The following is a 54080-nucleotide window of genomic DNA, read 5'->3' on the forward strand; positions in this document are numbered from 1 at the left end:
TGTCGCGCATCAGCCCGATGCCGAGCGGGATCGCGCCCATCGCGAAGCCCTGGAGCGTACGGCCGACGATCATCGGGAGCAGGGTGCTGCTGAGCGCGCTGAGCAGCGCGCCGAATACCATCACGGTGAGGCTCAGCACGAGCAGGCGCCGCTTGCCGTACAGGTCGCCGAGGCGGCCCATGATCGGGGTGGCCACGGCGCCCGAGAGGAGAGTCGACGTCAGGACCCAGGTGGCGTTGCTGGGCGAGGTGTCCAGCAGTTGCGGCAGGTCCTTGATGACCGGGACGAGCAGGGTCTGCATCACCGCGACCACGATGCCCGCGAAGGCGAGCACGGGGACGACGGCTCCGCCCGCTCCGGCGGTGGGCCGGCCGGTCGTCGTGAGCGTCATGGGGTGGGGCCTCCGGCCGGAAGAAGATCGTCGGTACGTTCATGGTGAACCCCGTGCCCTCGGGCAACTATTCCGGTGCTTCGGGACACTAACGAATCCTTGACCGACTCATGGGGAACTGATCTTTCGTCAGTCCGCCCGGAGGCCGTCACGTCACGCGAAGGGCCCGTCCGCGCCGAAGGCGAACGCGGCGAAACGCTCGCCGATACGGCGGTGGGTGGCGGCGTCGGGGTGCAGGTCGTCCGGGAGGGGGAGCTCGGCGTGGTCGGCCTCGCCGTAGAGCTCACGACCGTCGAGGTGGTGGAGGTGGGGGTCGTCGGCCGCGCGCTGCTGGACGATTCGTGACAGTTCGGTACGGATGACGTTCAGGGTGAGCTTGCCGGCAGCTGTCTCCGACGGGTCGCCCGCCGCCCGGAACCGGAGCCGGCCCGCGCCCAGCTCGCTGAAGTCGAAGAGGCAGGGGCCGGGGGTGTCCTCGTGCATGGGGCACAGGAGGGGGGAGACGACGAGGAGCGGCGTGGTGGGGTGCCCCTCGCGGATCGTGTCCAGGAAGCCGTGCACGGCGGGCGTGAAGGCGCGCAGCCGCATCACGTCGAGGTTGACCAGATTGATCCCGATCTTGACGCTGATCAGGTCTGCGGGGGTGTCCCGCAGGGCGCGCGCGGTGAACGGGTCCAGCACGGCGTTGCCGCTCAGGCCGAGGTTGATCAGCTCTGCACCGCCGAGGGAGGCGGCGAGCGCGGGCCAGGTGGTGGTGGGGCTCGCGGCGTCGGAGCCGTGGCTGATCGAGCTGCCGTGGTGCAGCCAGACCGGGCGGCCGGGGTCGGGGGCGGGCTCGACGGGGGCGTCGGTGCGCAGGGCGACGAGTTCGGTGATCTCGTTGTGCGGCAGCCAGATCTCGACGGTCTTGTCGTGGCCGGGCAGACCGCTGAAGCGGACGGTGCCGGGCTCCCCGGAGCGCGGTGCGGTGGCGCCCGTCGTCATGTCCGTCGTGACGATGTTGCCGCCGGGCGCGGTGGCCTGGCCGGTCAGCCGGCCGTCGACCAGGAGGTCGTACACGCCGTCCGGGCGCGGTGGGGTGCCGGTGTAGGCCCGCTTGGTGGGGAGCGTGTCCAGTTCGATCGCGGTGGCGCGGGTGCGCAGGGCCAGGCGTACGCCGGAGGGCTGGGACTCGGCCATCTCCAGCTGTGCGTCGGTGTTCTGGGCGCGGGCGGCGGCGGGCAGCCGGTGCGGGAGCAGGCCGTTCGGGGTGTGCTCGACGTCGAGGGCGCCGCGGAGGTGGGCGGGGGTGAGGGGAGTCGTGATCCAGGAGTGCATGGCCTCTGCCTGTGTCGTCTCTCGGGGCTTGCGGGGGGTCGCGGTCGCGGGGTCAGGTCGCCGGCCAGTCGCGCAGCAGGGTGTCCAGGGCGTCGAGGATGCGGTTCCAGGACTCCTCGGAGTCGGGGGCGCTGTGGCTGAAGCCGCCCGCCAGCTCCAGGCTGACGTAACCGTGGAAGACGCTGCCGAGCAGGCGGACCGCGTGGGTCTGGTCGGGTTCCGTGAGGTCGTAGCCGCGCAGGATGGCGCGCGTCATGGTGGCGTGCCGGACGCCCGCGCTCGCGGCTGCCGTCTCGGGGTCGAGCCTGAGCTGGGCGGCGGCGTAGCGGCCGGGATGCTCACGGGCGTAGTCGCGGTAGACGCCCGCGAAGGCGGTGAGGGCGTCCTTGCCGGCCCGCCCGGCCAGGGCGTCGGCGGCGCGGTCGGCCATCTCCTCCAGTGCGAGCAGGGCGATCCTGGTCCTGAGGTCCTCGGAGTTGCGCACATGCGAGTACAGGCTCGCGACCTTGACGTCGAAGCGGCGGGCGAGCGCGGACACGGTCACCTCGTCGAAGCCGACCTCGTCGGCCAGCTCGGCGCCGGCCTGCGTGAGGCGTGCGGTGGTCAGTCCCGCGCGTGCCATGGGCTTCCTCCCTGTTTACCGAAAGCTATTCTGCACGAGCCTAAACACTTTAGGCAAACACGGATGGCGCGTAGGTCATGAGGCCGATGCCGGAGGGTCGGGTGCCCTACGCCGCAGGGCGGAGAAACCGTGGGCCGAATTTCCGATGCGTCGCCGGTGCGACGGTTGAGAGCATGGCACCCATGCTCCGAGCCGCAGCGGACCCCCGCATATCCCGTCCCACCGGCGTCCCAGCCTGGCTGGTGGTCGCGCTCGCCTGTTCCGGGCAGTTCCTCGTCGTCCTCGATGTGTCCGTCGTGAACGTGGCGCTGCCCTCGATGCGCGCCGATCTGGGGCTGAGCGGCTCCGGGCTCCAGTGGGTGGTGAACGCGTACGCGATCGCCTTCGCCGGGTTCATGCTGCTCGGTGGGCGGGCCGGGGACCTGTACGGGCGCAAGCGGATGTTCCTCGTCGGGCTCGCGCTGTTCACCCTGGCCTCGCTGGGCGGCGGGCTGGCCCGGGAAGGGTGGGAGCTGCTGGCCGCGCGGGCGGTGCAGGGGCTGGGCGCGGCCGTGCTGGCGCCCTCGACGCTGACCATCCTCACGTCCGCCGTGCCGGAGGGCGCGGCCCGGGCACGGGCGATCGCGACCTGGACGGCGGTCGGCGCGGGCGGTGGCGCCGCGGGCGGGCTGGTCGGCGGGCTGCTGGTCGACGGGCTGTCGTGGCGGTGGGTGCTGCTGATCAACGTGCCGGTCGGGGTGGTCGTCCTGCTCGGCGCGCTCTGGGGGCTGCCGGAGAGCCGGGCCGGTCAGCGGCGGCGGCTGGACCTGCCGGGCGCGGTACTGGTGACCGCGGGGCTGGGGACGCTGGCGTTCGGGATCTCGCAGACCGAGGCCGAGGGGTGGACGGCGGCGGCGACGCTGGTGCCGCTGGTCGCCGGGCTGGCGCTGATCGGGCTGTTCCTGCTCGTCGAGGCGCGTACGGCGGCTCCGCTGATGCCGCTGCGCCTGTTCCGGCTGCGGTCCGTGGCGTCGGCGAACGTGGCGATGCTGCTGAGCGGCTCGGCGATGTTCTGCATGTGGTTCTTCATGACGCTGTACGCGCAGAACGTGCTCGGCTACACGCCGCTGGAGGCCGGACTCGCCCTGGTGCCCAGCTCGCTGGCCGTGGTGGTCGGCTCCAAGCTCGCGCCCCGGCTGATGCGGGGCGCGGGGGCGCGGAACGTGGCCGTGCTCGGGTCCGTGGTGGCCGCGGTGGGCTTCGGCTGGCAGTCGACGATCACCGCGGAGGGCGGGTATCTGACGGCGATCATGTTCCCGGGAATCCTGATGATGCTGGGCGCCGGACTGGCGGCGACACCGCTGGCCGCACTGGCCACGTCGGGGGCGGACCCGGGGGAGGCGGGAGTGGTCTCCGGCCTGGTCAACACCTCCCGCACGATGGGCGGTTCGCTGGGACTGGCAGTGATGTCGACGCTGGCGGCGGCCCGCACCGAGGGCAGCTCGCCCCTGGGGCCGGACACCGCGGGACCCGCGGCACTGGTGGAGGGCTACGCGCTGGCCTTCCGGGCGAGCGCGGGGGTGCTGGTGGTGGGGGCGGCGCTGATGGCGGTCTGGCTGCCGCGGAAGGTGGGGGTGCGGTGAGGGCGTGCGGCTGCGGTGGAAGGGCTCGGGTGCGGTGAGGGCCGGACACCCGGGGGCGTTGGTGTCGTAGCAGGCGGCCTCGGCGCCGCCACGGCCCCTCAGGTGACGGGCGGGCTCGGTTCCGTCGGGGTGTTCGCGCCGGCCAGGGCCGGGTCGATCACCGTCTCGCCGGTGAGGGCGCGGCGGATCGCCGTGACCAAATCCTCCAGGGGGCCGTCCTTGACCAGGAGGCCGGCGGCTCCCGATGCCAGGGTGCGTTCCAGCACGCCGGGACGGGCGTAGGTGGTCAGGAGGAGCACGCGGCAGTCCGGTACCTGCCGGCGCAGGGCGGTGGCGGCGTCCGGGCCGCTGGTGCCGGGGAGTTCCACGTCGAGCAGGGCGACATCGGGGCGGTGCACCAGGGCCGCGTCCATCAGGGCGGCCCCGGTCGGCACCTGGGCGACCACCTGGATGTCGTTCACCAGGCCGAGGAGCGCGGCGAGACCCCCGCCGCTCATCGCCTCGTCCCCGGCGAGCAGCACCCTGACGGACTTGGCGGGCCGGTGGTCACGGGGCATCTCGTTCACGGACTCAGCGTAGGCGCAAGGGTGTGGCCGCCGCCTGCGCGAAGACATGAACAAAGCTCACCTGACATGCCGTCAGTAGCCTTCCCAACTCCGACGGGCTCGGCTATACAGAGGTTCGCCGTACTGGAACGCGTTCTAGAACGGGCGGGTTTCACGGCCTCGTGACGACCTCGGTGCGGCCGACGGTGCGGACGGTCGCACCGAGGTTCCCAGCCCCGCGAGCATTCAGGAGCCCCATGCCCATCGACGCAGCCAAGGCGCTCGCCGCCGAACCCCGGACCGGCGAGATCGCCTGGACCGCCAAGGACGTCCTGCTCTACCACCTCGGCATCGGCGCCGGCCTCCCCGCCACCGACCCCGACGAACTGCGCTACACCCTGGAATCCCGCCTGCACGTCCTGCCGAGCTTCGCCACCGTCGCCGGCTCGGGCGCGCCCGGCGTGATCAGCGGGCTGTCCATGCCGGGCGTGGAGGTCGACCTGGCCCGCGTCCTGCACGGCGGCCAGACGCTCCAGGTGCACCGCCCGATCCCGGCGACGGGCACCGCGACCGCCACCTCGCGCATCGCCGGCGTGTACGACAAGGGCAAGGCCGCCATCCTCGTCCTGCGCACCGAGGTCGCCGACGCCGAGGGCCCGCTGTGGACCAACGACGCGCAGATCTTCCTGCGGGGAGAGGGCGGATTCGGCGGCGACCGCGGGCCCTCCGTGCGCCTCGACCCACCCGCGGGACCGCCCGAGCGGACCGTGGAGCGGACCGTCCGTGAGGACCAGGCCCTGCTCTACCGCCTCTCCGGGGACTGGAACCCGCTGCACGCCGACCCCGAGTTCGCCAAGGTCGCCGGCTTCGAACGGCCCATCCTGCACGGGCTGTGCACCTACGGCATGGCGCTCAAGGCCGTCGTGGACACGCTGCTCGGCGGCGACGTGACCCGGGTGCGCTCGTACGCCACACGGTTCGCGGGCGTGGTCTATCCGGGCGAGACCCTGCGCATCCGCATGTGGCGGCAGGAGGGCGACGTACGGGTCGCCGTGAGCTCGGTCGAACGGGACGACGCGCCGGTCCTGGCCGACACCGTCGTCCAGCACACGTGAAAGCCTCTTGAGGGGAGCCGCACCATGCGCGCAGCCGTACTGCACGAGATCGGCCAGGACAAGCTGGAGATACTCGACGACGTCGAGACGGTGGGTTTTGGACCGGGCAAGGTGAGGATCCGGGTGCGCGCCACGGGGCTGTGCCACTCGGACCTGTCCGCGATGAACGGGGTGCTGCCGCAGCCGGCACCGTTCGTACCGGGACACGAGGGCGCGGGCGAGATCGCCGAGGTCGGTGAAGGGGTCACCGGTCTGAAGCCGGGCGACCGGGTCGTCGTCTGCTGGCTGCCCGCCTGCGGCGCCTGCCCCGCCTGCGAACGCGGCCAGACCCATCTGTGCCTGGCCGGCTTCATGAACGCGGGCACCCCCAACTACCGGCGCCCCGGCGGGGACCTCTTCGGCTTCGCCGGGACCGGCACCTTCGCCGAGGAGGTCGTCGTCGACGCCCGCTGCGCGGTGCCCATCCCGGACGACGTGCCCTACGACATCGCCGCCCTCATCGGCTGCGGGGTCACCACCGGGCTCGGCGCCGCCCTCAACACGGCCGACGTGGAGGCGGGCGCGTCCGTCGCCGTCATCGGCTGCGGGGGCGTGGGCATCTCCGCGATCCAGGGCGCGCGGCTGAGGGGCGCCGCCGAGATCGTCGCCGTCGACCCGGTCGCCGGCCGCCGGGAGGCCGCGCTGCGGTTCGGGGCCACCCGCGCCGTGGCGCCGGACGAGCTGGCCGACGCCAAGCAGCAGGTCACGGCCGGCGAGGGCTTCGACTACGTCTTCGAGGTGGTCGGCAGGTCGGCCACCGCCCGCACGGCCTACGAGACCACCCGGCGGGGCGGCACGCTGGTCGTGGTCGGCGCGGGCGCCATGGACGACTTCCTCCAGCTCAACATGTTCGAGCTGTTCTTCGACGAGAAGCGGATCCTCCCGTCGATGTACGGCGGTGGCGACGTGCTGCGTTCGTACGAACGGACGATCGCGCTCTGGCGCGCGGGCCGGATCGACCTCGCCGGCCTGATCACCCACCGGGTGCAGCTCGCCGAGATCAACGAGGCCCTCGACCAGATGCGCACGGGCACCTCCCTGCGCACCTGCATCGAGATCTGACCGCCCGAACCGCAGGAGGCGGACGTCGGCGAAGGGGCTCGCATGTCACCGAAGGGGTCGTATGTCACTGCCACTTGAGGGGCTGTCCGCGATCGTGACCGGCGCCGGGCGCGGACTGGGCCGGGCCGAGGCGCTGGAACTGGCCCGGCTCGGCGCGGCCGTCGTGGTCAACGACCACGGGCAGCCCGGCCGGGACGGCACGGGACGGGCCTCGGCCGGCCCCGCCGAGGAGACGGTCGCCGAGATCCGCGCGGCGGGCGGCACGGCGGTCACCCACACCGGGGACGTGGCCGACCACCAACAGGCCGCCACGCTCGTCGAATTGGCTGTCGCGGAGTTCGGCAAGCTCGACATCCTGGTCAACAACGCGGGCATCCTGCGTGACCGCATGGTCTTCTCCATGGCGGAGGACGAGTGGGACTCGGTGATACGGGTCCACCTCAAGGGCCACTTCAGCACCACCCGCTTCGCCGCCGCGCACTGGCGGGAGCGGGCCAAGGCGGCGGGCGGGACCGTGTACGGGAGGATCGTGAACACCTCCTCGGAGGCCTTCCTCGCCGGCTCCGCCGGACAGCCCAACTACGCGGCGGCCAAGGGCGGCATCGTGGGGCTGACCACGTCCACCGCGCACGCCCTCGCGAAGTACGGCGTCACGGCCAACGCCATCTGTCCGCGCGCCCGGACCCGGATGACCGAGGACGTGTTCACCGACGTACCCGCCGCCGGCCTCGACCCGCTCGCCCCCGAGCATGTCGCGCCGCTCGTCGGCTATCTGGCGGCACCGGCCGCCGGGCGGATCAACGGACAGCTGCTCGTCGTGCACGGCGGCATGGTGGCCGTCGTCGAACGGCCGCGGGTGCGGGCGAAGTTCGACAGCAAGCAGGACACGTTCACGTACGACGAACTGGACACGCTGCTGACCGCGCACTTCGCCGAGCGGGAACAGGGGGAGACGTTCGCTGCGGTGGAGGTGCTGGGACTCCGGCGCGAGTAGCCGAGCCGAGGAAAGGTACGACACGGACGGCGAGGCCCCGCTCACCCGACGGTGAGCGGGGCCTCGCATCCAGCTGATCGACGTTCCGTCAGGCCGCCGACTCGGTCTGCTGCTCCACCGGCTTGCGGTGCCGGCCGCGAGGAGCCGACTCGGTGTCGTGCGTCGAGACCGGACCCCGGTGCCGGCCTTGGCCGGTGGAGTCCTGGGTGTCGGGCAGCGGCTGGGACGTGCTGGCGTCTCTCATCGGAAGAATTCACCCCGTCAACATGATCTTTTGCTCACAGCCGGGCGAGTTTAACCAGGGCACCTCGGGACCGATCCAGGCGCACACGCCAACCGGCACTACTTCGTTACCTACTTGCCATACGACCGCCCAACGGCGCCTGCTGCAAAGGCACCGGACGTGGCGCGGCAGGCTCCGGAGGACCCGGTTCCGACGGCTCCACGACTGACCGAGCCGCTGAAGCCGCGCCGTCCGGAACCGAATCCTCCGGGCTTGTGACCCCCGTGTTCCCCGTGTCCCACGCCGGTGCGCCGCCGTCGCCCGCGTGCGGGTCCTCCCGGGGCACCGCCCACTCGGCCACCGCGCACGCCGCCCCCTCGCCGGCGTACGGCAGCCGCAGCACGCCGTCCCTGGTCCACAGGCCGGCGCCGGCCAACCACCCCTGCGGCGCCGGAAGATGCCGTACCTGACGCTCGGCCGGCCGCCACACGCCCACCCAGCTGCCGTCCGGGCCGTCGATGCGCAGCGCCACGCCGCAGCTCTCCGGCGTCAGCACCTGCCCCGGCTGGATCGCGAACGGCGTCACCGCGCACTCCGCGGCCGACCGCAGACAGTCCGGGAACCGCACCGGCAGCGTGCTGCCCAGCACTCCCCAGCCCAGCCGGCCGCCCTCGCCGGGGCAGGGCGCGTCGGAACGGATGAGGAGCAGTCCGCTGTCGGGGTCGGCGAGCAGCAGCCGGTCGTCGCTGTCGGCGGCGATCTGGAGCAGCGGCGACACCTCGCCGCCGCGCCCGAGGTCCACCACGACCGTCTTGGTCCGGCCGCCGGACTCCCGGTCCAGGGCCAGCATCCGCCCGGCCCCGTCCAGCCACACCCCGCCCGAGCAGCGCCCGGGGACCTGGGCGACGTGCTCCGGCCCGAACGCGCCGCCCGCGACCAGCCACACGGCGCTGGAGTGCGGGCCGACGGCGAGGGCGTAGGCCATGTCGCCGCCCGGCGCGGGCGGCAGCAGCCGCAGCCGGGTGTCGGGGCCGGGGCACTCGACGGCGCCGAGCGGGAGCTCGCCGGTGCCGGGGCCGGTCGGGTAGAGCAGCGAGAAGGCGTGCCGGCCGGCGGCGAGGCGGCGGATGAGCACCCGGCCGTCGCTCATCGGCTGCACCTCGGTGCCGGGCTCCTCCGGCTGGTTGCCGGGCAGCGGCACGGCATAGGGTTCGGGGCCGTCCAGCGTCCAGCGCTCCGGGAACCAGGAGTCGCCGCTCGCGGCGAGGCGTGCGGCATACGTGCCGTCCACCGTGATCACGCAGCCCGGGGGCGGGGAGGGAGTGTCCGCGCTCCCGGCCGTGGCCTCGACAACACAGGCAGTCATCGTTCGGTCACCTCCAGCGACGAAACTAGTTTCGTACGCACAGGCGGGGAACCGGCCGACGGCCGCTTCACACGTAAGGGTGGCCATCTGGCGGTTCGACTGAGGAAACGGGGACGGGTGTGCTGAGCGGGGCGGGGGCGGCGCCACAGGTTCAACGGCGCAGAACGGCCAGGTAGCCTGTGTTCCGTGCCCCGTCTGTCTGAAGTCATCGCCGCGCTGGAGAACCTGTGGCCCGCAGAGCGGGCCGAGTCCTGGGACGCGGTCGGCACGGTCGTGGGCGATCCCGGCCAGGACGTCACCCGCGTGCTGTTCGCCGTGGACCCGGTGCGGGAGACGGTCGACGAGGCGGTGAAGCTGGGCGCCGACCTGCTGGTCACCCACCACCCGCTCTACCTGCGCGGTACGACGACGGTGGCGGCGAGCCACTTCAAGGGCCGCGTCGTGCACACCCTCATCAAGAACGACATCGCGCTGCACGTCGCCCACACCAACGCCGACAGCGCCGACCCCGGAGTCAGCGACGCGCTCGCCGGGGCGCTGGACCTGCGGGTCGTGCGGCCCCTGGTGCCCGACGCGAGCGACCCCGAGGGGCGCCGCGGTCTCGGCCGGGTCTGCGAACTGGACCACCCCCTGACCCTCCGCGCGTTCGCGGCCCTCGCCGCCGAGCGGCTGCCCGCCACCGCGCAGGGCGTCCGCGTGGCCGGCGACCCCGAGGCCCTGATCCGCACGGTCGCCGTCAGCGGCGGCTCCGGCGACAGCCTCTTCGACGCCGTACGGGCCGCCGGGGCCGACGCCTTCCTCACCGCGGATTTGCGCCACCACCCGGCCTCCGAGTTCCTCGCGGATCGCGCCCACAGTCCCCTCGCGCTGCTCGACGCGGCGCACTGGGCCACCGAGTGGCCCTGGTGCGAGCTGGCGGCCGCCCAGCTCGACGAGATCTCCGACCGTCACGGCTGGGACCTGCGGGTCCACGTCTCGAAGACGGTCACCGACCCCTGGACCGCCCACGCGGCGTCCAACCCGACGCAAACTCCTGGAGCCCCCAACTGAACGCCGCGCCCGCCGACCAGATCCGACTCCTCGACGTCCAGGACCTCGACGTCCGCCTCCAGCAGCTCGCGCACCGCCGGAAGTCGCTGCCGGAGCACGCCGAGATCGACTCGCTGTCCAAGGACCTCGTCCAGCTGCGCGACCTGCTCGTGGCCGCGCAGACCGAGGAGAGCGACTGCGCCCGCGAGCAGACCAAGGCCGAGCAGGACGTCGACCAGGTGCGCCAGCGCGCCGTCCGCGATCAGCAGCGCCTCGACTCCGGCTCGGTGACCTCCCCGAAGGACCTGGAGAACCTCCAGCGCGAGATCGCCTCCCTCGCCAAGCGGCAGGGCGACCTGGAGGACGTCGTGCTGGAGGTGATGGAGCGCCGGGAGTCCGCGCAGGAGCGGGTCGCCGAACTGACCGAGCGGGTCGGCTCCGTCCAGGCGAAGATCGACGACGCGACCGCGCGCCGGGACGCCACCTTCGAGGAGATCGACGGTGCGGTGGCGTCGGCGACGAAGGAGCGCGAGGTCGTCTCCGGCTCGGTCCCGGCGGATCTGCTCGGGCTCTACGACAAGCTGCGCGCGCAGCAGGGCGGCATCGGCGCGGCCAAGCTCTACCAGCGGACCTGCCAGGGCTGCCGTCAGGAGCTGGCCATCACCGAGCTGAGCGAGATCCGCAAGGCGGCGCCGGACACGGTGGTGCGGTGCGAGAACTGCCGCCGCATCCTGGTGCGCACGTCCGAGTCGGGGCTGTAAGGGGTCGTCGCGGTGCGGGAGTTCATCGTCGAGGCGGACGGCGGCTCCCGGGGCAACCCGGGGCCCGTGGGCTACGGCGCCGTGGTGATCGACGCCGCGACGGGCGAGACGCTGGCGGAGACGGCGGAGTACCTGGACGTCGTCACGAACAACGTCGCCGAGTACCGGGGACTCCTGGCCGGCCTGCGCGCGGCCCACGCCCTCGACCCCACCGCGACCGTGCACGTCCGGATGGACTCCAAGCTGGTCGTGGAACAGATGTCCGGCCGCTGGAAGACCAAGCACCCCGACATGAAGCCGCTGGCCATGGAGGCGGGACGGATCTTCCCGCCCGGCCGGGTGACGTACGAGTGGATCCCGCGCGAGCGGAACAAGCAGGCGGACCGCCTGGCCAACGAGGCGATGGACGCCGGCGTGCGCGGGGAGGTCTGGACGCCTTCCCCGGCGGCAGCGGCCGTCCCCGAGCCCGAGGGGCCGCCCGGGGACGCGGCGGCGGGCGCGGCGAGGGCACGGGCGGCCCTGGCGAGCCGTGGCGCTTCGCCGGCGGCGGGGGCCGGTGCTTCTTCCGTGGAGGGGGCCGGTGCTTCTTCCATGGAGACGTCCTCAAGTCCCCTTGCCTCGGAGGGGGATGACTCCGGCTCCGTCTCGACCCCTGGTTCCTCCTCTGTCCCGCCCGGGGTCGATGTGAACGCCGCGCGCAACGTGGCCACGCCCCAGGTCGGTTGGGGTGCTCCCGACATGGGTGCGCCCGCGACCTTCGTGTTGCTGCGGCACGGCGAGACGCCCCTCACGCCGGAGAAGCGCTTCTCGGGCAGCGGCGGCAGCGACCCCTCGCTCTCCGGTATCGGCCGGGAGCAGGCCGAGCGGGTGGCCCTAGCGCTGGCGCGGCGCGGGACGATCCAGGCCGTCGTGGCGTCACCGCTCGCGCGGACCCGCGAGACCGCCGGTATCGTCGCCGCCCGCCTCGGCCTGGAGGTCGGCATCGACGACGGGCTGCGCGAGACCGACTTCGGCGCCTGGGAAGGCCTCACCTTCGCCGAGGTGCGCCGGCGTCACCCCGACGACCTGAGCGCCTGGCTGGCCTCGCCGGACGCCGAACCCACCGGCGGCGGCGAGAGCTTCGCGGCGACCGCCACCCGGATCGCCGCGACCCGCGACAAGCTGGTCGCGGCCCACGCCGGCCGCACGGTCCTGCTCGTCACGCACGTCACCCCGGTCAAGACCCTCGTACGCCTCGCGCTGGGCGCCCCGCCCGAGTCCCTGTTCCGCATGGAACTCTCGGCGGCGTCCCTGTCGGTCGTGGCGTACTACGCCGACGGCAACGCCAGCGTCCGCCTTCTCAACGACACGTCTCACCTGCGCTGAGCGCGGCGGCCTCCCGGGCCAGCTCCTCGATCCGGGCCCAGTCCCGCGCCGCCACCGCGTCCGCCGGGACCATCCAACTCCCGCCCACGCAGCCGACGTTGGGCAGCGCCAGATACTCCGGCGCCGACGCGAGGCCGATCCCGCCCGTGGGGCAGAACCGCGCCTGCGGCAACGGCCCGGCGAGCGACCTCAGATACGCCGTACCCCCCGCGGCGGCCGCGGGGAAGAACTTCATCTCCCGCACCCCGCGCTCCAGCAACGCCACCACCTCGGACGTCGTCGACACCCCCGGCAGATACGGCACCCCGGACCGCCGCATCGCCTCCAGCAGTCCGTCCGTCCAGCCCGGGCTCACCAGAAAACGCGCCCCGGCGGCCACGGCGTCCTCGACCTGACCCGGCGTGATCACCGTCCCGGCCCCGACCACCGCGTCCGGCACCGCCTCGCCGATCGCCCGGATCGCGGCGAGCGCGTCCGGCGTCCGCAGGGTCACCTCGATCGCCGGCAGCCCCCCGGCGACGAGCGCCCGCGCGAGCGGAACGGCGTCAGCGGCGTCCGGCAGGACGACCACGGGGACCACGGGAGCGAGATCAAGCACGGAGTCCGTCATGGGCCACATGGTGCCCGGGCGGTGCAGCATGCGCAAAGCGCGTTGCGTATGCTGCAACGCGCTTTGCGGAGGCCTCAGTGGATCTCGTCCACCAGCACGTCCAGCGACCAGGGCCGCCCCGCCCCCGCGGGCGCCTCGGCCTCCACCACGTAGCCGAGGTCGCGCAGCACCTCCACCAGCTCCGCCGGCCCCTTCGGCGCCGTCCCCGCCGTGAGCAGGCTGCGCACGATCCGGCCCTTGGTCGCCTTGTTGAAGTGGCTGACCACCTTGCGCGTCGGCGCGTGCAACACCCGTACCGTCGCCGTCCGCCCCGCGACCTCGCCCTTCGGCTTCCACGCCGCCGCGTACGCCGACGACCGCAGGTCCAGCACCAGCCCGCTCCCCGCCGTCTCGGGCAACGCGGAGGCCATCGCCGTACGCCAGTGCGTGCCCAGCGCGCCCAGCCCGGGCAGCTTCACGCCCATCGAGCAGCGGTACGAGGGGATCCGGTCCGTCACCCGGACCGCGCCCCACAATCCCGAGAACACCAGCAGGGACCGTGCGGCACGCCGCTTGGCGGCCGGGTCCAGCGAGGCCAGGCCCAAAGCGTCGTACAGCACACCCGTGTAGATCTCCCCCGCGGGCCGTGCCCCGTCGGTGCGCAGTCCGGTGTTCCTGGCGACCTCGCCGCGCAGTCCCTCGCTCAGCCCCAGCACCTCGCGCGCCTTGTCCTCGTCGCCGGTGCACAGCTCGACCAGCTCGTCGAGGACGGCTTCCCGGGCGCCGTTCAGCTCGGGCAGCGCGAGCGACTCCAGCTTGAGCGGTGCGCCCCGGCCGGAGGACGCCTTCCCCTCCGAGGGCGGCAGCAGGACCAGCACGGATTCTCCTTCTCTAGACCTCCGCGCCAGGGTACGGCCTGCTGTCATCACCGCTGAGCGCCCGGGTGACCGCCCCGATGAGGGCGTCGGCCTCGTCCGTGTACACGCGCACCAGGCTCACCTCCCGCCGCCGGCCGAGGAACGTCACGTACGTGACGGGCTCGGTGAGCTCCAGCGTGACCGTCGTCTGCCCGCCGATCTCGACATCGAGCACGCCGTCGGCCTTCACGTGCGTCAGGCGCAGCTCACGCCGGACGGCCGCGATCCGCTCCAGCGGTATCCGCAGGTCGAGGTGGGCGGCCTTGCGGACCCGCAGTGCCCCCGGCTCCAGCACGTGCGGCCGTACGACGGACGCGGCGTGCAGACCGATGACGAAGAGCACGGTGTACACGTCCAGGACCACCACCACGTGGTGCACGGCCGGCCACCGGGACAGCAGCACGGACATCACGACCGTCTCGACCACGCACACGAACGTGAACCCCATCAGCAGCGCGCTCTGCCCGCTCGCGTAGCCGAAGGCGCGCCCGCCGCGGGTGCCCTGCCGCCGTCGGGCCACCCACAACCCGAGACACACGTAGAGCTGCACCTCATGCCACACGAGCCGGTACGCCGTTCTCGCCGTGGTTCTCATCGTGTCCCCCCGGAGGCGAGCCGCAGCGCCCGGCGGATCGCCTCCGCCTGCGCCGGGGCGACGTCGGCGTACATGGCGCGCAGGAAGCCGTGCTCCTGGTCGACGGGTTCCGCGGCGGCCAGCTCGGGCGGCATCAGTCCCGCGAGCGCGCGGGCCGCGGCCTCCACTCGCGGATCATCCGTCCCCGTGTCGGCGAGCGCGTCGAGCATGGCGTACGCCTCGTGCGCCCGCGCGACGGCATCCGGTCCGCTCAGCGCACCACCGACGGCGGCCAGCAACCGCTCCCGCTCCTCCGGGCCCGCGGCGGTCTCCAGCAGCGCGAAGATCTCGCGGTCCTTGGCGGCCATCGGGGAGTCGGAGGCGGGCGCCAGGCCCGCGAACAGCTCCGCCAACTCGGGCGAGACCGGCCCTTCTGCTGGCAGCTCCGCCACGTCCAGCAGCGCCCGCAGCCGCGCCCGACGCTCCCGGAGCGCCGCCTCCTGCCGCGCCAGATCCGCGTCCAGCTCCTCCAGCACCTCGGTCAGGTCCCGCCCCGCGTCGTCCGCGAGCACGTCCCGCACCTCGGCCAGCCCCAGCCCCAACTCCGTCAGCCGCCGGATCCGCGCCAGCACGACGGCGTGCCGCAGCGTGTAGTCCCGATACCCGTTGGCCAGCCGCTCGGGCTCGGGCAACAGCCCCAGATGGTGGTAATGCCGCACGGTCCGCGTGGTGACGCCGACAGCAGCGGCGAGTTCTCCGATCCGCATGGGTTCAGTAGAGACGTTGACGTTGCGGCAGGGTCAAGCGGACCCGTTCGAGGGAACGGTCCGGGATCCCCCGTGCGGTGATCAGCCGCTGCCCCACGCTGGCGGACGACCGAAGGAGGAGGACGTCGTCACGGTGGCAATGGATCCGATCACGCAGGAGATCCTGCTGGGCTGGTTCGTGGACCTGGAGACCCCTGAGGGGCTCAGGGCGGAACTCATCGAGGGGGAGCTTGTCGTCACACCCGTGCCCGACGGGCACCATGAACACTGCATCAGCCGCATCGTGGGCCAGATGCACCGGCGATCAGGGGCGGAGATCCACTTCTCCGGAAACAAGGGCCTGAGGCTGCGAAACGCGGAAGGCTACGCGCAGGACCACGTGATCCCGGACGGCACGATCGTCCCCCGAGAACTGCGCCTTTTCCGGGGAGCCGACCCCTGGATGCCCTGCGACGGCGTCGCCATGGCCCTGGAGGTCACGTCCACCAAGCCCAGGGCCGACCGCGAGACCAAGCGCCGCTGCTACGCCCGCGGCGGCATCCCGCTCTACCTTCTGGTCGACCGCAGCGACTCCGCGATCACCCTGTTCAGCACGCCGGAGAGGGGCGACTACCGCGAGCACCTCACCCGCCCCCTCGGCAAACCGCTCACCCTCCCCGCACCCTTCGCCTTCGAGCTGGAGACCGTGGACTTCCTCTGACCTCTCGCCCGGTACCATGGTCGACACGGCAGACGAGCCGGGCGGGCGGCCGCGTGGAGGTTCTTGTGGATCTCCCCGAGGAACGTCCGGGCTCCACAGGGCAGGGTGGTGGCTAACGGCCACCCGGGGTGACCCGCGGGACAGTGCCACAGAAAGCAGACCGCCGGGGACCTCGGTCCTCGGTAAGGGTGAAACGGTGGTGTAAGAGACCACCAGTGCCCAGGGTGACCTGGGCAGCTAGGTAAACCCCACCCGGAGCAAGGTCAAAAGGGGACACCCCGGTGTCCCTGCGCGGACGTTCGAGGGCTGCCCGCCCGAGTCCGCGGGTAGACCGCACGAGACCGGCGGCAACGCCGGTCCTAGATGGATGGCCGTCGCCCCGGCCCCCGCGAGGGAACCGGGGAACAGAACCCGGCGTACAGCTCGGCTCGTCTGTCGCTCTCCGGCGGGTGAGTGGACGCCGAACCCTCCCAAGCCGACGGGCGATCAGCAGCAGGAGCACGCCGTGGCGGGCGCCTGGGCGGGGATCGAGAAGTGGCTGGAGCAGCACGCTCCGCGCTCCTACCGGATGCTTCCTCCGCCCCGGTGACTTCGACTGGACACCCGAACCCGGAACCGGGCCCCCGCAAGGACAGGAAACAGCCTGGCTGTTGCCGAGGAAGCATGGGATCCCTCCTGTGCGGCATCTGCCGTACCGGGAGGAAGGCCCCCACACGGTCGGCCGGCCGGACGACCCCATGGTGCGGTACCTGGCCTTCGCCGCGACTGACCACAGCGGTTTGTACGGGCTGTTCACGGACTGCGCCGGAGAAGGGCCCTTCCCCGGCCGGTGTCACCTCGGCTCTCCCTCCCGTAAACAGACCACCGTTCCTGACGCGGCGGCCGCCCGTAGTGCCGTCAGGGTGCGTACGTGGGTGGGGGGAAGGGTCAGGGGCAGGTCCTCGGGGGCCGTGAAGGCGTGGGCGTCGTGTTCGGGGCTCAGGGTGACGGGCGTGCCCGGCGGGACGGTGCCGCCGTGGAAGTAGCAGTCCAGGACCGGGCCCGTGCCGCCCACGTTCGCCCGGTGGTCGATGCCGATCAGGGTGGGCGCCGCGGCGAGGGTGATGCCGGTTTCCTCGTGGGTTTCCCGGTGCGCCGCGGTCAGGGGGTCCTCCCCGTGGTCGAGCATGCCGCCGGGGAGCCACCAGACGCCGGCCGCCGGCTGGGTGGGGGCGTAGCGCAGGAGCAGGATGCGGCCGGTGTGGTCGAAGAGCAGGACGCAGGCGGCGATGAGTGCCTGTGGCTGGGTCCTGATCCATTCGTCGCGGGGGAGTACGTCGGTCACTCGAGGCCCCTGGTCGTGCTGATCATGTCGGTCGTCCCTCCCGGTGGTCCTGACAGGACTAACGGGTGAGCGCGCTTTCGGTGATCTGGTGATCCGATTCGCCGGCAGGGTCGGCGGGTACCCGGTGCCTCCGCGTCGTACGACACCGCGCCGAGGACGGTACCGCCATGACCGAGTACGAACGTTCCCGCACGATGCCCGCTCAGCCCGAGCAGGTCTTCGAGGAAGCCGCCGACGTCGGGCGGCTGGAAAGCTGGATGCCGGCCGAGTTGCATGTGGAGGCCGTGGACCTGCCCGCCGTCACCGTGCACGAGGACCGCACCGACGAGGACACCGCCGCCCTGCTGCAAGCCCGGCGTGAGCAGATGCGGCTCGAATGGGGCACCCGCGAGCAGGGGAGCTACGCCGGCTGGCTCCAGGTCGCCGGGATCGGTGCCGGGGCCAGCGAGGTGACGGTGCACCTGTCGTTCTTCGACGACAGCCACGACCCGGGCGAGGAGGCCGTGCGCGACGCCCTGGACGCCAGCCTGTGGCGCCTGGAGGAGCAGGTGCGGCTGCGCGTCGAGCACCCGGCCGGCTGAGCCGGGGTCCGTACGTCATGGCACGCGCCAAGCGCTACGCCGTCGCCGCTTCCGGGCAGTGGACCGACGAGGAGGAGGGTCGCCGTCGGCTGCCCGCCGGTGAGGTGCACGCCTGGGAAGCCGGTCAGAACCAGACCGTGTGCGGGCTGTCCCTCAGCCGTTCCCGGCTGATCCGCTTTCCGCACGTCGCCTGGCCGGACACCCTCCCGGAGTCGGGCGGGGCCGCGGACGAGGTGCGGCGGCAGTGCCCGCGCTGCGCCTCCGTCGCCGGGCGCCGGGGCGGTGACGCGCGTCCGCGGTGGCAGCGGACCAATCCTCGCCCGTGAGCCCGAAGCGGGGTGCCCCCGCGTTCGACCCGCGGTACTCCGGGAAGACGAACACAGGATACGCGGGGTGAGGTGCCCGGTGACGGTCAGAGGCGAGGAGGATGCCATGGAGCGGGTGGTGGGAAGGACGCGACCGGAGCGGCGGGTCGGCATCCGTACGTACGGTGAGGTCGACTCGGCGCTCAGGGGGCTGGTGGCCCGGCACGGGGGCAGTGCGCAGTTCTCCGCGGGGGAGGCGGTCGCCCTGGAGTGGGCGCTGGGGCGGACGGTCCGCTCGCCGATCACGGGGGTGGGCGGCCGCGACGTTCCCGACCTGCACCTGTTGACGGCGGAGGTCGACGCCACCGTCGTACGGCTGGAGGACCCCACCGCCCCGGCGGGCAACCGCGATTACTTCCGCGGTGTATACGGCGCCTTGTCCTGGATCTGCGGTCTGCGCGGCCGACTCGTCTGAGGCACCCCCGGGGGACGTCGGAGGCCCTCGGAGGACGTCGGATGGCTCCGGAGAGCTACCGCACCCGTCCCGCCGCGGGCTCCTCGCCCTCGTCCTCCTCGTCCGGGAGGTGGACGTCGTCGACCGCGATGTTGACCTCGACGACCTCCAGGCCGGTCATCCGCTCGATCGACGTGATGACGTTCTCGCGCACGTCGGCGGCGATCTCGGTGATGGACAGCCCGTACTCCACGACGACGTCGAGATCGACGGCGCTCTGCCGTTCACCGACCTCGACCTTGACGCCGCTGGTGACGCCGGCCCGCCGGCCCGGGACCCGCTCGCGCATCGCGCCCATGGTGCGGGCGAGGCCGCCGCCGAGGGCGTGGATGCCGGGCACCTCGCGCGCCGCCATCCCGGCGATCTTCGCCACCACGTCGTCCGCGATGGTGGTCCTGCCCCGGCTTCCGGGGGCGAGGGACCCGCCGCCGTGCGCGTTCGTGCCGGTTTCGCTGGTGCGTACCGCCGCACCGGTCGTCTCCGTCATGTCCGACCCGCCTCCTCGGGGGCGCGCGGGGGCCCACCGCACAGGAGGCCCGCCGCGACGCTCATACCTGCTTCCCAGCGTGCCCCGGGCCCTCCCGGCTCGCCACCGCAGGCGGAGGGCGCCGCCGGACGGCGCGCGCGGGCGGGCGGCTCCCGGCTCGGTCAACCCCCGGCGCGCGCCGGGCCGTTCGGGTCGGCCCGGACGCAGGTGACGTCCAGCGTCAGCTCCAGCAGGCGTCCGGTCATCAGCCGGGAGCCGGTGACGCCGAACTCGGTGCGGTCGACCGTGGTGGTGGCCGGCACGGTGAACGCGTCGCCGGACATCCTTACGCGTACGACCGACAGCCGCAGCGGCCCGGTCCTGACGACCTTCGACGCCGACCAGTACGTGCTGCGCGCCCTGCGGGCCGGCGCGACCGGCTTCCTGGTCGAGTCCACCCCGCCGGAGGAACTCATCGGCCTGGTCCGCTCGGCCGCGCGGGGCCACACGGTCCTCTCGCCCTCCGCCGCCCGCCGGCTCGTCGCCGCCTCCACGGACACTCCGTCGGCCCGTGACCGCGCCCGGGACCTTGTCGCCTCCCTCACCGAACGCGAGACCCAGGTCCTGGCGGGCCCGGGCGCAGGGCTGTCCAACGCGCGGATCGCGGTCCGCCTCCACCTCTCCGAGGCCACGGTCAAGGGCTGTGTCTCCCGCACGCTGGACAAGCTGGGCTGCGTCAACCGCACCCAGGCGGGACTGATCGCCCATGACGCGGGGGTCGTCGACCCGTAGCGGGCGGAGGGGGTCGCCGACCCTGGCGGGCGGACGCTATTCCTCGAACAACGCCTCCTGGCCGCTCAGTTGGGCCTCCTGCCGCACCCGCTTGTTCCGCGTCCCCACGACCACCGCCGCACCGGCGGCCACCACACCGAGGGCCGCCGGGACCATCCAGCCGCGGTTCAGGCGGTCGCCGAGGAGGTGGTCCAGGGAGAGGCGGCCGGGGCCGGCGACGGCGAGGCCGGTCGCGGCCATGCCGAGGCTGGCGGCGTACTCGAAGCCGCCCTCCGCGTTGAAGAAGCCGTTGGGGAGGTGCACCGCGGACGCGCCCGCCATCCCGCCGGCCGCCGCCGCTCCGGCCGCCGGCGTGGCCAGCCCCAGCGCCAGCAGGGTCCCGCCGCCGCACTCCGCGAGCCCCGACGCCGTGGCGTTGAGTCTGCCGGGCCGGTACCCGACGGACTCCATGAACTGCCCCGTCCCCTCGATGCCGGCCCCGCCGAACCAGCCGAACAGCTTCTGCGCGCCGTGGGCGGCCAGCACCCCGCCGGTGCCCAGCCTCAGCAGGAGCAGACCCAGATCACGTCGGTCGTAGCACGTCACGATGTCTCCCGGTGCAGAAGTGGCCTCCACTCCACCGTCGCAGCCCGCCACCCACCCGGCTCTCCCGGGCAGCCGTTCGGGTGGCGGGGTGCCGGGGGCGGTGTGAGGGTGGCTGGCATGACGATTCAGACGGCCAAGTTGAGCGACCCGGCGGTCCGCGCGTTCGTCGCGGCCGTCAACTCCCACGACCGCGAGGGCTTCATGACCCTCCTCGCACCCGGCGCCACCATGGCCGACGACGGCACGGACCGTGACCTCGACGACTGGATCGACCGGGAGATCTTCTCCTCCCACGGTCATATGGAGGTCGACAACGAGTCCAGCGGCGGCCGCGCCCTCGTCGCCCGGTACCGCAACGACACGTGGGGCGAGATGCGCACGCGGTGGACCTTCAGCGTCGACGACGACGGCAGGATCAGCCGCTTCGAGACCGGGCAGGCCTGAGCGGGACACCTGGCTCGGCGCTCGGTGCCTTCTGTCACGCGCCTTGTGTTGAAGCGCGCTTCAACCCTTAGCCTCACGGGACTATGAAGAACACCAGAACACTCGGACGCAGCGGCATCGAGATCAGTGCTCTCGGCTTCGGCTGCTGGGCTGTCGGCGGTGAGTGGCAGGACACCTCCGGGCAGCCGCTGGGCTGGGGCAAGGTCGACGACGAGGAGTCCGTGCGGGCGATCCGGCGCGCCCTCGACCTCGGCGTCACCTTCTTCGACACCGCCGACACCTACGGCGCCGGCCACAGCGAACGCGTCCTCGGCCGTGCCCTCGGCAAGCGCCGCGCCGATGTCGTCGTCGCCACCAAGTGGGGCAACGTCTTCGACGCGGACACCCGCACCCTCACCGGCAGCGACGACTCCCCGGCGTACGCGCGCCGCGCACTGACCGCCTCCCTGCGCCGCCTGGACACCGACCACGTCGACCTGTACCAGCTGCACCTGTCCGACGCGGACCCGGAGCGGGCGGCCGAACTGCGGGAGGCGTGCGAGGAGTTCGTGCGGGAGGGGCTTGTCCGGGCCTACGGGTGGAGCACCGACGACCCCGCCCGCGCCGCCGTCTTCGCCGAGGGGGCGCACTGTGCCGCCGTACAGCACCGCCTCAACGTCCTCCAGGACGCGCCCGAGATGCTCGCGCTCTGCGCGGAGTCGGGGCTCGCCGGCGTCAACCGCAGTCCGTTGGCGATGGGACTGCTGACCGGGAAGCGGGCCGCCGGGCAGCCCCTCGAAACGGGGGACATCCGCAGCGCGCCGCCCGCCTGGCTGCCGGGGTTCGCGTCCGGCAGGGGCGCCGACCCGGAGTGGACACGCCAGGTCGACGCGCTGCGGCAGGTCCTGACCAGCGACGGCCGCACCCTCGCGCAGGGCTCCCTCGCCTGGATCTGGGCGCGCGCCGCGTGCACGGTCCCGATCCCCGGCTTCCGCACCGTCGCCCAGGCCGAGGAGAACGCGGGCGCGCTCGCCAAGGGGCCGCTCACCGCAGGGCAGTTGGCGGAGATCGACGTCATCCTGGGCCGGTGAGCGCCGGGCCGGTGGCGCCGTGAACGCGGCAGCCGTGCCACGGCCGACCGGTTCGTACCTCGCGGTCCCTCGCGAGGTCCCCCCTCCGGTCGCCGTGGAACGGCTGCCGCCCCTCCCCCAGAGATGTGGCTGACGGGAGCTCGACGCTCCAAGTGTGAAGCCCTTGTGTGAAGTTCCTGTGGAGGAGTGTCGAGCATAAGCTCCCCACCGGCAACAATGGGGCGGACGGTCGAACTCCGCTTGTGCAGGTTGACCGTTCACCCTTTCCGCTCGACTCTCCGTTCACCCTTTCCGCTCGACGTTCAGCCGCGCCCGATGTACGGCATCGTCGTCGCCAGCACCGTCGCGAACTGCACGTTCGCCTCCAGCGGCAGCTCCGCCATGTGCCGCACCGTGCGCGCCACGTCGGCGACGTCCATCACCGGCTCCGGCGCCACCTCGCCGTTCGCCTGCGGAGCGCCGTGCTCCATGGCCTTCGTCATGTCGGTCGCCGCGTTGCCGATGTCGATCTGCCCGACCGCGATCCGGTACGGCCGCCCGTCCAGCGACAGCGCCTTGGTCAGGCCGGTCAGCGCGTGCTTGGTGGCGGTGTAGGCGACGGAGCGCGGGCGGGGCGCGTGCGCCGAGATCGAGCCGTTGTTGATGATCCGGCCGCCCTGCGGGTCCTGCTCCTTCATCTGCCGGTACGCCGCCCGCGCGCACAGGAACGCCCCGTTGAGGTTGGTGTCCACCACGTGGCGCCAGGCGTCGTACGCCAGTTCCTCGACCGGCACCCCGCCGGGCCCGAACGTCCCCGCGTTGTTGAACAGCAGGTCCACCCGCCCGAACCGCTCGACGGTCGCCGCGAACAGCGCGTTCACCTCCTCCTCCCGCGACACGTCGGTGCGGACGGCGAGACAGGCGCCCTCGGGCACCCGCGCCGCCGTCTCCCGGAGCGTCTCCTCGCGGCGGCCGGCCAGCGCGACCGACCAGCCGGCGCGCAGCAGCTCCTCCGTGACCGCGCGGCCGACCCCGGAGCCCGCACCGGTCACGACCGCGATCCTGGACTGCTGTTCGGCAGTTTGCTTGGCATTCATAGCCCTGAAGGGTAGGAGACGGTCCGCCATCCGGAACTCATGAGCCCGCCATGCGAGTGTTGTGTACGCGCCAATCCTCCGTCGTCCCGGGCCACTCCAATGCCACCTGCACCCACTCGCAGGATCGTCAGGGGAGAACCGGATGACACCCCCAGCCAGTCAGCCCCACCACACCCCCGAACTACGCGCCGCCGCCAGGCACATCGGCCGTCGCCGCTTCCTCACCACCACCGGCGCCGCCGCCGCGCTCGCCTTCGCGGTCAACCTGCCCACCGCGGGCGTCGCCGGCGCCGCCGAACTCGACGCCGCGCAGATCAAGGACGACCCCTTCACCCTCGGCGTCGCCTCCGGCGACCCCCAGCCCACCTCGGTCCTGCTGTGGACCCGGCTGGCCCCCGTCCCCTTCCAGGCCGACAGCGGCCTGCCCGCCGAACGCGTCACCGTGCACTGGGAACTCGCCCGCGACGAGCACTTCCGCCGCCCCGTCAGACGCGGCACCACTACCGCGCACCCCGAGTTCCACCACACCGTGCACGTGGAGGTGGGCCACCTGGAGCCCGGCCGTCTCTACCACTACCGCTTCCGCGTCGGCCGCTGGATCAGCCCGGCCGGCCGCACCCGCACGGCGCCCGCCCCCTCCGACCGGGTCTTTGGCCTCACCCTGGCCGCCGTCTCCTGCCAGGCGTACCACGACGGCTACTTCACGGCGTACGGCCATCTCGCCCAGGACGACGTCGACGTGGTCTTCCACCTCGGTGACTACCTGTACGAGTATGCCGTCAACGCGGTGGGCGGCCAGCGCAACTACACCGACCGGACCCTGCCCGACCTGTTCAACCGGGAGACGGTGACGCTGGAGGACTACCGGCTGCGGTACGCCCTCTACAAGTCCGACCCCGACCTGCGCGCCGCCCACGCCGCGCACCCCTTCGTCGTCACCTGGGACGACCACGAGACCGAGAACAACTACGCCGGCGACACCCCCGAGAACTCCGTCCCGCCGGAGGAGTTCCTGCTGCGCCGCGCCTCCGCCTACCGCGCCTACTGGGAGAACCAGCCGCTGCGCCTGCCCCAGCGCCCCGAGGGCCCGGACATGCGGCTCTACCGGCGGCTGCAGTGGGGCCGGCTCGCCCAGTTCGACGTGCTCGACACCCGGCAGTACCGCTCCGACCAGGCCTACGGCGACGGCTCCGACGTGCCCGGCCCCGAGGTCGACGACCCGGCGCGCACCATGACCGGCGCGACGCAGGAGCGCTGGCTGCTCGACGGCTGGCGCCGCTCGCGGGCGCTGTGGAACGTCGTACCGCAGCAGGTCACCTTCTCCCAGCGGAAGTTCGACCTGACCGAGCCCTCGCGGGTGTCGATGGACGCCTGGGACGGCTACCGCGCCTCCCGCCGCCGGGTGCTGGACGGCGCGCGGGCCGCCGGCGTCGAGAACCTGATGGTGCTCACCGGCGACGTCCACGTCGGCTACGCCTTCGACATCAAGGACGACTTCGACGACCCGGCCTCGCGCACGCTGGGCACCGAGATCGTCGCCACCTCGATAGCCAGCGGCCGGGACGGCGCGGACAAGCCCGCCAACTGGGACACGTACATGACCGCCAACCCGCACATGAGGTTCTACAACGGGCGGCGCGGCTATGTGACGGTCGCGCTCGACCGGGAGCAGGCACGGGCCGACTTCCGGACGGTGCCGTACGTGACCACGCCGGGGGCGCCGGTCACGACGGCCGCGTCCTTCGTCACGGAGGTGGGGGAGCAGGGGCTCAGGCAGGTGTGAGTTCCGCCGTGGGGTCCGCTTCGGGGGCCTCGCCCGGGTAGCGGACGCCGATGCGGTCCCGGATCGCGTCGAGCGTCCGCATCACGGCGAGGGTGCCGTCGAGCGGGACCAGCGGGGACTCGGTCTCGCCGGCGCGCAGGGCGCGCATCACCTCGCGGGCCTCGTGCTGGAGGCTGTTGTGCGCGGCGCCGGCGGCCGGGTCGTGGGCGAACTCCTCGGGGTCCCGGCCGTCGCGGTGCAGGACGAAACGCTCCGGGTTGAAGAAGCCGTGCGGGATGTCGATCCGGCCCTGGGTGCCCGTTACCGAGGCCGTGACGGGCGTACCTCCGACGATGGAGCAGTGCACCGAGGCGAGAGCACCGCTCTCCCAGGAGAGCAGCGCACCCGTCTGGAGATCGACGCCCTCCTCGGAGAGCACCGCTCTCGCCGCGATGTCCGACGGCTCCCCGAGCAGCAGATGCGCGAACGACACCGGGTACACACCGAGGTCCAGCAGCGCACCCCCGCCCTGCCGCGGATCCCGCAGCCGGTGCGAGGGCGGGAACGGCCCGGACAGCCCGAAGTCCGCCTGCACACTGCGCACTTCACCGATCGCCCCGTCGTCCACCAGCGCCTTCAGCCGCCGCACCAGCGGACTGCAGTACATCCACATCGCCTCCATCAGGAAGCGATCCCGCTCGCGCGCCAGCGCGACCAGCTCCTCCGCCTGGCGCACGTTCAGCGTGAACGGCTTCTCCAGCAGCACGTTCCGCCCCGCCGCCAGGGCCAGACCGGCGGCCGTCCGGTGCGCCGCGTGCGGAGTGGCGACGTACACCACATCAACGTCCTCGTCGTGCGCCAGCGCCTCCCAGTCCCCGTACGCCCGGGGAATCCCGAACCGCTCCGCGAACGCCTTCGCCGCCTCCGCGGTCCGTGACGCCACCGCCACCACCTCGGCGTCCGGCAGATCCACCAGATCCGCCGTGAACGCCGCCGCGATCCCGCCCGTCGCCAGAATTCCCCACCGCACGCTCTCCGCGCCCATTCCCGCCCCGCCCTCGTTCTCGTTCGTTCTCGTTCGTTCTCGTTCGATGTCAGCAGGCACCGTGTTCGAACTGAGAGCATAGGGACCGGACTGCTCGGAGAGGGAGGGGCACATGCCCGAGGGGGCACCGATACCGGACCTGTCACAGGCGGCCGCGCCCCGCACGCGGCCGCCCGTCCGTGCACCGCGCCGCACCGGTCTGCTCGTCACGCTCGTCCTCGGCGGCCTGACCGCCACCCCGCCGCTGGCCATGGACATGTACCTCCCGGCGCTGCCGGAGGTCACCCGCTCGCTGCACGCGCCCGCCGCGACCGTGCAGCTCACCCTCACGGCCTGCCTGGCCGGCATGGCCTTCGGCCAGCTGATCGTCGGTCCGATGAGCGACCGCTGGGGCCGCCGCCGCCCGCTGCTCGCCGGACTCGCCGTCTACGTCGTCGCCACCGTGCTGTGCGCCCTGGCGCCCACTGTCGGGACGCTGGTCGCCTTCCGGCTGGCGCAGGGGCTCGCGGGCGCGGCCGGGATCGTGATCGCCCGGGCGGTCGTGCGCGATCTGTACGACGGCATGGCGATGGCCCGCTTCTTCTCCACCCTGATGCTGATCTCCGGCGTCGCCCCGATCGTGGCGCCGCTGATCGGCGGGCAGATGCTGCGGGTGACGGACTGGCGGGGTGTGTTCGTGCTGCTCGCCGTGGTCGGGGCGGTGCTCGCGGCGGTGGTGTGGTTCCGGCTCCCGGAGACCCTGCCCACCGAGGAGCGGCACAGCGGCGGCGTCGGCGAGGCCCTGCACACCATGCGCCGCCTGCTGGCCGACCTGCCGTTCACCGGCTTCATGCTCGCCGGCGGCTTCGCCTTCGCGGCGCTGTTCGCGTATATCGCGGCCTCGCCGTTCGTCGTCCAGGAGATCTACGGCGCCTCCCCGCAGACGTTCAGCCTGCTGTTCGGCCTCAACTCGATCGGACTGGTCGTCGCCGGGCAGATCAACGGCAAGGTGCTGGTCGGCCGGGTCCGCCTGGACAAGGTGCTGGCCGTCGGCCTCGGCATCGTCGTGCTGGCCGCGACCGCGCTGCTGCTGATGTCGGTGGGCGTCTTCGGCGAGGTGGGGCTCGCGCCGGTGGCCGGCGCGATGTTCGTGCTGATGAGCGCGATGGGCATCACCCTGCCCAACACCCAGGCGCTGGCCCTGATGCGGGTACGGCACGCGGCCGGGTCCGCGTCCGCGCTGCTCGGCACGTCCTCCTTCCTCATCGGCGCGATCGCCTCCCCGCTCGTCGGGGTCGCCGGTGAGCACACCGCCGTCCCCATGGCCGTCGTCCAACTGGCCGCCGCGTTGGTAGCGGTCGGCTGCTACGTGGGAATGTGCCGTCCCTGGAACAACCGTGCGGACTGGGAGGGTGGGGGAACCCTCCGCTCGGCGAGCGCGTCCGAGAGCTTGGGAGAAGAGAGCTGAGCGCACCCAAACTGCGTACCGGTGCCCCGGAACGGGCCGGCCTCGACGCCGGCGAACTCCGTGCCCTGGTCCGCGAGGTCCGGCAGCTGACCACCGGGGAACGCCCGTGGGCACCGGGAGTCGTCGTGGCCGCCGGGCGGGGGCCGGTGCTCGCGGTGCACGAGGCGGCGGGCCACGCGGTGCGGTACGCGGCGTACGACCCGGAGACGGACGCGGGCGTGGAACTGCCGCGCTCCGCGCGTGTGCCGATGACCGGCGACACCGTCTTCGACCTGGCCTCGCTCACCAAGCTGTTCACGGCCGTCGCCGCGGTGCAGCAGATCGAGCGCCGCACGCTGGGCATCGACGGGCAGGTCGGCGCGTACCTCCCCGAGTTCCGGGCGGCCGCCCGGCACGGCATCACGGTCCGCGCCCTCCTCACCCACACCTCGGGGCTGCGCCCCGAACTGCCGCTGTACGAGTGCGCGACGGCCGCGGAACGCCTGGCCCTGCTCCGCGCGGAGGCCCCGGACGGCCCGCCGGGCGAGTACCGCTACTCCGACCTGAACCTGCTCCTGCTCCAGTACGTCCTCGAACGCGTCACCGGCCACCCCCTGGACGTCCTGATCCGCGACGGCATCACCCGGCCCCTGGGCATGACGTCGACCCGCTTCGGCCCGTGCCCGGACGCGGCGGCGACGGAGGACCAGCGCCGCCCGTGGGCGAAGGCGGACCGGGGGATGCTGCGGGGCGAGGTCCACGACGAGAACGCCTGGGCGCTGGGCGGGGTCGCCGGGCACGCGGGGCTGTTCTCGACGGCCCGGGACCTGGCGGTCTTCTGCCGCGCGCTACTGGCGGGCGGCTCGTACGGGCCGGCGCGCATCCTGGGCCCGGACTACGTGGACCTGATGCTGACGCCGCCCGGGCTGGGCTTCGCGATGGACCAGTCGTGGTTCATGGGCGAGCTGGCGGGCAGGGGCGCGGCGGGCCACACCGGCTTCACGGGAACGTCCCTGGTGGTGGACCGGGCGACGGACACCTTCCTGGTCCTGCTGGCCAACACGGTCCATCCGCGGCGCCGGGCGCCCGACAGTCGGCCACGGGCCCGGGCGGGGTCGCGGATGGCCTGGGCGGTACGGGGAGTATGAGCGCGCCGGCGACCTGAGAGAATCGCACGGTGAACGCCCCCCTGCCCGCCTCCGACACCCTCCGCGCCGCCCTCGCCGGGCTCCTCGACGGGCTGCCGCCCAAGCAGGCCGCGCAGGCCGTGGAACGGCTGATCGCGAACTACCGGGGGGCCACCCCGACCGACGCGCCGATCCTGCGGGACCGGGCGGACGTGGTCGCGTACGCGGCGTACCGGATGCCGGCCACCTTCGAGGCGGTCTCCGCGGCGCTGGAGGCGCTCGCGGACGCCGCGCCGGACTGGGAGCCGGGCGGGCACGTGGACGTCGGGGGCGGTACGGGCGCGGCAACCTGGGCCGTCACCGCCACCTGGGAGGGCACACGCCCGGTCACCGTGCTCGACTGGGCCGAGCCCGCGCTGGCGCTGGGCCGGGAGATCGCGGCGGCCAATCCGGCGCTGCGGGACACCCGCTGGCAGCGCTCCCGTATCGGATCGGCGCTCACCATGGAGAGCACCGATCTCGTCACCGTCTCCTACGTCCTCAACGAGCTCACCGCCCCCGACCGCACCGCCCTCGTCGACGCCGTCGCCTCCGCCGCCCAGGCCGTGGTGATCGTCGAACCCGGCACCCCCGACGGCTACGCCCGCGTCATCGAGGCCCGCGACCGGCTGATCGGCGCCGGCTTCCACATCGCCGCCCCGTGCCCGCACAGCGCCGCCTGCCCGATCGTCCCCGGCACCGACTGGTGCCACTTCTCGGCCCGGGTCAGCCGCTCCTCCCTGCACCGCCAGGTCAAGGGCGGCTCCCTCGCCTACGAGGACGAGAAGTTCAGCTACGTCGCCGCGACCCGCTTCCGCCCCGCTCCGGCCGCCGCCCGCGTCGTACGGAAGCCGCAGATCCGCAAGGGCCAGGTGCTGCTGGACCTGTGCGAAGGCCCCGACGCGAGCGGGCCCGCCCTGCGCCGCACGACGGTCACCAAGCGTCACGGCGACCTCTACAAGGCCGCGCGCGACGCCGGCTGGGGCGACCCCTGGCCCCTGTGACGCGGCACCGAGACCTACCGTCCCGCGTTCTTCTCCTGGAACTTGCGCAGCAGTTCCCGTTTCTGGGCCTGGGCGTCGGGGCCGCCGACGCGGCCGCCCCGGTTGCCGCCGCGCAGGGCCTTGCGGCCGAGCTTCCGGCGCGTGCCGCCGACCCCCAGCATGTTTCCGGCTCCACCTCGGGTCATGCTCTGCCTCCCTGTACGTCGCTGACATTCCTGTCCGTCCATCAGCAGGGACGAGACGTATCGTCTCGCCTCTGACCTTCACCAGGCTGCAACGAGACGCACCGTCTTGTCAACCTGATAGATTCGTCGCATGGTCAAGAAGCCCGCCCCTGACTCCACCCGCCGCAGCGAGAGGTCTCGCCGCGCGATCTATGGCGCCGCCCTCGCACTCGTCGCGGAGGTCGGCTACGCGAAGACCACCATCGAGGGCATCGCCGCCCGCGCCGGCGTGGGCAAGCAGACGATCTACCGCTGGTGGCCGTCCAAGGCGGACGTACTCCTGGAGGCCTTCCTCGACCTCGGCGAGCAGGCGGCGGAACAGGCCGCCGAACGGGGCGCCGCACAGGGAGCCGAGCAGGGAGCGCAACCGGCCGCCGAGTACGCCATCCCGGACACCGGCCACCTCGCCGCCGACCTCAAGTACGTCCTGCGCGCCACCGTCGACGAACTCCTCGACCCCAAGTTCGAAGCCCCGTCCCGCGCCCTGGCCGCCGAGGGCGTCGTCAACGAGGCGCTCGGGCGGCAGTTCGTCGCCCAGCTCCTCGAACCGCAGCTCCAGTTGTACGTGCGGCGACTGCGCGCGGCGCAGGACGCCGGCCAGGTCCGCCCCGGCATCGACCCGCGCATCGCGCTGGAACTCTTCGTCTCCCCGCTGGCCCAGCGCTGGCTGCAGCGCACCGGCCCCATCTCCTACGAGTACACCGACACCCTCGTCGACTACGCGCTGCACGGCCTCGCGCCCCGGTGACCGCATGTGATCCACCGTGGCTGTCCGTGATTCCGGGTGTGGAGTATGTCTCGTACCCCCGGCCCCGGTTGGGGACTACGGCCTCCCAGGGCGCAGGATGGTGGGACCATGGGGCATGGTGACCGTTCCACAGGCGAGGCGAGGGGATAGATGAGCGCGGAGTTCGGCGGCCGCTCCGGCCGGCAGGGCAAACTCTCCCAGTGGCTGCGCGGACGCCGCCCCAAGGAGACCGCCGACGACGGCGGCCGGGAGGCCCAGCTGCTCGCCGCCGCCGCCGCGGGACTGCCCCTGGCGCCCGCCGCGTATCCGGCACCCGACTACCGCTGTTCCTGCGACCGCGTCGGCTGTCCCACTCCCGCCCGGCACCCGGTGTCGTTCGCCTGGCAGACGCAGTCCACCACCGACCGTGCCCAGATCGAGCGCTGGGCCCGCCACCAGCCGCAGGCCAACTTCATCACCGCGACCGGCATGACGCACGACGTCCTCGACGTGCCGCTGGCGGCCGGCCGCGAGGCCCTGGACCGGCTGCTCGCCTCCGGTGTGGAGGTCGGCCCGGTCGCCACCAGCGACGACGGCCGCATGCTGTTCTTCACCCTCACCCGCGGCACGCCCGAGGAGGAGGACGAGTGGTGGCCGTGCGAACTGGACTGCCACCCCGAGACGATGGACGAGCATCCCGGCCTGCGCTGGCACTGCCGCGGCTCCTACGTCCTCGTGCCCCCGGCCCGGCTCCCCGGTGACGACCAGTCCGTGCGCTGGCTGCGCGGTCCCGAGCACCCGCTGCCCGACCCGCTGACCCTGCTGGAGTCGCTCACGGACGCCTGCGCCCGGCACGCGGGCACGGAGGCCGACCACACGAGCGCGGCCTGGCCCCTGCGCCACTGAGCCCTGGCCAAGGCTCCGACACCGGTTCAGGTTCCGGAAGGGCTACTCGCCCTTCGCGGACGTCAGCCCCTGGATACGGCCCAGCACGGTCACCTGGTCCTGGTCCGCGCCGGATCCCTTCCTCGGGTCCAGCGCCACCTGGTTGGAGACGAACTCCATCGTCAGCGACTGCTTGATCTCGCCGGTGGTCAGCGCCTCCACGTCCTCGCTCGGCTCCGGAACCGACGTGCCCGCCGCGGCGGTCTGCTTCTCGTAGTGGTGCGTGGTGAAGAACACCAGCGCCCCACCGTCCGCGGTGCGCAGCGCGACCGGGGCGTAGTCGCCCTCGGTCAGCGGCTCGTCGAGGTACTGGGTGACCAGACCCGGCCGCTCCTCGTTCTTCTCCCGGTCCTGGCGCCACTGGCTGGTGTGCGCGCCGGGCGCGAAGCCGTCGCCGCCGTTCTGGAGGTACGCGACGTAGTCCTTGCTCAACCGGGCCGGGTTCACGGCGAATTCGGCGGAGTCGACGGGCAGGGCCTCGGCCCAGCCGTCCTTGTCCTTCTTGAACTCCGGCACCTTCCCGGGCGCCACGAGCGTCAGATAGGACACCTCCCACTCCTCCTCCAGCCCGTCCCGGGTGAACACCAGCAGCCAGCGCGCGTCCCCGCCCCGGTTGGCCTTGGCGTCCGCGAGGAACCAGCGCGGCCAGCCCGCTTTCTTCGGGATCGTGTACGTGACGTCGCTGAACTCCAGCGGGGCGTGGTTCGGGTTGCCGCCCGGGTTGTTGACGTGGCCCGCCTTCAGCCGCGCCTCGTCGATGGCGGCCAGCGGCCCGGTGACGTGGTCGGCGTCGAGCGAACTGTCGTACGACTTGTCCGCCTTGTTGTACGCGCTCGTGAACTCCTGGAGCGCCTCGGCCGCCTCGTCCTGGGTCGCGCCCGGCAGCACCTCCCGCTCCCCGTGCACCACCACGCATCCGCTCGCCGTCAACGACAAAGCGGTCAGCGAAGCGGCCATGAGCGCACTCCGGTCCAGCCTGCGAAGCCTGCGAGGGCCGCGATCCCTGCTCATCGGGTCCTTTCCACCTTCCCCTTTCCGGAGGCGAACCCTACCGGGGCACCCCGGCGTGCGGGCGGCCGGTTCCGGGTACAGCGGCCACACCGTGACCTGGACTTCACAGATCACGGCGGGGGGCCACCAGAACCGCTCCGGTGCGAGGGTGCGGGAGCACCTCGACGGGCTGGTCGTAGACCTCGGACAGCAGTCGCTCGCCGAACATCTCCGGCGGGGGCCCGTCGGCCGCGATCCGGCCCGCGTGCGGCACGGCGACGCGGTGCGCGCGGGCGGCGGCGAGGCCCAGGTCGTGCAGTACGACCACGACGGCGTCACCGGCCCCCGCCCGCTCCCGGCACGGCCGCGGCCCCAGTTCCTGGTGCTTGAGGTCTTGAGGTCGAGGGCGGCGGTCGGTGGCTCGAGGACGGGGGCGGTCCCGGCGTGCCGGTGGTGTTTGAATGCCGGAGTGACTGACTACGACGTGCTGCGTGTCTTCTGCGCGGCCAGCGGCGGATACGGGAACGAACTGGGCGTCGTCCGCGACGGTTCGGTCATTCCCGGGCGGAGCGAACGGCAGGCGTTCGCGGCGAAGCTCGGGTTCAGCGAGACCGTGTTCGTGGACGACCCCGAGCGCGGCGTCATCGACATCTACACGCCCGGCGCGCGCCTGCCGTTCGCCGGGCACCCGTGCGTCGGCGCGGCCTGGCTGCTCGACGTGCCCGAGCTGGTCACGCCCGCCGGGGTGGTGGGGGCCCGGCAGGACGGGGAGTTCAGCTGGATCGAGGCGCGCCCGCAGTGGCCGGAGCCGCGCACCCTGCGCCGGTACGCCACCGCAGCCGAGGTCGACGACCTGCCCGTACCGCCGCCGGGGGACTGGCTGTACGCCTGGGCGTGGGAGGACGAGGCGGCGGGCCGGGTACGGGCGCGCGGCTTTCCCGGCCGGGGCGACGGCATCGAGGAGGACGAGGCGACCGGCGCCGCCGCCCTGCTGCTGACGGCCCGGCTGGACCGGGCCCTGAACATCGCGCAGGGCGCCGGTTCCCAGATCCTGACGGCGCCTCAGCCGGGGGGCTGGGTGGAGATCGGGGGCCGGGTCCTGCTGGAGCGCTGAGCGCCCGTACGGGTGGAACAGCGTGTGCGCGGTGTGGTGAGCGGGGACCGATGGGCGTGACCACTCAGCATCGCGAGAGGAGCCCCATGCGCATCCGATCTGCCCTGGCCGCGACCTTCCTGGCCGCCGCCCTGACCGCCACCGGCGCCGCGACGGCCACCGCCCTCGACCCCCGGGTCGCGACCGACGAGACCGTTCCGTGCAGCCCGTACGCGGGCTCCGTCGACGCGGAGACCGCCGACATCGAGTTCGCGGGCGCGGTCTGCCACAACGGGGTCTTCGACTTCTGAGCGGCACACGCCAGGCACGCCGGGCTCCGTCCCGAGCCGGCCCCGGGTCCCTCTCGCACGACGCGAGAGGGACCCGCTCCGTTGCCGCGGCCCCGCTCAGGCGGACAGCGGGAACTCCTCGCCCAGCGCCCGGAACACGGCGGTGTTCAGCGCGAAGGCCTCTTTGCACTCGGCCACGACCCGCTGCCGCTCCAGCTCGTCCGCGTCGATCGCGTCCAGCAGTTCCCGGTAACCCCGCTTGAACGCCGCCGGGTTGCCGATCTCCTCGAAGACGTAGAACCGGACGCCGTCGCCCTTCTTCGCGAAGCCCCACGTCCGTTCGGCCTTGTCGCGGATGATCTGACCGCCGGACAGGTCGCCGAGGTAGCGGGTGTAGTGGTGGGCCACATAGCCCGCGGGCCACTCGCGCGCGCACCGCGCGACCCGGTCCGCGTACGCCCGCGTGGCGGGCAGGGCGGTGAGCGTCGCCCGCCAGCCTGCGCCCCGCAGATGTGCGAGGTCCCGCTCCAGGGCGGGCAGCCGGAACAGCCCCGGCTGGACGAAGGGGCCCGCCACCGGGTCCGAGGCGAGCCGGTCCGCGCCGGCCTCCAGTGCCTCGTACACGAACCACAGTTGCTCGGTGTAGCGCGCGTACGCGTCCACCCCCAACCGGCCGCCCAGCAGATCGCTCATGAACGTCGAGGTCTCCGCCTCCACGTGCTGCTCCTGGGAAGCGGTGCGGATGAGGGTCGAGAAGGAGTCCATGAGCCCAGCTTCTATGGTTAGGCTTACCTAAGTCAACGGCCTTTCCGACGTCCTGTCGGTAACTTTGTACCCCTCATCCTCACCGGCCGCACACCCGCCCGCACACGAAAGAGGCCCGCCCTCGGAAGAGTGCGGGCCTGCACGGGAGCGGGGCCTACGGCAGCGTGAGGATCTCCGCGCCGGAGTCCGTCACGACCAGCGTGTGCTCGAACTGCGCCGTGCGCCTGCGGTCCTTCGTGACGACCGTCCAGTCGTCGTCCCACATGTCGTACTCGTGCGTCCCGAGCGTCAGCATCGGCTCGATGGTGAAGGTCATGCCGGGCTGCATCACGGTGGTCGCGTGCGGCGCGTCGTAGTGCGGGACGATCAGACCGGAGTGGAACGACGAGTTGATGCCGTGTCCGGTGAAGTCGCGGACCACGCCGTAGCCGAAGCGCTTGGCGTACGACTCGATGACCCGGCCGATGACGTTGATCTGCCGGCCCGGCCGGACGGCCTTGATCGCCCGGTTCAACGACTCCCGGGTGCGCTCGACGAGCAGCCGGCTCTCCTCGTCGACGTCGCCGACCAGGTACGTGGCGTTGTTGTCACCGTGGACCCCGCCGATGTACGCGGTCACGTCCAGGTTGACGATGTCGCCGTCCCGCAGGACCGTCGAGTCGGGGATGCCGTGACAGATCACCTCGTTGACGGAGGTGCACAGGGACTTCGGGAAGCCCCGGTAACCGAGCGTGGAGGGATAGGCGCCGTGGTCGCACAGGAACTCGTGAGCGACCCGGTCCAGCTCGTCCGTCGTCACGCCCGGCGCGATCGCCTTCGCCGCCTCGGCCATCGCCCGCGCGGCGATCCGCCCCGCGGTCCGCATCGCCTCCACGGTCTCCGGCGTCTGCACCTCCGGTCCGGTGTACGGCGTCGGCGCGGGCCTGCCGACGTACTCGGGCCGCCGGATGTTTCCGGGCACGGAACGGGTGGGAGACAGCTCCCCTGGTACGAGCAGCGACTGGCCAGACATGCCAGCGAGTCTAACCAGCGGGCATACGAGACCATGTCCCCTGGCGAAAGGAGCCGGTCATGGCCCTGTTCAAGAAGCGCACCGTCGGCAAACCGGGCGAGTGGTACTACTGCCTGGAACACAAGAAGGTCGAGGAGGGGCCGGAGTGCCCCAACAAGGACCGCTTCGGCCCGTACACCAGCCGCGCGGAGGCCGAACACGCGATGGAGACGGCCCGCGAGCGGAACCTCGAATGGGAGAACGACCCGCGGTGGCACGACACCGTGGGGCGCGGGGAGCGCGACGAGGACTGATCAGGCCGCCGTCGACGCGGCTGCGCGCTGGTCGCGCAGTCGCGTCGCGTGCTCGTCCGTCCGCACGTCGTACGTCATCAGCCACGAAGGTCAGGAAGCTGCCGAAGTTGGTGATCAACCCCGCGACCCAGCCTGCGGACCGGGCAGGGGCCGGGCCGTGGCGGGCCCGGGCCGGTCACCAGCGGGGCGGCGGCGGGGAGGTCAGTTCGTCGGCCAGGCGCGACAGGCGGTCCCGGAACCGCCGCCGGCCGCGCACCGCCGGCAGCGCGTTCTCGCCCGCCGCCGCGCTCACCAGGTGCTGCACGGTGTCCAGGTCGAGCTCCGACTCCGCCCCGACGGCCAGCGCGTCGTGCGCCATCGTCGCCAGATCCCCCTCGGCGGCGCCCAGCGCCAGCACCGTCGCCCCGGCCCGCCGCGCGTCGTGCACCCGCTCCAGCAGGGTGTCGCCGGGCCCCTCCGGCGACACCACCAGCAGCGTCTCGCCCCGCCGGGCCGCCTCGATCCGTCCCAGGCCGACCGCGAGGTGCGCCGGGTCCGAGGGGCGTGCGTCATGGCGTACGAGCGTCGGCGCCAGCTCCGGCGTGCCGGACCACGCCGCCTCGTCCACGAGGTGCGCGGCCAGATGCCACGGCTCGTACTCCCGCGTGCCGACCAGCAGCAGCCCGCCCCCGTGCGACACCACGGACCCCCGCAGCACCCCGGCGAACCTGCGCGTGGCCCCCAACCACTCGGTTCCGGCGAGCACTTCGCGCAGCAGCGCGACCCGTACGGCATCCATGCCACGGCATCCTGCCGTAACCGGTCACCCTTGGCCCTGAGTTCACCGCGAATTCCCCCAGGCTGGGCACGGGGCCGCATGTTCGCCCCGCACCGGAGATCACCGGCGGGGCGAACGGGGAAGCAGTAGGGCGAAGCGCACCGGCCGAGCAAGGCGAAGCAAGAGGAGAGCCGTCCATGTCCGCAGCCACCGTCCCCTTCCGCGCCGGCCACGAGGGGTACGCCAGTTACCGGATCCCGGCCGTCGTCCGCACGCACGAAGGCACGCTCCTCGCCTTCTGCGAGGGCCGGGCCGACTCCGCGAAGGACTGGGGCCACATCGACATCGTGCTGAAGCGCTCCACCGACGGCGGCCGCACCTGGGGCCCGCTCCAGGTCGCCGCCGACAACGGCACCGACCTGGCCGGCAACCCCGCACCCGTCGTCCTCGACACCGGCCGCGTCCTCCTCGTCCACGTCCGCTCCGCCGCGTCCGCCTCCGAACGCCTCATCCTGCGCGGCGAGGTGAGCGAGGCCGACGGCAGAAGAGTGTGGGTGCAGCACAGCGACGACGACGGCCTGACGTGGTCGGCGCCCAGGGAGATCACCGAACAGGTCAAGCAGCCCGGTTGGCGCTGGTACGCCACCACCCCCGGACACGGCCTCCAGCTCGGCACCGGGCGGGTCGTCGTCCCCGGCAACCACACCCTCCCGCCGACCGGCACGGACGTCGGTGACGAGGCGAAGTACAACAGCGGCCACTGCCTGCTCAGCGACGACCGCGGCGAGAGCTGGTACCTGGGCTACCTGGAGCAGAACACCAACGGCTACATCAACGCCAACGAGACCACCGCCGCCGAACTCCCCGACGGCCGCGTCTACTTCAACACCCGCAACGACTCGCCGTCCCCCGGCAACCGTGCCGACGCCCACTCCGGGGACGGCGGGAGGACTCTGCGGCGGCCCTTCCGTCCGCAGGCGGGCCTCGCCGGACCCGTCTGCCAGGCCGCTCTCCTGCACCTCGGCGAGCCCGACGTGCTGCTGTTCTCCGGTCCCGCCCTCCCCGGCGGCCGCGGCCTGATGACCGTCCGCGCCTCCACCGACCACGGCACCACCTGGCGCGACGCCCACACGATCGACGGACTCCCCGCCGCCTACTCCGACCTCGTCCGCGTGGACGACGCCACGGTCGGACTCCTGTACGAGACAGGCGACTTCGGGGCGTACGAACGGATCGCCTTCCGGCGGCTGCCCGTGACGCGCCTCACCTGAGCCCGCGGGCCGGTGGGGGCGGACGTAGAGTCTGGCCCATGACCTCTACGGACAGTGCTGCTGCTGAGAAGCAGCCCGCGAAGGCCCCCGCCAAGGACCCCTGGGACCTGCCCGACGTCTCCGGGCTGGTCGTCGGTGTGCTCGGCGGGACCGGGCCGCAGGGCAAGGGCCTCGCCTACCGGCTCGCCCGGGCCGGCCAGAAGGTGATCATCGGCTCGCGCGCCGCCGAGCGCGCCCAGGCCGCCGCCGGGGAACTGGGGCACGGCGTCGAGGGCGCGGACAACGCCGAGTGCGCCCGGCGCAGCGACGTCGTGATCGTCGCGGTGCCGTGGGAGGGCCACGGCAAGACACTTCAGGCGCTGCGCGAGGAACTGGCGGGCAAGCTCGTCGTCGACTGCGTCAACCCGCTCGGCTTCGACAAGCAGGGCGCCTACGCGCTGAAGCCCGAGGAGGGCAGCGCCGCCCAGCAGGCCGCCGCCCTGCTGCCGGACTCGCGGGTCGCCGCCGCCTTCCACCACCTGTCGGCCGTGCTGCTCCAGGACCCCGAGATCGCGGAGATCGACACCGACGTCATGGTCCTCGGCGAGGAGCGGGCGGACGTGGAGATCGTCCAGGCGCTGGCCGGCCGCATCCCCGGCATGCGCGGCATCTTCGCCGGACGGTTGCGCAACGCCCACCAGGTCGAGTCCCTCGTGGCCAACCTGATCTCCGTGAACCGCCGCTACAAGGCCCACGCGGGCCTGCGTGTCACGGACGTATGACCCCATGGGGGACACTGGTGGGCAGCACACACCGCACCACCGTGACCAGCAGTGTCCCCCGACAGGAGCCGACCACCATGCCTCCCGTGCCCCCTCCCGGCCAGGCCCGGCGACTCGCCCGCTACGCCCTCGCCGTCTGCCTGCTCGCGGTCGCCGCGGCCGTCATCTCCTTCGCGCAGGGCAGTTGGCTGGGCATCGTGTGGGTGCTGCTGGCGGGCCTGTCGTCGAACATGGCCTGGTACTACGGGAAGCGCGGCCGGGCCGCCCGGGGCGACTCCGTCACGGGCTGACCGAGCAGTACTCGTTCGTCCCGAGCCAGAAGCGGTACAGCTCGTACCCGCAGTAGGTGTCCGGTTCGCCGACGCCGAGGCCCCGCAGCACCGCGTCGACGACGTCGAAGAACGCGCCGTTCAGCGCCGGGATCCACAGCAGCGCGAAGACGAACAGCAGCCCGAACGGCGCGAACGGCTCCACCTGCCGGCGGACGCCGTACGACAGCCAGGGCTCGACCACGCCGTAGCCGTCCAGGCCCGGCACCGGCAGGAAGTTCAGGATCGCGGCCGTCACCTGGAGCAGCGCGAGGAACGCCAGCGCGTACCGGAAGTCCCGCGGCACCCCGTCCAGCGCGTCCAGCCAGAACGGCGCCGTGCACACGATGGCGAAGAGCACGTTCGTCAGCGGTCCGGCCGCGGAGATCAGGCTGTGCTTCCAGCGGCCCCGGATCCGCCCCCGCTCGATGAACACCGCCCCGCCCGGCAGACCGATCCCGCCCATGATCACGAACAGTACGGGCAGCACGATGCTCAGCAGCGCGTGCGTGTACTTCAGCGGGTTGAGCGTGAGGTATCCCTTCGCGCCCACCGAGATGTCCCCGCCGTGCAGCGCGGTCCGGGCGTGCGCGTACTCGTGCAGGCACAGTGACACGACCCACGCGCCGGTCACGAACAGGAACACGGCCACCCCGGGCTGCGCCGCGAACCCGGTCCAGGTGGCCCACCCGGTCACCGCCGTGACGGCCAGGATCCCGAGGAAGACGGGACTGATCCGCCGTTCGGCGCGACGGGAGGCGGCGGTGGTCATGGGAAGGCTCCTGGGGCGAGTCGGGCGGTGCGGGGTCGACCGTACCGGTGGTGCCGGAGGAACGGCACCGGGCGGTGGGAGGTTCCTGCGCGGCTCCCGGATCCGGCACGCGCGGTTCATGCCCGGGTAAACCTGGAGGCGGTCCCTCGGCCGGAGCAGTGACAATGGGTTCCGTGCGCTATCGCATCCTCGGCACCACACAGGCGGTTCGCCCCGACGGTTCGGTCCTCTCGATCGGCGGGGCGCGCTTGCGTGCGCTGCTCACCGTGCTGGCGCTCAGGGCCGGACGGGCCGTGCCCGTGGGGCTGCTCGTGGAGGAGGTGTGGGACGGGGACCCGCCCGCCGACGCGGCCGGGGCACTCCAGGCGCTCGTCGGACGGCTGCGGCGGGCGCTGGGGGCCGAGGCCGTGGCCTCGGCCGACGGCGGGTACCGGCTGGCCGCCGCGCCCGACGACGTCGATCTGCACCGGTTCGAGCGGCTCGCCGACGAGGGCGCGCGGGCGCTCGCCGACGGGGACCCCGCCAAGGCCGCCGTCCTCCTCGACGACGCCCTCGCCCTGTGGCACGGCCCCGCGCTCGCCGACCTGCCCGACCGCGCCGCCGAGGCGGCCCGCTGGGCCGCCCGCCGGCTGGACACCCGGCGTGCCCGGCTCGCCACCGCCCTCGCCCTCGGCCATGCCGAGCAGGTGCTGCCCGAGCTGACCGCCCTGTGCGGGAACCACCCCCTCGACGAACCTCTCCAGGCCCTGCGCCTGCGCGCCCTGCGCGACGCGGGCCGCACCGCCGAGGCACTGGCCGTCTACGAGGACGTACGACGACTGCTCGCCGACCGGCTGGGGGCCGACCCGGGCCCTGAGCTGCGCGCCCTGCACGCGGACCTGCTCAACCCGACGGACCCGCCCGCCGCAACCCACCACCGCCGCTTCCCCGCGGCCCCGACGACCCGTACGCCCGCCGCGACCCCGTCGGCCCCCGTCTCCGGCGCCGCCCCCACGGCCCCGACCTCCGGTGCAGCCCCGTCGGGCCCTGCGCCCGGCGCGGCCCCGTTCTCCGGTGCAGCCCCGTGGGCCTCCGCGCCCGGCGTGGGCCCGTCCGTCCCCGTCTCCGGTGCCGGCCCGACGACTCCTGTGTCCGGCGTGGATCCGTCGGCCTCGGCCTCCGGTGCCGGCCCGTCGGCCCCCGTGCCGGGCGTGGACCCGACGCCCCCCGCCTCCGCTGCCGCACCATCGGCCCCCGTGTCCGGCGTGGACAACGCGGTCGTTGCGTCCGGGGCCGCCGCGGGAGTCGGTGACCGCACGTCGCCCCCGGGCAATCTGCGGGCCCGTCTCACCTCGTTCGTCGGGCGGGCCGACGACATCGAGGCCATCCGTGGTGATCTCGCCACCGCGCGGCTCGTCACGCTGCTCGGGCCCGGTGGGGCGGGCAAGACCCGGCTGTCACAGGAGGCCGCCGAGAGCGTACGGGACACGGCCCCCGACGGTGTGTGGCTGGCGGAGCTGGCGCCGGTCGAGGACCCCGCCGCCGTCCCCGAGGCCGTGCTCACCGCGATCGGCGCCCGCGAGACAGTGCTGCACGGCGCCGGAGCCGAGGAGTTCCGCGCCGCCGTCGCGGACCGGCACGACGACCCCGTCGCGCGTCTCGTCGAGCACTGCGCCCGGCGCCGCATGCTGCTCGTCCTCGACAACTGCGAGCACGTCGTCGACGCCGCCGCCCGCCTGGCGGAGGAATTGCTGGCGCGGTGCCCGCACCTCACCGTCCTCGCCACCAGCCGGGAACCCCTCGGCGTGCCGGGGGAGGTGCTGCGGCCCGTGGAGCCGCTGCCGGAGCCGTACGCCCTGCGGCTGCTCGCCGACCGCGGCTCCGCCGCCCGTCCCGGCTTCCGCGTCGGCGACGACCCCGAGGCCTGCGCCGAGATCTGCCGCCGCCTCGACGGCCTGCCCCTCGGCATCGAGCTCGCCGCCGCCCGGCTGCGGATGCTCACCCCCCGCCAGATCGCCGACCGGCTCGACGACCGCTTCCGCCTGCTCACCTCCGGCAGCCGGACCGTCCTGCCCCGCCAGCAGACCCTCCGTGCCGTCGTCGACTGGTCCTGGGACCTCCTCGACGAGGGCGAACGGGAGGTACTGCGCCGCCTTTCCGTGTTCGCCGGCGGCTGTGACCTCGCCGCCGCCGAGGCCGTGTGCGGGCCCGCCGCCCTGGACGCGCTCGGCTCCCTCGTCGACAAGTCGCTCGTCGTCGCCACCCCGTCCGCGGACGGCGAGATGCGCTACCGGCTCCTGGAGACCGTCGCCGAGTACGCCGGCGAACGCCTGGACGAGGCCGGCCGGCGCCGCGCCACCGAGCGCGCCCACCTGACGCACTACCGCGAACTAGCTCGCACCACCGACCCGTTGCTGCGCGGCCGCGGTCAGCTCGCCGCCATCGAGCGGCTGGAGCGCGAGTACGAGAACCTGCGCACGGCGCTGCGGCACGCCGTCGCCGAACGCGACGAGCAGGAGGCGCTGTGCCTGGTGCTGTCGCTGGTCTGGTACTGGCAGATGCGCGATCTGCGCATCGAGGCCCGCACCTGGTGCCGCGCGGCCATGGACCTCGGCCCCGACCCCTTCGCCGAACCCGTCTCCAAGGCCGCCCCGGTGCGGGAGCGCTGCACCGCCGAACCTCCCCCCATGACCGGGGAGGTCCTCGAGGAGGCCCGGCGCGGCGTCCACCTGGGGCACCTCGCCTGCATGGACACCGAACTGGACACCTGGCAGACCCCCGAGGCCCAGCGCAAGCTGCGGACCATCGCCGAGGTCTACGAACCGGGGCTGCCGCAGACCTGCCGCAGCCCCGGCATGCTGTCCTTCTACGCCGTGATGCTGACCGGCGACATGCAGCGGCTGGCCACGCTCGTCGACGCCGCCGTCGACACCTGCCGCAGCACCCCCGACTTCGACTGGGAACTGGCCGCCAGCCTGCAGATCCGCGCCAACATCCTCGCCAACCGTCCCGACCGGGCGACCGAAGCCGGCCGGGACGCCGACGAGTCGCTGGCGATCTACGACCGCCTCGGCGACGCCTGGGGCAGCGCCGAGGCGCTGTCCGCGCGGGCCGAGACCCTCGAACGCAAGGGGCGCCATCCGGAGGCCGCCGCCGACTACGAGGCCGCCATGGAACACGCCCAGCGACTCGGCGCCCGCGCCCAGCACGCGATCCTCACCGCCCGGCTGGGCAGCGCGCTGCTGGAGGCGGGCGAGGCCGAGCGGGGCGAGCGGCTGCTGCGCGAGGTGCTCGCCGCCGGGAAGGGCGCGCACAACGAGGCGATGCCGTTCGGCCGGCTCATCCTCTCCGGGTGGCTCAGCATCACCGGCCGGACCGCCGAGGCCCGCGAGCACCTGCGGATGCTGCGCGAGGAGTTCGTCATCGCCCACTTCGTCGTCTTCGACGCGTTCATCCTCGGCCAGGAGGCCTGGGTGGACGCCGCGGAGGGGTACTACGAGGCGGCCAGGGAGAAGATCCGGGGCGCCCTCGCGCAGGCCGACGACCCGCTGTCGAAGGCGATGGCTCCGCACTTGTTCTCCTCGTACCTGGTCGTCGCCGCGCTGGTGCTGGCCGGCTCCGACGGCGGGCGGGAGGCCCGCGACGCCGCCCGCTGCCTGGGCGCGGCCGACGCGCTGCTGCCTTCCGGTCATCTGTGCTCCTCCCTGGAGCGCCGGGCGCGCGAGCGCGCCACGGCCGCCGTACGGGAGGCCCTGTCCGCCGGGGAGTTCACGGCGGCGTACGCCGAAGGCGGCGGTCTCTCCCCGCAGGAGGCCGCCGCCCTGGTGTGAACGGTCGTGGCGCGACCGGTTCAGTTCTTCGTCTTGAACTTGTGGATCGCGACCGGCGCCATCACCGCCGTGATCGCCGCCGACCAGCCCAGGGTCACCCACAGGTCCTGCGCGACCGGGCCGCCCACCATCAGGCCGCGGGCCGCGTCCGCCAGCGTGGACAGCGGGTTGTAGTCGGTGAACGCCTGGAGCCAGCCCGGCATCGACGCCGTCGGCGCGAAGATCGACGAGCCGAACTGGAGCGGGAACAGCACCAGGAAGCCCATCGCCTGCACGGACTGCGCGTTCTTCAGGATCACGCCCAGGGTGAGGAACACCCACATGATCGACGAGGCGAACGCCGTGGACAGCCCGACGGCCGCGAACAGACCGAGCCAGCTCGTGATGTCGAACCCGACCAGAACGGCGACGATCATCAGCACGGTCGTCGCGAACAGCATCCGGACCAGCTCGACCGAGATCTTCGCGAACAGCACCGAGCCGCGCCCGATCGGCAGCGACCGGAAGCGGTCCATGACACCGGAGTTGAAGTCCTGGCTGAAGCCGGTGCCGACGCCCTGGGACAGGGTCATGCTCATCATCGCGATCATGCCGGGGATCACGTACTGCACGTACCCGTCCTGCCCGCCGCCCAGGGCCTGCCCGATCGAGCCGCCGAAGACGTAGACGAACAGCAGGGTGAAGACGACCGGCATCAGCAGCGCGTCGAACATCGACTCGGGGTCCTGCCGGATCCACAGCAGGTTGCGGCGGACCAGGGCCCCGGTGTGCCGCAGATGCCCGCGCAGCGTGATCCGCGCGTCGTCCTTCAGGCCGGGGACTGCGGTGGTCGCGGTGGTGTCGGTGGCGGCTGTGGCGGCGCTCATACGGCGACCTCCTCGCGGTCGTCGGCGGGCACGGTGTCCTGCGGGGCACTGGCGCGATGGCCGGTGAGGGACAGGAACACCTCGTCGAGGCTGGGCAGTTCGGTGCTGATGCCGGCGAGCGTGATACCGCGCGCCGTGACGGCGCCGACCACGGCGGTCAGCTGCTCGTCGCTCAGGATCGGCACCAGCACGGTGCCGCCCTCGGTGTCCACGGTCGTCGTGGCCAGCCCGGTGATGCCCAGCTCGTCCAGGGCGCCGGCCAGCGGCCGCAGCTGCGCCGGATCGGCCGGCCGCACCCGCAGCGTCCGCCCGCCGACCTTGGCCTTCAGCTCCTCGATCCCGCCGCTCGCGATGACCTTCCCCCGGTCCACGACGGTCAGCTCGGAGGCGAGCTGCTCGGCCTCCTCCATGTACTGCGTGGTCAGCAGGACGGTGACCCCGTCCCCGACCATGGCCTTCACCTCGTCCCACACCTCGTTGCGGGTGCGCGGGTCGAGGCCGGTGGTGGGCTCGTCGAGGAAGAGCACGGCGGGCCGCCCGATCATCGACGCGGCCAGGTCGAGCCGCCGCCGCATGCCCCCGGAGTACGTCGACGCGGGCCGCTTGGCCGCGTCCGTCAGCGAGAACCGCTCCAGCAGCTCGTCGGCACGGGAGCGGGCCTCCTTGCGGGGCAGGTCGAGCAGCCGCCCGATCATGTACAGGTTCTCCCACCCGGGGAGCTTCTCGTCGACCGAGGCGTACTGCCCGGTGAGCCCGATCACCCGGCGCAGCTGCCGGGGCTGCCGTACGACGTCGTAGCCGGCGACGGTCGCCTGGCCGGCGTCGGGCGCCAGCAGTGTGGACAGGATCCGCACGAGGGTGGTCTTACCGGCCCCGTTCGGCCCCAGCACCCCCATCACGGTGCCCTCACGCACCTCCAGGTCGACACCGTCCAGCGCCCTGGTCTCGCCGTAGTGCTTGACCAGCCCCCGCACGGTCACGGCCGCGCTGCTGGGTTTCTTGTCGATTCGTGTCATACCGCAGACACTCCCAGCCCCCACCGACAAACGCCCGACAGCCGACCGACAACAGACCGACGAACAGCCGACAGCCGCCCCGGACAGCCCCCGCGTCCGGCCTACAGCACCGGCAGGCTCTTGCGCAGCTCGAACGCCGTCACCTCGGAGCGGTACTCGTACCACTCCTGGCGCTTGTTGCGGAGGAAGAAGTCGAACACGTGCTCGCCCAGGGTCTCGGCGACGAGGTCGCTGCGCTCCATGAGGGACAGCGCCTCGCCGAGGTTCTGGGGCAGCGGCTCGATGCCCATGGCGCGCCGCTCCGCGTCCGAGAGCGCCCAGACGTCGTCCTCGGCGCCCGGCGGCAGCTCGTAGCCCTCCTCGATGCCCTTGAGGCCGGCGGCCAGCAGCACGGCGTAGGAGAGGTAAGGATTCGCCCCGGAGTCCAGCGACCGGACCTCGACCCGCGCCGAGCCCGTCTTGCCCGGCTTGTACATCGGGACGCGGACCAGCGCGGAGCGGTTGTTGTGCCCCCAGCAGATGTACGACGGCGCCTCACCGCCCGCCCCTGCGGTCCGCTCCGAGCCGCCCCAGATGCGCTTGTACGAGTTCACCCACTGGTTGGTGACCGCCGAGATCTCGCCCGCGTGGCGCAGCAGCCCGGCGATGAAGGAGCGGCCGACCTTGGACAGCTGGAACTCAGCGCCGGACTCGTAGAACGCGTTCCGGTCACCCTCGAACAGCGACAGGTGGGTGTGCATCCCCGAGCCGGGGTGCTCGGAGAACGGCTTCGGCATGAACGTCGCCTGGAGGTTCTGCTCCAGCGCCACCTGCTTCATGACCAGGCGGAACGTCATGACGTTGTCGGCGGTGGACAGCGCGTCGGCGTACCGCAGGTCGATCTCCTGCTGGCCGGGGCCGCCCTCGTGGTGGGAGAACTCGACCGAGATGCCCATCGACTCCAGCATGGTGATCGCCTGGCGGCGGAAGTCCATGCCGACGTTGGTCGGGGTGTGGTCGAAGTAGCCGGAGTTGTCGGCGGGGATGGGCACCGTGCCGTCGACCGGCTTGTTCTTCAGCAGGAAGAACTCGATCTCGGGGTGGGTGTAGAAGGTGAAGCCCAGGTCGGAGGCGCGGGCGAGGGCGCGCTTGAGGACGTAGCGGGGATCGGCGAAGGAGGGGGAGCCGTCCGGCATCAGGATGTCGCAGAACATACGGGCCGTGCCCGGCGTCTCCGCGCGCCACGGCAGGACCTGGAAGGTGGACGGGTCCGGCTTGGCGATCATGTCGGACTCGTAGACCCGGGCGAAGCCCTCGATCGCGGAGCCGTCGAAGCCGATGCCCTCGTCGAAGGCCTGCTCCAGCTCGGCCGGGGCCACGGCCACGGACTTCAGGAAGCCCAGCACGTCCGTGAACCACAGGCGTACGAACCGGATGTCGCGCTCCTCCAAGGTCCGGAGCACGAACTCCTGCTGCTTGTCCATCTTCCGATTCCCCATCCTTGCTGGTCAGGCGGTCCGTCTCCCGTCCGCGCACGGCACGGTCGGGCACCTGAGCATCCCACCACAACACCGTTTCGTGCGCGTTGCGCACCTTGATCGCCCGGCTGATCCCGTCCTGAACGCCTCCGGTACGGCAGGTGTACGGCTGTCGAGCCCATCTTGCCTGCTCGGCCCGGCATCCGTAATGCCCGGCCATTTCTGCGCCCTCCCTACGAGATCGTCGGCCTCGCCCACTACGATCAGCGCACCCGTCCGTCACCCGTTTCCCAGAAGGGCCAGCCCCATGGGTTCCGCCAAGAACAAGACCAGTGCCTCGCGCAAGGCGCGCATAGAGGAGATGCGGCGCGCGGAGCGTGCCCGCGAGCGCCGCAGCCGGATCCTCACCATCGTGGCCAGCGTGGTCGTCGTCGCCGGTCTGGTCGTCGGTGGCGTGGTGCTGCTCCGGTCGCAGTCGGACGACTCCGACACCGCCGGTGACTCCAAGAACCCCGGCAAGTTCGTCGCCGGCGCGGACGGCGTGCAGACGTGGCAGGGCAAGCTGGCCCAGAACCACGTCACCAAGAGCGTGAGCTACCCGATGAAGCCCCCGGTCGGCGGCGACCACAACCAGGTGTGGATGAACTGCAACGGCGACGTCTACACCGACGAGATCCCCAACGAGAACGCCGTGCACTCGCTGGAGCACGGCGCGGTCTGGGTGACGTACACGAGCAAGGCCGACAAGGCCGACGTGGACGCGCTGGCGGCGAAGGTGAAGAAGACGCCGTACACGCTGATGAGCCCCATGGAGGGGCAGAAGGCCCCGATCATGCTGTCGGCGTGGGGCCACCAGCGCACGGTGACCGGCGCGGACGACGCAGACGTCGACAAGTTCTTCCAGACCTACGTCCAGGGCAAGCAGACCCCCGAGCCGGGCGCGGCCTGCACGGGCGGGCTGGCGAAGTGACGGCGGCAGTGAGGCGGGAACCGTGAGGCACGCGCAGGCCGGCTGGATCGCGGGGGCCGCGGCGGCGCTGCTCGTCGCGGTCGGCGGGATCACGTACGCGGTCGCCCAGGACGGCGGCTCCGAGGCCGGCGCGCCCGCGGCCGACTCCGCGGACGCCGGCTTCGCGCGGGACATGGCGGTGCACCACCAGCAGGCCGTGGAGATGTCGTACATCGTGCGGGACCGCACCGAGGACGAAGAGGTGCGGCGGCTGGCGTACGACATCGCGCAGACGCAGGCCAACCAGCGCGGCATGCTGCTGGGCTGGCTCGACCTGTGGGAGCTGCCGAAGGTGTCGCCGCGGCCGATGGACTGGATGGGCATGGGCGGCATGGCCTCCGGCGAGGACGGCGCGCTGATGCCGGGGATGGCGACCGACACCGAGATGGAGCGGCTCGGCAGGCTGAACGGCAGGCAGGCCGAGGTCTTCTACCTCCAGCTCATGACGGACCATCACAAGGGCGGCATCCACATGGCCGAGGGCTGTGTGGACAGATGCTCGGTGGACGTGGAGAAGCGGCTCGCGCGGGGGATGGTCGAGGGGCAGCAGTCGGAGATCGGGCTGATGGCGGACATGCTGAAGGAACGCGGCGCGACGGCCAGGCGGTAGTACGGCGCCGCATGGGGCCGCCGAGGCCCGGGGGCGTACGGCGCCCGGTGGTGTCGCGTGGGGCGGCCCACACCCCCGCGACCCCCATCGCGTCGCTCTGACGATTACACTGGCCCCGTGCCTCAACTACGTCTCGCCCTGAACCAGATCGACTCCCGCGTCGGCGACATCGCCGGGAACTCGGAGACGATCCTCACCCGGACCCGGCACTGCGCCGAGCGCGGAGCGCATCTCGTGGCGTTCCCGGAGATGGTGCTGACCGGGTATCCCGTCGAGGACCTGGCCCTGCGTTCCTCCTTCGTCGAGGCCTCCCGCGCGGCCCTGCGCTCGCTCGCGGCGCGCCTGGCCGAGGAGGGCCTCGGGGAACTGCCCGTGGTCGTCGGCTATCTCGACCGGAGCGAGCGCGCACAGCCGAGATTCGGTCAGCCGGCCGGCGCCCCGCAGAACGCGGCGGCGGTGCTGTACGGCGGCGAGGTGGCGCTCACCTTCGCCAAGCACCACCTGCCGAACTACGGCGTCTTCGACGAGTTCCGCTACTTCGTGCCCGGCGACACCATGCCGGTCGTGCGGGTGCACGGCGTCGACGTGGCGCTGGCCATCTGCGAGGACCTCTGGCAGGACGGCGGCCGTGTGCCGGCGGCGCGTTCGGCGCGAGCCGGGCTGCTGCTGTCCGTCAACGCCTCGCCGTACGAGCGCGACAAGGACGACACCCGGCTGGAACTGGTCCGCAAGCGCGCCCAGGAGGCCGGCTGCACCACCGCCTACCTCGCCATGATCGGCGGGCAGGACGAGCTGGTCTTCGACGGCGACTCGATCGTGGTCGACCGGGACGGCGAGGTCGTGGCGCGGGCGCCGCAGTTCGCGCAGGAGTGTCTGATCCTGGACCTCGACCTGCCGGCCGCCGACCCCGATGCTCCGGTCGGCGTGGTGGACGACGGGCTGCGCATCGACCGGCTGGTGCTGTCCGGGGAGCCGCTGCCGGCGTACGAGCCGGAGCGGACGGGCGGGTACGCCGAGCGCCTCGACGACGACGCGGAGGTGTACTCGGCGCTGGTCACGGGCCTGCGGGCCTATGTGACCAAGAACGGCTTCCGGTCGGTGCTCATCGGACTGTCCGGCGGCATCGACTCCGCCCTGGTGGCGGCGATCGCCTGCGACGCGGTGGGCCCGGAGAACGTGTACGGCGTGTCCATGCCGTCGAAGTACTCCTCCGACCACTCCAAGGGGGACGCGGCGGAGCTGGCGCGGCGTACGGGGCTTAACTTCCGCACCGTCGCGATCGAGCCGATGTTCGACGCGTACATGGGGTCGCTGGGGCTGTCCGGGCTGGCGGAGGAGAACCTCCAGTCCCGGCTGCGCGGCACGCTGCTGATGGCGCTCTCCAACCAGGAGGGGCACATCGTGCTGGCGCCCGGCAACAAGTCGGAGCTGGCGGTGGGGTATTCGACGCTGTACGGCGACTCGGTGGGCGCGTACGGGCCGATCAAGGACGTTTACAAGACGTCGGTGTTCCGGCTGGCCCGGTGGCGCAACCGGGCGGCCGAGGAGCGGGGCGAGACGCCGCCGATCCCGGAGAACTCCATCAGCAAGCCGCCGAGCGCGGAGCTGCGGCCGGGGCAGGTCGACACGGACTCCCTGCCGGACTATCCCGTCCTGGACGCGATCCTGGAGCGGTACGTGGACCGGGACGAGGGGGCCGACCTGATCGTGGCGGCCGGGTTCGACCGGGAACTGGTGACGAAGACGCTGCGGATGGTGGACACGGCCGAGTACAAGCGGCGGCAGTATCCGCCGGGGACGAAGATCTCGCCGAAGGGCTTCGGGAAGGACCGGCGGCTGCCGATCACCAATGGGTGGCGGGAGACGGCGTGACGCGGGGGACGGCGTAGCGCCGGGGAGAGGTGGGGCGGGGCCGGACGGGGTGCGGTGCGGGCGCGGCCGGGTGCGGGTGGTTCGTGGCTGGTCGCGCAGTTCCCCGCGCCCCCTCAGGGCGCCTCAGCCGGCGTCGGCCCACGGAGCCCCGAGCCCCTGAGTCCTCGAGCCTCCCGAGCCCTCAAGCCTCGGAGCCCCGGCCCACGCCTCGTCGTTCAGTGGTGGGCGGCCTCTGCGGGTTCGGGGACGTGGGATGCCACCAGACGCTCGTGGGTCACGCCGGTGTTCCGGCGGTCCACCGCGTACGCCGTGGCCGCCACCGCCAGGCCCAGCACCGCCAGCGCCGCGCCCGCCGTCGCCGGGGACGTCGCGCCGAAGCCCGCGGCCAGGGCGAGGCCGCCGATCCAGGCGCCGCCGGCGTTGGCCAGGTTGAAGGCGGCCTGGTTGGCGGAGGAGGCCAGGGACGGGGCCGCCGACGCCTTCTCCATGACCATCAGCTGCAACGGCGAGCCGGTGACGAAGGCCGCCGTACCGAGCAGGACCACGGCCAGCGCGGCGCTCCACTGGGCGGACATGAGCACCGGGAAGGCGGCGAGCACCACGACCAGCGAGGCCAGGCCGCCGAAGAGGGTGGCCCGCATGGCGTGGTCGGCGAGCCGGCCGCCCAGCAGGTTGCCGATCGTCGCACCCACGCCGAACAGCGCCAGCAGCAGCGTCACGCTGGTCTCGGCGTACCCGGCCGAGCCGGTGAGCATCGGCGTGATGTAGCTGTACGCGGCGAAGAGCGCGCCGAAGCCCGCGACCGTCGTGCCGAGGGCCAGCCACACCGGCACCGACTTCAGCGCGGCCAGCTCGCCGCGCAGGCCGCTGGTGGCGGCGTGCGTGTGGTCGTGCGGGATCAGCAGGACCAGCGAGGCGATCGCCGCCAGGCCGATCACGCTGACGCCGAGGAAGGTCGCCCGCCAGCCGAGGTGCTGCCCCATGAGGGTGGCGACCGGGACGCCCGCGACGTTGGCGACCGTCAGGCCGAGGAACATCAGCGAGACGGAGCGCGCCTTGCGCTCGGGCGTGACCATGCCGGTCGCGACGACGGCGCCGACGCCGAAGAAGGCGCCGTGCGGCAGGCCGCTGAGGAAGCGGGCGGCCAGCAGCCAGTGGTGGTCCGGGGCGAACGCCGACAGGGCGTTGCCCACGACGAACAGGACCATCAGGCCGATCAGGACGGTGCGCCGGGACATCCGGGCGGTGACCGCGGCGAGCAGCGGGGCGCCGATGACGACGCCCAGCGCGTACGCGGAGACCAGATGGCCGGCGGAGGGGATCGAGATGTCCAGGTCGTCCGCGACATCGGGCAGGAGCCCCATCATCACGAACTCGGTCGTACCTATGCCGAAGGCGCCCACGGCGAGGGCGAGCAGGGCCAGGGGCATGGAAGGGCCTTTCAGAGCGGAGTTCCGTACCTCGTATGTTCATTCTCGGAACAAAGGCTCGCAGGCCGAGTATTCCAGCAGGTTAAGGACGGGTTGCGGTGACCTCGCACACAGCGTGAGCCCGCCCACATCGCTCAGCCGGTGGACTCGTCCATCCGCACCCGCGCCGCGATCGGCAGATGGTCGCTGCCGGTCTGCGGCAGGGTCCACGAGGTCATCGGCTCCACGCCCTTGACCATGATCTGGTCGATCCGGGCCATCGGGAACGACGCCGGCCAGCTGAAGCCGAAGCCGCTGCCCGCCGCGCCCTGCGTGGAGCGCATCTGGGCGGTCACCGCGTTGAGGGCCCGGTCGTTCATGGTGCCGTTGAGGTCGCCGAGCAGCACGACCCGGCTCACCTTCTCGTGGGAGATGGCCTCGCCGAGCGCGTCGGCGCTGGTGTCGCGCTGCCGGGCCGTGAACCCGGCCTCCAGCTTGACCCGCACCGAGGGCAGGTGGGCGACGTAGACGGCGAGCTGTCCGCCGGGCGCGGACACCGTGGCGCGCATGGCGCGGATCCAGCCGAGCTTGATGTCGACGGGCCGGACGTCGCCGAGCGGATACTTGCTCCACAGCCCGACCGTGCCCTGCACGGAGTGGTACTTGTACGTCGACGCCATGGCCGCCTCGTACGTCGGTACGGCCGACGCGGTCAGCTCCTCCAGGGCCACCACGTCCGCGCCGGACGCGGCGACGTCGCGGGCGGTGCCGGACGGATCGGCGTTGTCGGCGTTGACGTTGTGGGTGGCGACGGTGAGGTCGCCGCCGGTGCCGGCCTTGTCGGTGAGCAGCCCGCCGAAGAGGTTGAGCCAGACGATCGCCGGGACCAGGACCGCGATCAGCGCGACGGCCGACCTGCGGACCAGCGCCAGCAGGAGAAGCACCGGGACGAACAGGCCGATCCAGGGCAGGAACGTCTCTGTGAGGCTGCCGAGGTTGCCCACGCTGTTCGGGATGTAGGCGTGGCCCACCATCACGCCGGCTAGCAGCACCGCGAGCACGGCCACGACGAGACCGCGCCGCCAGATGCCGGGGTCGCCGCGCCAGCCGCCGGTCACACGGACCGCCACGCGCCGAAACCGAGTTCCGGGGCGCTCGGGTTCCGAGTCACCGTCCGCCGTCTCCGTCACGTACGCCTGCTGCGCCATACCGTCGCCTCGCTACCTGCCGTGCACACCGTCGTCCCCCGTGCTCAAGACCCTAGGGGATGTCCGGCTCCGATCCTGCCGTCACATGACGGCCGTACGGGCACTTAGGACGAACAAGTCCGCGCCCGCAGTTCCGTTTTCGGGGGACGTGAGGGGCGTCTGTGACAAAACGCGCACATTCGGGTTACCCGGTGGGTGAGCTGACGGGCCGTAGTCCTTCGAGCAGGGTGTCGACGAGCTCTTCCGCGAGGCCTTCGGGGAGTTCGGCGTCGGGGTGCAGCAACGAGCGCACGAGCATGGGGCCGATGACGATGTCGTGGACGAGCTCCAGGTCGACGTCGGCGCGGAGTTCGCCGTCCTGCTGTCCGCGCCGCAGGACCTCCAGGCCGAGACGGCGGCGGGGTGCGATGACGGCGTTGTGGTACGCGGCCCAGATGCGGGGGTTGGTCTTCATCTGCGCGTGCGCGTTGTGCAGGATCGCCGAGGTGCGGTTGGCCAGACCGCGCCGCCGCAGGGCTTCGAGCAGGACGACGAGGTCGTCGCGCATGGAGGTGCCGGGGAGTTCGGGGTCGGCGGGTTCGGCGGAGCGGACGACGTCGACGAAGAGCTCCTCCTTGCCGCGCCAGCGGCGGTAGATGGTCGCCTTCCCGACGCCCGCGGTACGGGCGATGCGCTCGATGGACAGCTCGGCGAGCGGGACGCCGTCCTCCAGGAGTCTCATCGTGCCGTCGATGATGGCGCGTTCCACGGCCTCGCTTCGGGGACGGCCCCTGACGGGGGCCGCGGGCGGGGGGTGGCTTGCGGCGAGGGGGTTCACTGGGCTGCGTCCTTTCCGTGCGTTGCGCTGATTGTCCCGGGTCCACCGCGCCGGCGGCCGCCGTCCGGCGTCGCGCCTGGTGCCGGGGCGTTGCGCGCCGTGCCCCCACGGGGCCGGTGCCCCTCGCGCCGTCGCCCGCACGCCGCCCCGGCCGGACCTCGACCGCTGACCGGGGTCGCAGGCGCCGGCACCCGGGTGTCGCGACCGCGCCGGGCTCAGGCCGCGCCGTCCGCCCCCGCGT

General features: G+C 72.7%; 57 protein-coding genes, 1 other RNA gene and 3 pseudogenes (2 of these 61 cut by a window edge). 31 read left to right on the forward strand and 30 right to left on the reverse strand.

The window, feature by feature from the left end; translation table 11 throughout:
* The 3 genes from ACFV6X_RS13330 to ACFV6X_RS13340 form a co-directional block, all read right to left on the reverse strand.
* Positions 1-391, reverse strand: partial view of an MFS transporter gene (locus ACFV6X_RS13330; protein WP_385381974.1) — the 5' end (the start) only. 1349 nt of this gene lie to the left of the window's left edge; the window shows 391 of its 1740 coding nt (coding positions 1-391); it begins with the start codon at positions 389-391; its stop codon lies off the left edge, out of view.
* Positions 392-544: 153 nt separating this feature from the next.
* Positions 545-1708: a GDSL-type esterase/lipase family protein gene (locus tag ACFV6X_RS13335; RefSeq protein ID WP_385381977.1), complete on the reverse strand. Its 1164-nt coding sequence runs from the start codon at positions 1706-1708 to the stop codon at positions 545-547.
* A gap of 52 nt (positions 1709-1760) precedes the next feature.
* Complete coding sequence (locus tag ACFV6X_RS13340) at positions 1761-2330, reverse strand: TetR/AcrR family transcriptional regulator (protein ID WP_385381980.1); 570 nt, start codon at positions 2328-2330, stop codon at positions 1761-1763.
* 173 nt (positions 2331-2503) lie between these two features.
* Between ACFV6X_RS13340 and ACFV6X_RS13345 the strand changes: the two genes are divergently transcribed.
* Complete coding sequence (locus ACFV6X_RS13345; RefSeq protein WP_385381983.1) at positions 2504-3952, forward strand: MFS transporter; 1449 nt, start codon at positions 2504-2506, stop codon at positions 3950-3952.
* A gap of 110 nt (positions 3953-4062) precedes the next feature.
* Here ACFV6X_RS13345 and ACFV6X_RS13350 read toward each other — a convergent pair.
* Positions 4063-4509 (reverse strand): annotated as a pseudogene (locus tag ACFV6X_RS13350) (response regulator); the annotation flags it as partial.
* Between the two features lie 245 nt (positions 4510-4754).
* On the opposite strand from ACFV6X_RS13350, the gene ACFV6X_RS13355 reads away from it, so the two are divergent.
* The 3 genes from ACFV6X_RS13355 (at position 4755) to ACFV6X_RS13365 (ending at position 7707) form a co-directional block, all read left to right on the forward strand.
* Positions 4755-5612 carry a MaoC/PaaZ C-terminal domain-containing protein gene (locus ACFV6X_RS13355; protein WP_385381986.1) on the forward strand — a complete coding sequence of 286 codons (858 nt, stop codon included), beginning with the start codon at positions 4755-4757 and terminating at the stop codon, positions 5610-5612.
* 24 nt (positions 5613-5636) lie between these two features.
* Positions 5637-6713 carry a Zn-dependent alcohol dehydrogenase gene (locus ACFV6X_RS13360; RefSeq protein WP_385381989.1) on the forward strand — a complete coding sequence of 359 codons (1077 nt, stop codon included), beginning with the start codon at positions 5637-5639 and terminating at the stop codon, positions 6711-6713.
* 61 nt (positions 6714-6774) lie between these two features.
* Positions 6775-7707 (forward strand): 3-oxoacyl-ACP reductase, encoded by a 933-nt coding sequence (locus ACFV6X_RS13365; RefSeq protein WP_385381992.1) that lies wholly within the window; start codon positions 6775-6777, stop codon positions 7705-7707.
* A gap of 88 nt (positions 7708-7795) precedes the next feature.
* Here ACFV6X_RS13365 and ACFV6X_RS13370 read toward each other — a convergent pair whose 3' ends face one another.
* Positions 7796-7951 carry a hypothetical protein gene (locus ACFV6X_RS13370; RefSeq protein WP_385381994.1) on the reverse strand — a complete coding sequence of 52 codons (156 nt, stop codon included), beginning with the start codon at positions 7949-7951 and terminating at the stop codon, positions 7796-7798.
* Positions 7952-8057: 106 nt separating this feature from the next.
* Positions 8058-9296: a hypothetical protein gene (locus ACFV6X_RS13375; RefSeq protein WP_385381997.1), complete on the reverse strand. Its 1239-nt coding sequence runs from the start codon at positions 9294-9296 to the stop codon at positions 8058-8060.
* Positions 9297-9482: 186 nt separating this feature from the next.
* Here ACFV6X_RS13375 and ACFV6X_RS13380 point away from each other — a divergent pair, with 186 nt between their 5' ends.
* The 3 genes from ACFV6X_RS13380 to ACFV6X_RS13390 are packed head-to-tail and all read left to right on the forward strand — an operon-like array spanning position 9483 to position 12451.
* Positions 9483-10346: a Nif3-like dinuclear metal center hexameric protein gene (locus tag ACFV6X_RS13380; RefSeq protein WP_385382000.1), complete on the forward strand. Its 864-nt coding sequence runs from the start codon at positions 9483-9485 to the stop codon at positions 10344-10346.
* A complete protein-coding gene (locus ACFV6X_RS13385; protein ID WP_385382311.1) occupies positions 10343-11086 on the forward strand; it encodes a zinc ribbon domain-containing protein in 744 nt (247 codons plus the stop codon). Before ACFV6X_RS13380 ends, ACFV6X_RS13385 begins: the two co-directional genes overlap by 4 nt.
* A 12-nt stretch (positions 11087-11098) precedes the next feature.
* Positions 11099-12451 (forward strand): bifunctional RNase H/acid phosphatase, encoded by a 1353-nt coding sequence (locus ACFV6X_RS13390; RefSeq protein WP_385382003.1) that lies wholly within the window; start codon positions 11099-11101, stop codon positions 12449-12451.
* Here ACFV6X_RS13390 and eda read toward each other — a convergent pair.
* The 4 genes from eda to ACFV6X_RS13410 form a co-directional block, all read right to left on the reverse strand.
* Positions 12426-13070: a bifunctional 4-hydroxy-2-oxoglutarate aldolase/2-dehydro-3-deoxy-phosphogluconate aldolase gene (gene eda / locus ACFV6X_RS13395; protein WP_385382314.1), complete on the reverse strand. Its 645-nt coding sequence runs from the start codon at positions 13068-13070 to the stop codon at positions 12426-12428. The genes ACFV6X_RS13390 and eda overlap by 26 nt on opposite strands.
* A 65-nt stretch (positions 13071-13135) precedes the next feature.
* The gene (gene yaaA / locus ACFV6X_RS13400; RefSeq protein WP_385382006.1) at positions 13136-13918 is read right to left on the reverse strand and encodes a peroxide stress protein YaaA; all 783 of its coding nucleotides are present in this window, start codon (positions 13916-13918) and stop codon (positions 13136-13138) included.
* 13 nt (positions 13919-13931) lie between these two features.
* Positions 13932-14552: a hypothetical protein gene (locus ACFV6X_RS13405; RefSeq protein WP_385382009.1), complete on the reverse strand. Its 621-nt coding sequence runs from the start codon at positions 14550-14552 to the stop codon at positions 13932-13934.
* Positions 14549-15298, reverse strand: a complete 750-nt coding sequence (locus tag ACFV6X_RS13410) for a MerR family transcriptional regulator (RefSeq protein WP_385382012.1) — start codon at positions 15296-15298, stop codon at positions 14549-14551. Before ACFV6X_RS13410 ends, ACFV6X_RS13405 begins: the two co-directional genes overlap by 4 nt.
* A 133-nt stretch (positions 15299-15431) precedes the next feature.
* Here ACFV6X_RS13410 and ACFV6X_RS13415 point away from each other — a divergent pair, with 133 nt between their 5' ends.
* Positions 15432-15998: a Uma2 family endonuclease gene (locus ACFV6X_RS13415; RefSeq protein WP_385382015.1), complete on the forward strand. Its 567-nt coding sequence runs from the start codon at positions 15432-15434 to the stop codon at positions 15996-15998.
* 33 nt (positions 15999-16031) lie between these two features.
* Positions 16032-16433, forward strand: an RNA gene (rnpB, locus tag ACFV6X_RS13420) — RNase P RNA component class A.
* Between the two features lie 397 nt (positions 16434-16830).
* Here rnpB and ACFV6X_RS13425 read toward each other — a convergent pair.
* Positions 16831-17322 carry an NUDIX hydrolase gene (locus tag ACFV6X_RS13425; protein ID WP_385382018.1) on the reverse strand — a complete coding sequence of 164 codons (492 nt, stop codon included), beginning with the start codon at positions 17320-17322 and terminating at the stop codon, positions 16831-16833.
* Positions 17323-17489: 167 nt separating this feature from the next.
* Between ACFV6X_RS13425 and ACFV6X_RS13430 the strand changes: the two genes are divergently transcribed.
* The 3 genes from ACFV6X_RS13430 (at position 17490) to ACFV6X_RS13440 (ending at position 18683) form a co-directional block, all read left to right on the forward strand.
* Positions 17490-17903 (forward strand): SRPBCC family protein, encoded by a 414-nt coding sequence (locus tag ACFV6X_RS13430; protein ID WP_385382021.1) that lies wholly within the window; start codon positions 17490-17492, stop codon positions 17901-17903.
* Between the two features lie 17 nt (positions 17904-17920).
* The gene (locus ACFV6X_RS13435) at positions 17921-18229 is read left to right on the forward strand and encodes a hypothetical protein (protein WP_385382024.1); all 309 of its coding nucleotides are present in this window, start codon (positions 17921-17923) and stop codon (positions 18227-18229) included.
* A 118-nt stretch (positions 18230-18347) separates the two neighbouring features.
* The gene (locus ACFV6X_RS13440) at positions 18348-18683 is read left to right on the forward strand and encodes a hypothetical protein (protein WP_385382027.1); all 336 of its coding nucleotides are present in this window, start codon (positions 18348-18350) and stop codon (positions 18681-18683) included.
* Between the two features lie 55 nt (positions 18684-18738).
* On the opposite strand, the gene ACFV6X_RS13445 is transcribed toward ACFV6X_RS13440, so the two are convergent.
* Positions 18739-19209: an Asp23/Gls24 family envelope stress response protein gene (locus ACFV6X_RS13445; RefSeq protein WP_385382030.1), complete on the reverse strand. Its 471-nt coding sequence runs from the start codon at positions 19207-19209 to the stop codon at positions 18739-18741.
* A gap of 161 nt (positions 19210-19370) precedes the next feature.
* Positions 19371-19511: a hypothetical protein gene (locus ACFV6X_RS13450; RefSeq protein WP_385382032.1), complete on the reverse strand. Its 141-nt coding sequence runs from the start codon at positions 19509-19511 to the stop codon at positions 19371-19373.
* Positions 19512-19566: 55 nt separating this feature from the next.
* On the opposite strand from ACFV6X_RS13450, the pseudogene ACFV6X_RS13455 reads away from it, so the two are divergent.
* Positions 19567-19980 (forward strand): annotated as a pseudogene (locus tag ACFV6X_RS13455) (LuxR C-terminal-related transcriptional regulator); the annotation flags it as partial.
* Between the two features lie 36 nt (positions 19981-20016).
* Here the strand turns inward: ACFV6X_RS13455 and ACFV6X_RS13460 are convergent.
* Positions 20017-20565, reverse strand: coding sequence for a DoxX family protein (locus tag ACFV6X_RS13460; RefSeq protein WP_385382035.1), 549 nt, complete (start codon positions 20563-20565; stop codon positions 20017-20019).
* A 117-nt stretch (positions 20566-20682) separates the two neighbouring features.
* Here ACFV6X_RS13460 and ACFV6X_RS13465 point away from each other — a divergent pair, with 117 nt between their 5' ends.
* Complete coding sequence (locus tag ACFV6X_RS13465; RefSeq protein ID WP_385382037.1) at positions 20683-21009, forward strand: nuclear transport factor 2 family protein; 327 nt, start codon at positions 20683-20685, stop codon at positions 21007-21009.
* A gap of 83 nt (positions 21010-21092) precedes the next feature.
* Positions 21093-22079 (forward strand): aldo/keto reductase, encoded by a 987-nt coding sequence (locus ACFV6X_RS13470; RefSeq protein ID WP_385382039.1) that lies wholly within the window; start codon positions 21093-21095, stop codon positions 22077-22079.
* A gap of 302 nt (positions 22080-22381) precedes the next feature.
* Here ACFV6X_RS13470 and ACFV6X_RS13475 read toward each other — a convergent pair whose 3' ends face one another.
* Entirely contained in the window at positions 22382-23155 is a 774-nt protein-coding gene (locus tag ACFV6X_RS13475) for an SDR family oxidoreductase (protein WP_385382042.1), read from the reverse strand.
* Positions 23156-23297: 142 nt separating this feature from the next.
* Here ACFV6X_RS13475 and ACFV6X_RS13480 point away from each other — a divergent pair, with 142 nt between their 5' ends.
* On the forward strand, positions 23298-24938 hold the full coding sequence (locus ACFV6X_RS13480; protein ID WP_385382044.1) for an alkaline phosphatase D family protein: 1641 nt from the start codon (positions 23298-23300) through the stop codon (positions 24936-24938).
* Here the strand turns inward: ACFV6X_RS13480 and ACFV6X_RS13485 are convergent.
* Positions 24925-25962: a Gfo/Idh/MocA family protein gene (locus ACFV6X_RS13485; protein ID WP_385382047.1), complete on the reverse strand. Its 1038-nt coding sequence runs from the start codon at positions 25960-25962 to the stop codon at positions 24925-24927. The two genes, ACFV6X_RS13480 and ACFV6X_RS13485, sit on opposite strands and share 14 nt — an antisense overlap.
* 112 nt (positions 25963-26074) lie before the next feature.
* Here ACFV6X_RS13485 and ACFV6X_RS13490 point away from each other — a divergent pair, with 112 nt between their 5' ends.
* From ACFV6X_RS13490 to ACFV6X_RS13500, 3 genes are read left to right on the forward strand one after another with little or no spacing between them, the layout of a single operon-like run.
* Positions 26075-27409 carry a multidrug effflux MFS transporter gene (locus ACFV6X_RS13490; protein WP_385382049.1) on the forward strand — a complete coding sequence of 445 codons (1335 nt, stop codon included), beginning with the start codon at positions 26075-26077 and terminating at the stop codon, positions 27407-27409.
* Complete coding sequence (locus ACFV6X_RS13495; protein ID WP_385382317.1) at positions 27346-28536, forward strand: serine hydrolase domain-containing protein; 1191 nt, start codon at positions 27346-27348, stop codon at positions 28534-28536. Before ACFV6X_RS13490 ends, ACFV6X_RS13495 begins: the two co-directional genes overlap by 64 nt.
* A 29-nt stretch (positions 28537-28565) precedes the next feature.
* Positions 28566-29558 (forward strand): small ribosomal subunit Rsm22 family protein, encoded by a 993-nt coding sequence (locus ACFV6X_RS13500; RefSeq protein ID WP_385382052.1) that lies wholly within the window; start codon positions 28566-28568, stop codon positions 29556-29558.
* A 14-nt stretch (positions 29559-29572) separates the two neighbouring features.
* Here the strand turns inward: ACFV6X_RS13500 and ACFV6X_RS13505 are convergent, their stop codons facing one another.
* Entirely contained in the window at positions 29573-29743 is a 171-nt protein-coding gene (locus ACFV6X_RS13505) for a DUF6243 family protein (RefSeq protein WP_385382055.1), read from the reverse strand.
* Between the two features lie 130 nt (positions 29744-29873).
* Between ACFV6X_RS13505 and ACFV6X_RS13510 the strand changes: the two genes are divergently transcribed.
* Positions 29874-30530, forward strand: coding sequence for a TetR/AcrR family transcriptional regulator (locus ACFV6X_RS13510; RefSeq protein WP_385382058.1), 657 nt, complete (start codon positions 29874-29876; stop codon positions 30528-30530).
* 150 nt (positions 30531-30680) lie between these two features.
* On the forward strand, positions 30681-31415 hold the full coding sequence (locus tag ACFV6X_RS13515) for a bifunctional DNA primase/polymerase (protein WP_385382061.1): 735 nt from the start codon (positions 30681-30683) through the stop codon (positions 31413-31415).
* A gap of 42 nt (positions 31416-31457) precedes the next feature.
* On the opposite strand, the gene ACFV6X_RS13520 is transcribed toward ACFV6X_RS13515, so the two are convergent.
* Positions 31458-32465 (reverse strand): hypothetical protein, encoded by a 1008-nt coding sequence (locus ACFV6X_RS13520; protein WP_385382062.1) that lies wholly within the window; start codon positions 32463-32465, stop codon positions 31458-31460.
* A 103-nt stretch (positions 32466-32568) separates the two neighbouring features.
* Positions 32569-32838, reverse strand: a pseudogene (locus ACFV6X_RS13525) (hemin ABC transporter ATP-binding protein); the annotation flags it as partial.
* 75 nt (positions 32839-32913) lie between these two features.
* Between ACFV6X_RS13525 and ACFV6X_RS13530 the strand changes: the two are divergent.
* Positions 32914-33558 (forward strand): PhzF family phenazine biosynthesis protein, encoded by a 645-nt coding sequence (locus ACFV6X_RS13530; protein ID WP_385382065.1) that lies wholly within the window; start codon positions 32914-32916, stop codon positions 33556-33558.
* Between the two features lie 86 nt (positions 33559-33644).
* Complete coding sequence (locus ACFV6X_RS13535) at positions 33645-33848, forward strand: hypothetical protein (protein WP_365448076.1); 204 nt, start codon at positions 33645-33647, stop codon at positions 33846-33848.
* 96 nt (positions 33849-33944) lie between these two features.
* Here the strand turns inward: ACFV6X_RS13535 and ACFV6X_RS13540 are convergent, their stop codons facing one another.
* Both ACFV6X_RS13540 and map read right to left on the reverse strand, forming a co-directional pair.
* A complete protein-coding gene (locus tag ACFV6X_RS13540) occupies positions 33945-34592 on the reverse strand; it encodes a heme oxygenase (biliverdin-producing) (RefSeq protein ID WP_385382068.1) in 648 nt (215 codons plus the stop codon).
* A 154-nt stretch (positions 34593-34746) separates the two neighbouring features.
* Positions 34747-35604, reverse strand: coding sequence for a type I methionyl aminopeptidase (gene map / locus ACFV6X_RS13545; protein ID WP_385382071.1), 858 nt, complete (start codon positions 35602-35604; stop codon positions 34747-34749).
* 59 nt (positions 35605-35663) lie between these two features.
* Between map and ACFV6X_RS13550 the strand changes: the two genes are divergently transcribed.
* On the forward strand, positions 35664-35897 hold the full coding sequence (locus ACFV6X_RS13550) for a hypothetical protein (protein WP_365448070.1): 234 nt from the start codon (positions 35664-35666) through the stop codon (positions 35895-35897).
* A 175-nt stretch (positions 35898-36072) separates the two neighbouring features.
* On the opposite strand, the gene ACFV6X_RS13555 is transcribed toward ACFV6X_RS13550, so the two are convergent.
* Positions 36073-36675: a hypothetical protein gene (locus ACFV6X_RS13555; RefSeq protein WP_385382078.1), complete on the reverse strand. Its 603-nt coding sequence runs from the start codon at positions 36673-36675 to the stop codon at positions 36073-36075.
* Between the two features lie 176 nt (positions 36676-36851).
* On the opposite strand from ACFV6X_RS13555, the gene ACFV6X_RS13560 reads away from it, so the two are divergent.
* From ACFV6X_RS13560 to ACFV6X_RS13570, 3 genes are all read left to right on the forward strand, one after another.
* A complete protein-coding gene (locus tag ACFV6X_RS13560) occupies positions 36852-37925 on the forward strand; it encodes an exo-alpha-sialidase (RefSeq protein ID WP_385382081.1) in 1074 nt (357 codons plus the stop codon).
* A 38-nt stretch (positions 37926-37963) separates the two neighbouring features.
* Entirely contained in the window at positions 37964-38686 is a 723-nt protein-coding gene (npdG, locus tag ACFV6X_RS13565) for an NADPH-dependent F420 reductase (RefSeq protein WP_385382084.1), read from the forward strand.
* Positions 38687-38763: 77 nt separating this feature from the next.
* Entirely contained in the window at positions 38764-38976 is a 213-nt protein-coding gene (locus tag ACFV6X_RS13570) for a hypothetical protein (RefSeq protein ID WP_385382087.1), read from the forward strand.
* Here ACFV6X_RS13570 and ACFV6X_RS13575 read toward each other — a convergent pair.
* Positions 38966-39766 (reverse strand): site-2 protease family protein, encoded by an 801-nt coding sequence (locus ACFV6X_RS13575; protein ID WP_385382089.1) that lies wholly within the window; start codon positions 39764-39766, stop codon positions 38966-38968. The two genes, ACFV6X_RS13570 and ACFV6X_RS13575, sit on opposite strands and share 11 nt — an antisense overlap.
* 164 nt (positions 39767-39930) lie before the next feature.
* On the opposite strand from ACFV6X_RS13575, the gene ACFV6X_RS13580 reads away from it, so the two are divergent.
* Positions 39931-43575, forward strand: a complete 3645-nt coding sequence (locus tag ACFV6X_RS13580) for a BTAD domain-containing putative transcriptional regulator (protein WP_385382091.1) — start codon at positions 39931-39933, stop codon at positions 43573-43575.
* 20 nt (positions 43576-43595) lie between these two features.
* Here the strand turns inward: ACFV6X_RS13580 and ACFV6X_RS13585 are convergent, their stop codons facing one another.
* From ACFV6X_RS13585 to ACFV6X_RS13595, 3 genes are all read right to left on the reverse strand, one after another.
* Positions 43596-44441, reverse strand: a complete 846-nt coding sequence (locus tag ACFV6X_RS13585) for an ABC transporter permease (RefSeq protein WP_365448054.1) — start codon at positions 44439-44441, stop codon at positions 43596-43598.
* Positions 44438-45457, reverse strand: coding sequence for an ATP-binding cassette domain-containing protein (locus ACFV6X_RS13590; RefSeq protein WP_385382094.1), 1020 nt, complete (start codon positions 45455-45457; stop codon positions 44438-44440). The genes ACFV6X_RS13585 and ACFV6X_RS13590 overlap by 4 nt, the downstream gene beginning before the upstream one ends.
* 101 nt (positions 45458-45558) lie before the next feature.
* Positions 45559-46920 (reverse strand): glutamine synthetase family protein, encoded by a 1362-nt coding sequence (locus ACFV6X_RS13595; RefSeq protein ID WP_385382097.1) that lies wholly within the window; start codon positions 46918-46920, stop codon positions 45559-45561.
* Between the two features lie 301 nt (positions 46921-47221).
* Between ACFV6X_RS13595 and ACFV6X_RS13600 the strand changes: the two genes are divergently transcribed.
* The 3 genes from ACFV6X_RS13600 (at position 47222) to ACFV6X_RS13610 (ending at position 50405) form a co-directional block, all read left to right on the forward strand.
* A complete protein-coding gene (locus ACFV6X_RS13600; RefSeq protein WP_365448048.1) occupies positions 47222-47884 on the forward strand; it encodes a DUF3105 domain-containing protein in 663 nt (220 codons plus the stop codon).
* Between the two features lie 22 nt (positions 47885-47906).
* Positions 47907-48533: a DUF305 domain-containing protein gene (locus ACFV6X_RS13605; RefSeq protein ID WP_385382100.1), complete on the forward strand. Its 627-nt coding sequence runs from the start codon at positions 47907-47909 to the stop codon at positions 48531-48533.
* 117 nt (positions 48534-48650) lie between these two features.
* Entirely contained in the window at positions 48651-50405 is a 1755-nt protein-coding gene (locus ACFV6X_RS13610; protein WP_385382103.1) for an NAD+ synthase, read from the forward strand.
* A 215-nt stretch (positions 50406-50620) separates the two neighbouring features.
* Here the strand turns inward: ACFV6X_RS13610 and ACFV6X_RS13615 are convergent, their stop codons facing one another.
* The 4 genes from ACFV6X_RS13615 to ACFV6X_RS13630 all read right to left on the reverse strand — a co-directional run.
* Positions 50621-51835, reverse strand: coding sequence for an MFS transporter (locus tag ACFV6X_RS13615; protein WP_385382106.1), 1215 nt, complete (start codon positions 51833-51835; stop codon positions 50621-50623).
* A 134-nt stretch (positions 51836-51969) separates the two neighbouring features.
* Positions 51970-53022, reverse strand: coding sequence for an endonuclease/exonuclease/phosphatase family protein (locus ACFV6X_RS13620; protein WP_385382110.1), 1053 nt, complete (start codon positions 53020-53022; stop codon positions 51970-51972).
* Between the two features lie 184 nt (positions 53023-53206).
* The gene (locus ACFV6X_RS13625) at positions 53207-53839 is read right to left on the reverse strand and encodes a TetR/AcrR family transcriptional regulator (protein WP_385382112.1); all 633 of its coding nucleotides are present in this window, start codon (positions 53837-53839) and stop codon (positions 53207-53209) included.
* 215 nt (positions 53840-54054) lie between these two features.
* Positions 54055-54080 carry the 3' portion of an MFS transporter gene (locus ACFV6X_RS13630; protein WP_385382115.1) on the reverse strand. The gene runs 1579 nt beyond the window's last position, so only the last 26 of its 1605 coding nucleotides appear in the window; its start codon lies off the right edge, out of view — the gene reads right to left on this strand; its stop codon occupies positions 54055-54057.

This window comes from Streptomyces sp. NPDC059861, assembly GCF_042731435.1.
Taxonomy (GTDB): Bacteria; Actinomycetota; Actinomycetes; order Streptomycetales; family Streptomycetaceae; genus Streptomyces.

Bases quoted from the DNA above. Each gene is read 5' to 3' on its own strand.
- ACFV6X_RS13550 (WP_365448070.1), top strand. From the start codon at position 35,664: ATGGCCCTGTTCAAGAAGCGCACCGTCGGCAAACCGGGCGAGTGGTAC.
- ACFV6X_RS13370 (WP_385381994.1), bottom strand. From the start codon at position 7,951: ATGAGAGACGCCAGCACGTCCCAGCCGCTGCCCGACACCCAGGACTCC.
- ACFV6X_RS13405 (WP_385382009.1), bottom strand. From the start codon at position 14,552: ATGAGAACCACGGCGAGAACGGCGTACCGGCTCGTGTGGCATGAGGTG.
- ACFV6X_RS13580 (WP_385382091.1), top strand. From the start codon at position 39,931: ATGGGTTCCGTGCGCTATCGCATCCTCGGCACCACACAGGCGGTTCGC.
- ACFV6X_RS13490 (WP_385382049.1), top strand. From the start codon at position 26,075: ATGCCCGAGGGGGCACCGATACCGGACCTGTCACAGGCGGCCGCGCCC.
- ACFV6X_RS13570 (WP_385382087.1), top strand. From the start codon at position 38,764: ATGCCTCCCGTGCCCCCTCCCGGCCAGGCCCGGCGACTCGCCCGCTAC.
- ACFV6X_RS13465 (WP_385382037.1), top strand. From the start codon at position 20,683: ATGACGATTCAGACGGCCAAGTTGAGCGACCCGGCGGTCCGCGCGTTC.
- ACFV6X_RS13345 (WP_385381983.1), top strand. From the start codon at position 2,504: ATGGCACCCATGCTCCGAGCCGCAGCGGACCCCCGCATATCCCGTCCC.
- ACFV6X_RS13375 (WP_385381997.1), bottom strand. From the start codon at position 9,296: ATGACTGCCTGTGTTGTCGAGGCCACGGCCGGGAGCGCGGACACTCCC.
- ACFV6X_RS13590 (WP_385382094.1), bottom strand. From the start codon at position 45,457: ATGACACGAATCGACAAGAAACCCAGCAGCGCGGCCGTGACCGTGCGG.
- ACFV6X_RS13560 (WP_385382081.1), top strand. From the start codon at position 36,852: ATGTCCGCAGCCACCGTCCCCTTCCGCGCCGGCCACGAGGGGTACGCC.
- ACFV6X_RS13595 (WP_385382097.1), bottom strand. From the start codon at position 46,920: ATGGACAAGCAGCAGGAGTTCGTGCTCCGGACCTTGGAGGAGCGCGAC.
- ACFV6X_RS13520 (WP_385382062.1), bottom strand. From the start codon at position 32,465: ATGAGCAGGGATCGCGGCCCTCGCAGGCTTCGCAGGCTGGACCGGAGT.
- ACFV6X_RS13435 (WP_385382024.1), top strand. From the start codon at position 17,921: ATGGCACGCGCCAAGCGCTACGCCGTCGCCGCTTCCGGGCAGTGGACC.
- ACFV6X_RS13430 (WP_385382021.1), top strand. From the start codon at position 17,490: ATGACCGAGTACGAACGTTCCCGCACGATGCCCGCTCAGCCCGAGCAG.
- ACFV6X_RS13510 (WP_385382058.1), top strand. From the start codon at position 29,874: ATGGTCAAGAAGCCCGCCCCTGACTCCACCCGCCGCAGCGAGAGGTCT.
- ACFV6X_RS13505 (WP_385382055.1), bottom strand. From the start codon at position 29,743: ATGACCCGAGGTGGAGCCGGAAACATGCTGGGGGTCGGCGGCACGCGC.
- ACFV6X_RS13535 (WP_365448076.1), top strand. From the start codon at position 33,645: ATGCGCATCCGATCTGCCCTGGCCGCGACCTTCCTGGCCGCCGCCCTG.
- ACFV6X_RS13515 (WP_385382061.1), top strand. From the start codon at position 30,681: ATGAGCGCGGAGTTCGGCGGCCGCTCCGGCCGGCAGGGCAAACTCTCC.
- ACFV6X_RS13575 (WP_385382089.1), bottom strand. From the start codon at position 39,766: ATGACCACCGCCGCCTCCCGTCGCGCCGAACGGCGGATCAGTCCCGTC.
- ACFV6X_RS13470 (WP_385382039.1), top strand. From the start codon at position 21,093: ATGAAGAACACCAGAACACTCGGACGCAGCGGCATCGAGATCAGTGCT.
- ACFV6X_RS13360 (WP_385381989.1), top strand. From the start codon at position 5,637: ATGCGCGCAGCCGTACTGCACGAGATCGGCCAGGACAAGCTGGAGATA.
- ACFV6X_RS13615 (WP_385382106.1), bottom strand. From the start codon at position 51,835: ATGCCCCTGGCCCTGCTCGCCCTCGCCGTGGGCGCCTTCGGCATAGGT.
- ACFV6X_RS13340 (WP_385381980.1), bottom strand. From the start codon at position 2,330: ATGGCACGCGCGGGACTGACCACCGCACGCCTCACGCAGGCCGGCGCC.
- ACFV6X_RS13480 (WP_385382044.1), top strand. From the start codon at position 23,298: ATGACACCCCCAGCCAGTCAGCCCCACCACACCCCCGAACTACGCGCC.
- ACFV6X_RS13540 (WP_385382068.1), bottom strand. From the start codon at position 34,592: ATGGACTCCTTCTCGACCCTCATCCGCACCGCTTCCCAGGAGCAGCAC.
- ACFV6X_RS13445 (WP_385382030.1), bottom strand. From the start codon at position 19,209: ATGACGGAGACGACCGGTGCGGCGGTACGCACCAGCGAAACCGGCACG.
- ACFV6X_RS13335 (WP_385381977.1), bottom strand. From the start codon at position 1,708: ATGCACTCCTGGATCACGACTCCCCTCACCCCCGCCCACCTCCGCGGC.
- ACFV6X_RS13355 (WP_385381986.1), top strand. From the start codon at position 4,755: ATGCCCATCGACGCAGCCAAGGCGCTCGCCGCCGAACCCCGGACCGGC.
- ACFV6X_RS13585 (WP_365448054.1), bottom strand. From the start codon at position 44,441: ATGAGCGCCGCCACAGCCGCCACCGACACCACCGCGACCACCGCAGTC.
- ACFV6X_RS13410 (WP_385382012.1), bottom strand. From the start codon at position 15,298: ATGCGGATCGGAGAACTCGCCGCTGCTGTCGGCGTCACCACGCGGACC.
- map (WP_385382071.1), bottom strand. From the start codon at position 35,604: ATGTCTGGCCAGTCGCTGCTCGTACCAGGGGAGCTGTCTCCCACCCGT.
- ACFV6X_RS13600 (WP_365448048.1), top strand. From the start codon at position 47,222: ATGGGTTCCGCCAAGAACAAGACCAGTGCCTCGCGCAAGGCGCGCATA.
- eda (WP_385382314.1), bottom strand. From the start codon at position 13,070: ATGTGGCCCATGACGGACTCCGTGCTTGATCTCGCTCCCGTGGTCCCC.
- ACFV6X_RS13620 (WP_385382110.1), bottom strand. From the start codon at position 53,022: ATGGCGCAGCAGGCGTACGTGACGGAGACGGCGGACGGTGACTCGGAA.
- ACFV6X_RS13485 (WP_385382047.1), bottom strand. From the start codon at position 25,962: ATGGGCGCGGAGAGCGTGCGGTGGGGAATTCTGGCGACGGGCGGGATC.
- ACFV6X_RS13365 (WP_385381992.1), top strand. From the start codon at position 6,775: ATGTCACTGCCACTTGAGGGGCTGTCCGCGATCGTGACCGGCGCCGGG.
- npdG (WP_385382084.1), top strand. From the start codon at position 37,964: ATGACCTCTACGGACAGTGCTGCTGCTGAGAAGCAGCCCGCGAAGGCC.
- ACFV6X_RS13475 (WP_385382042.1), bottom strand. From the start codon at position 23,155: ATGAATGCCAAGCAAACTGCCGAACAGCAGTCCAGGATCGCGGTCGTG.
- ACFV6X_RS13555 (WP_385382078.1), bottom strand. From the start codon at position 36,675: ATGGATGCCGTACGGGTCGCGCTGCTGCGCGAAGTGCTCGCCGGAACC.